Origin of the sequence: Halobacteriovorax sp. HLS, assembly GCF_004006665.1 — a bacterium.
In the GTDB taxonomy this organism is placed as follows: domain Bacteria; phylum Bdellovibrionota; class Bacteriovoracia; order Bacteriovoracales; family Bacteriovoracaceae; genus Halobacteriovorax.
On record NZ_QOCL01000012.1, the window covers coordinates 57,129 to 114,799 of the forward strand.

The following is a 57,671-nucleotide window of genomic DNA, read 5'->3' on the forward strand; positions in this document are numbered from 1 at the left end:
AGGCGTCAGGAGAAATTCCTTCAATAGTATAATCCACCATTGTTCCTGATGACTTTGTATTTGATTGACGCCAAATTTTTAAATTTAATGTCATTAAGTTTTCTGAACTCATTATTTACCCCTAACTTATTTATAAGATCTTTGAGTTAAAGCAACATTTTCAAATGTCAGCTCTTCAATATTTCTAACAGGTACTTGATTATCTCCAGTGTACTCCCAAGCAGCTACGTGACAGAATTTGTCGTCAACTCTTCTTGCTTCGTTTTCTTCTGTTTGATACTCATCTCTGAAGTGACCTCCACAAGATTCATTTCTCTCGAGTGCATCTCTGGCCATTAGTTCACCTAACTCTAGGAAGTCGGCGACTCTATTAGCTTTTTCAAGCTCAATATTTACTCCATCTGCAGTACCTGTAACTTTAACGTCTTTCCAGAACTCAGCTCTTAGGGCCTGGATCTTTGTGATTGCAGTTTTTAGACCTTCTTCAGTTCTGGCCATTCCTACATTATCCCACATGATTGCACCAAGCTCTCTGTGGAATGAATCAACAGACTTAGTTCCATTAATATTAAGAAGTTTATCAAATCTCTCTTTAGAAATTTTCATTGCTTCATCAAACTCTGGAGCAGTATCTTCAACTTTTTCATTGATAAGACCTTCTCCTGCTAAGTAGTGACCTAGAGTGTAAGGGATAACAAAGTAACCATCAGCTAAGCCTTGCATAAGGGCAGAGGCCCCTAGTCTGTTAGCACCGTGATCAGAGAAGTTAGCTTCTCCTAGCGCGAAACAACCAGGAACAGTAGTCATAAGATTGTAATCTACCCATAGACCACCCATTGTGTAGTGAACTGCTGGGAAGATTCTCATAGGCACTTCATATGGATCTTCATCAGTAATTCTTTGATACATATCAAATAGGTTACCGTAACGGGCCTTAATTGTTTCTTTACCTTGTCTCTTAATCGCATCAGCAAAATCAAGGAATACTGCAACTCCTGTTGAACCAACACCTTTACCAAGGTCAGTCTGTTGTTTAGCATTTCTTGCTGCAACATCTCTAGGAACTAGGTTACCAAAAGAAGGATATTTTTCTTCTAAGTAGTAATCTCTTTCATCTTCAGGAATATCTTTTGCTTTTCTTTTATCATTTGGTTTCTTAGGTACCCAAACTCGACCATCATTTCTAAGAGACTCTGACATAAGAGTTAGTTTAGATTGAAAGTCTCCGTGCTGAGGAATACAAGTAGGGTGAATTTGCGTGTAACAAGGGTTCGCAAACATTGCACCTTTTTTATATGCTTTCCAAGCCGCTGACCCATTAGAAGCCATAGCGTTTGAAGATAGAAAGTAAGTATTTCCATATCCACCAGTACATAGAAGAACCGCATCAGCAGAGAATTTTTCATATTCACCTGTGATAACATTTCTAGTAATAATTCCTCTGGCCTTTCCGTTAACAACTACAAGCTCAACCATCTCTCTTCTTGTGTAAGATTTGATCGTTCCTTTTCCAACTTCTTTTTGCATTGCTGAGTAAGCACCAAGTAGAAGCTGTTGACCCGTTTGTCCTCTGGCATAGAATGTTCTAGAGACCTGTGCTCCACCAAATGATCTATTTGAAAGTGTTCCGCCGTATTCTCTAGCAAAAGGAACACCTTGAGCAGCACACTGATCAATAATATTGTTTGAAACTTGAGCTAGTCTGTATACGTTAGCTTCACGCGCTCTATAATCTCCACCTTTAACAGTGTCGTAGAAAAGTCTCCATACTGAGTCTCCATCATTTGGATAGTTCTTAGCAGCGTTTACACCACCTTGGGCAGCAATTGAGTGAGCTCTTCTTGGAGAATCTTGAATACAGAAAGTGCTTACTTGGTAACCTAGTTCGGCTAGAGTTGCAGCAGCAGAAGCTCCAGCAAGTCCTGTTCCAACAACGATTACACTATACTTTCTTTTATTTGAAGGGTTAACAAGTTTCATATTAAAACGGTGTTTGTCCCAGATCTCACGAATGTCACCTTGAGGTACTTTACCGTCTAGTTTCTTTATTTCAGTCATCTTAGTTTCCTCCTTGAAGGTAGCAGTAGATTGGAAGTGCAGAGTAACCAACAGTTACAATTACTGCGAAAATTTTAGATACGCATCTTAGTAGGCAAGTGTACTTTGGGTGCCAAAATCCAAAAGATTGGAATGCAGACCAAAACCCGTGACTAACATGAATGCCTAAAGCAACCATGCAGAAGACATACCAAATAACAGAAACAGGGCTTGCGAAGTAATCTACAACTGTCTTGTAGATATCTCTCATCTCAACTCCACCGTAAGTAACTACGTGAAGAGGACCAAACTTAAAGTCTATTAAATGTTTAATAAGAAAAATGAGAATAATTAAACCAGTGTATGGCATAGTTGAAGAAGCAAATGTAGCTCCTCTTCCTGTATTTTGCTTAACGAAGTACTTTTGTGGCCTAGCATTTCTATTTTCAATCGTTAGCTTAGCAGCTAGGCCAATATGAGTTAGAAAGATTGCCGCTAAAATTGCTTCTGCAAGATAAATGGCCGGATTAGTAATAAGTGCGTGCGCATACCTGTTAAATGCTTCTGGACCTACATACATTAAGCAGTTTCCGGCCAAATGTGTGAGTAGAAATCCGCATAGTAAAAGTCCTGTAAGCGCCATTACTTGTTTTTTTACGACAGAAGACGTCGCATACTTAAGCATTGATGAAGCCATAAGTTGGTTTCCCCTTTGATGAGTTGTTATCTTTATATATCAGTTTTAAAGTAACGAAATTATATACCTGTAATTACGATAAATTAAGCTCTTTTTTATAAGATGAATTCTAAGAAATGAATAGATTTAATGGGAGTTTGCAAGTTCCTCACACCCTCAAAAAATAAGGCAAAAAAGAGCCTATTATAATCGCCTTTATTAATGGGCACTTTTAACTTTTGACCATTGAAAATAGAAAGTCTTTAAGTCTTGAATAATACTGGTGCACAGTGTCCTAAGTCTAAATATTTATAATAAATTACCATTGTTAATAGTTTATAGGGAGTCCTGCGTTATTATTAGAAGGTAAAGAAAAATTATAAACCGACCGAATAGGTAGACTATGAATAAACTGAAATGCTTATATTTACTATTTCTTCTTAGCACCACTAGTAGTTTTGCTCTTTATCAAGACACTAAAGAGCTATCAGATGAAGCTCAGGCACAGCTAAGGGAGTTTAGTAAAGACAATAAGCAATTGAGTAGTGAGCAAAAAATTTCAAGGTCTGCTCAAGTCGCTAGAGAAGCACATTTATTTTGTGCTGGAAAAATAAATGGTCCAGTTGGTGAGACTATTTCAAGCCTTATGAAAGTAGGGTTACATAACTACTGTGATCAATATGAAGATGATGAGAGCTTTTGTAATTGCATTGGAGAAGTGACTTACGAAAATAAATTAAAGAAAGAGGATCTTGAAGACTTTCAAGAAAAAATTAAAAAAGAAAATTTAAAAAACCTAGGCTATACAAGTATGAAGGCCTTGGTAAATGATAGATCTCTAAGTATAAAGTACGATATTACTGTAGGACGCACGGATAACTTCGAACCTATGAAAGAAGGAATTGCTTGTTCACATCCGAAAGACTTTTATGAAAGTATCAAAGAGGATTGTAGTGAAGAGGAAATTACTCAACTAGAAAATGGTTACAATTTATATACGTCGGAATGTAAAAATTGTACTTCTTCACAATTGTTACAAAACTTACCAAATGACATGAGATCGAGCTCTTTCAACTCTGCTGAGAGATTTATTTCTCTTGGTGGACATATGGCCTCTCAACAAGCAAGTGAACTAATTGATAAAGAGTTTTTTAAAACTTCTAAACTTAAAGATCTTAGTGGAATGGTAGGAAATGGTAAGTTTTCTACTATTAATGAAGTTCAACTCAATGCGATTATAGATACCCTTGCGAAGAGGATCTTTGTTAAAAATGAAGGATATTTAAATCCTGGTTACCCTGCAAAGGTAATGAAGGAAACATTCACAAAATATGAAGAGGTTGGACTAATTGAAACATTAGATAAGTTGCACTTATTTCAAAGTGATATCTTCTACATTAATGGAAAACAGGGAAGTCTTGATGTAAGAGAAGATGTTGAAAACAGAGTTGCTGATTATATTTCATATTTTGAAAAAAAAATAAATCCTTCTCTTATATTTACTCCAAAGAAATTTAAAAGTATTGCAGATGTTAAGGCTAGCCTTAATAAAATTTTTGAAAAGCAAATGATTATTAACTTGAAAAATAGTTGTACAAGAACACAAGATACTTTCAAAAAATCTTGTAAGGCCTTGAGAGATAATGTTACCGCATTTGATTTTGGTAAGTATGCAAAGAGTGTTAGAGATAATAATTTTGGAGAAGATAAGTTTAAATTTGATCAATTATATTGTGTTGCTCAGAATAAAAACTCATCATTAATTAGTGAAAAAGTTATGGTAAAAGAGGAGGGCTGGTTTGGAAAAAAGTATGAAAAAGTTTATGCCCTCCAAAAATCTTCTAACCCTATCGATTATAGCTTCTCCGAATATTTAGATGGAAAGGATGGAAAACTCCATTCATTTGATTGGGGAATTGGCGTTGAGTCGGACTCTATTTTAGCAGCAAGCGGTGGACGTGTATCAATTGAATTGTTGCATAAAGTTTCTAGAATAAGTGGATATGATTTTGCTCAAAGCAAAGGTAAAGAGAGTAATGAAAAGTCACTTTTTAAACCTCTTTGGGATCCTCGTGCGGAAAACTTTTCTCCAGATTATTATAGTAATAATTTACGTCTTCAACCTAGCTTCAGACCAACGTCATCAGTGTATTCTCTTACACCTTCTCGCGGTCCAAAGACTAGGCCAACTAAGAATGCTCTTAGTGCAGATGATTCTCTAATCGCTGTAACTAAAACTGAAGTAGAACAAGACTTAGGCCAGCAATTTAAAGCCGAGGCCAATAAAGGCTTGTCTGACATGAAAAGTCAGGTGTCTGCTGATATCGCTAATAATACTGCGCAACTAATTGCTGTTGAAACAGAAAAATTAGAAAGTGAACATGTTGCTCCAAAAGCAATCATTGTAGAAGAGGATTCTGCTATTTCATCTCAGTTAACAAAGACTGTTATCACTCCTGAAGAAAAGGCCGAGTCAAATGTTAGTAGTAAAAGAGAGAGAGTCGAGACTAATAATATTGTTGAAAGTGAAAATTTGATTAAAACAGATGAAACAGCACCTAGTTTCTTTAATACTTTCACCGGTGGAAAAGATACAAGTCTAGAAAAGAGGTTTGAAAACTTAAAGTCTTCTCTTTCTTCTACTTTTGGAAAAAAGCCTGACGAGAAAAAAGACGATGATAAAGAAGAAAGCAAGCAAAGAGTTGTTGATGTCAATAACCCTATAGAGAATTCATTTAAACCAGAATCAAAGGGAAGTACTTCTAGTGAAGGCTCAAGTTTAGAAATAGAGAAAATGAAATTAGAGCTTGAAAAAATGAAGCTTGAACTCGCCAAGTCTGAGCAGGAAATTGAACTTAAAAAGCTTGAAGATAGTAAAGAAAAAGCGGCGCTTGCTAAGAAGGCCAATATTGAAGAATTAGTGAATAATCAGTTAAGTAAGCCTTCGACTAAGGCATCCGAAGTAACTAGGGTGGCCTCAAAATCGGGAGCAACTAATAGTGCCAACGCTAAGAAGTTAGCTACTGCTTCAAGAGCATCAACTGATCTTCCCCGATCAAATGTGGCCTCTAGTAATAGCGCTCCAAGACAAGCTTCTCAGGGGCCTAGTCAGTCATCAATATCAACTAAGGCCTCTAAAATTTCGGGAGCGAGTAAGTCCTCTATTTCACAAACTTCGGCCTCAGAAGGAAGCGGTACTTTATTGACGGCCGTCAGCGCCACTAATGAGCAGATTAGCAAAGTTATAGACTCACCAGCATCAAACTTAAAGTCAGTGAAGTCGGTGGCAGAGTTAGAGACTTATGATCAAGAAGTTTTGGCCAAGTATTATGAAAATGGAACTCAAATTGTTCTTGAGTCACAAGAGGCTAATGAAGAAGGTCTAGATACTTTAAAACTTGAAAAAGATGAGCAGACTGGGCTGATTTCTGTGGTAAAACTTGAACCGGCCAAGGTCAAAAGAGCACCTGCTTCAAAAATAGATAAACCTATTGAAAGAAAACCTAGAAAAGTGTTCTCTTATGATGAATTTAAAACAATATTAGACTCTAGTAGAGAAGAGTAGTACTATTCGAGAAATTTTTCGTGAATTTATGTCGCGGGGTTTAATTTCTATGAATACTAGTAATGATTTTCCAAAAGACTTCTTTGTTCTAATCGAAGGTGATGAGTTTCGCGAAGGCAGAATTTCTGTAAACAAACTACATGATCAGTACATGGCCGAAATTGATATTGTCCAAAAAGACACACGTAAAATTTGGCGCCATGTTAAGAGTATATACTCTTGCGTCACTGAGCGAGACGCTTTGCAGGATGCCAGTTACTTACTTGGAAAATATCTAAGGGGTGAGTCAATTTAATGACTGCAATTCTAGTGTGTTGTCATCTTTTTGGCTGACACGCTGTTTAAATAATCTTGTGAAATCAGATAGTTATAATGTGGGGCCAGATTTAAAAAGTTGGCACGTGACTTGCTATATATTAAGTGTGTGTGTGTAGGAGCTACGAAGAAAGGATTTTTTCTAACTCCAAAAATGTCTCTCAAAAAAAGCCCATGATTCTATCATGGGTTTTTTTTTGTCAAAAATCTAAAAGTAATTTTCCATTAGTGACGAGACTGCTCTTGCTCCTTTTGAGGAGAGATTGTCAAAAAGAGGATTGTATTCATAGATTCCAACATAATTCCTCTCTTGGGCCAATGAAAAATACCACGAGAAAATAGATCTAATAGTATTTAGCGACAGTCCGTCGTGATTGACAGCGCTGACGGCTTCCATAGAGGAAGAGTCTATAGCATCACAGTCAAGACTTAGGATTACAGTAAATCCGTCTGGAATCACAATCTCTTTATCAAGAAAACTATTCATATTAGTGAAGTTCGAACTTTCTTTTTGAATTTGTAAGGGAGTGTAGACTTTCATACTACCCCTTTTAAGAGGCTCATAGTTTTGTTGAACATTGGCGAATTTGTGAATTCCAAGTTGATAGAGAATAACTTCGCAATTAGTCTCGTTACTAAATTGTCTAAAAGGAGTTCCAGAGTGATAGAGCTCATCAATTCTTGTATCTAAATGTGCATCAATATTAATGATACATATTTTATCATTGTCCTTTTCTATCGATTTAAGAAGAGGGTAGATATGATCATGACCTCCTCCAAGATGCCAAATATTTTTAGAGCTAAATGATTGCAAGGCCTGAGATATTTTCTGAGTATCTTCTAGTTGCTGTGCGTTAAAGTTCTCTTCACAAGTTTTACTTCTGATACTTTCAACTGAAATTGTATTTACTTTGTGAGCACACATTTTTCTTAGGTTCGCAAGAATCGACTTAGGGCCATAGTTTGATCCTCTTCTTCCTCCATTTCTAATTACGCCGTAGTCACACTCACTCAAAAGGATCAAATTCTTATTACATTGATCATTTTTTACATGAATTCTATCGGCCGATCTAGAGGCAAGTTGCGATTCAATTTTTGTAAAGATGTCTTTTTCATTTTTCATGGGGCCAATACTAGATGAAGTAAAGTTTTATGGCAAAGCTAGTTATGAAAAATAATTAAATCAATTGCTTGAGCAAATCGTTGCACGAGGCTAACATATATAAGATATGGAAAAAACATGGTTTATATTCCAAGAAGATCATCATCTTGGCCCATTTTCTACTTCTGAAATTCGAGATATGCTTGAACAAAGGAAAATTAGTCCTCACGCTCCACTTTGGCGTGAAGGTATTGATGACTGGTATCCTCTTGAGCATTATAGCGAGTTCTCTATAGAAGAAGAGGAAATTGTTTCAGAAGATCTTGAATTGCCTGAGCTTCCTGAACTCCCGCCATTGCCAATTAGTGAGGACTTAGAGCAAGAAGTTAGTAATATCCCTGTGCCAGTTCCTGAAGAAAATGATGACATTATCGAAGAGCTAGTAAGCGAAGTTGATAAGGCCGAATCAATTGACTTAATCGACCTTCCTGATTTACCGGAATTACCAGAAATTCCTGAAGTTGATGAAATTCCTGAAGTTGGGTACGAAGAGCACGTTGAAGATAGTGAGAAACTTGAAGAGCTTATTTCTGCAGAAGAGTCTGTTAAAGAAGTTATTGAAGATAAAAGCTTAACACCTGTAGAAGAGGTTTCTACTATTGAGGTAGAGCAGGAAGTTCTAGAAAAACCAGTTGTAAGCTCAAGTGAAGCTGCTAATGAAGTCAATATCGTTGATGAAGATGAGTCGCGGGAAGATATTGATCAGGGCCCTGAAGGAATCGATTGGGAAGATCTTAAGAGTTCTAAAAAAGCTCTTCTTAATAATAAGATTAAGACTTGGGCCGCAGCCATAGTTTGCTTCGTCGTTTTAAGCTCTAGCTTCCTTTACTTAAGAAGTACGTTTGATGCTAAAATAGACTTTGAAGGTCTACTGCCGTCGCAGGTCGAAAAAGTATATGATATTCGCAAACAGGACTTTTCTGAAAACTTTCAAGCTAAGATTTTTGTCTCTAAAGATAATAAGAAGTTATTTCTTGCCACCAATCTTCCTCATGAAGCTAAAGTTTATCTGACTCTAAGTTCTGTAGAGAAGAAAGTGATTGGTAACGGAGAGGTTGTTGTTACTGCTAACTCTGTGGTCAAAGGTGGAGTGGCAACTTTTTCTAAGCTAAGCCTTATTAAGGGAGAAAAGTTTCTACCTGGAGAGTATTATATAAAATTAAATACTATCCCAGTAGGTATCTCTCAGAGATTGAGTAAGTTTCTTCATCATAAACTAAAGCTATCTTTTATTGATGTTAGCAAAACATATAAGTATCGTGGTAAGGATTTTATTTTCGAAGGAACTCGTGAAGAGTTTGACTATAGACTTAAAACTTACTTTGCTAAAGAACTTGAGAATAAGAAAATTCCATACAAAGACCAATTAGAAAAATATAGAACTTTTTCTCAAATGAGTTTAAGAATTTATAAGATCTATGAAGAGGTATTAACGGCCATTCGTCGAGGAAAAGATATTGAATCTTTCGAGCTTCTCTATGCTAAAGAAGCGGGGCCAATTTTACAAAGTGTTATTTTAGATACTCATAGCTTGTTTAAGGAGTACGAATTTAAAAATGCAAGTATCTCTTCGAGTTATGAAGAAGTTCTAGAGCATGGAAAAAAGATCGGTGAGATGGCCAGTGATATGGTTACTATGACTCGAAAGCTTAAGAGGCTTAGGAGAAAAAATAGAGAAAGGCTTCTAAAGTTATTCAAAAAAAGGTCTAAGTACTTATCTGAAGAAGCTGCAACTAAGGCGAAAGAAACTAATAAGCTTATTCACTCTTTAAAACTCTAATTTATAAGCAAGTTCTTTTGGAGCTTTACTTAAGTCTTTGACCTCGATTCCTTTTGTTCCCTTTAAGGTTTTGCTTCCCCAATAGATAGGATCGTGCTCATAAATAATTGTGAGATTATTTTCTTCAATAAATTCTAAAAAAGTCACTTTATCTGTTGTAGTTACACCCGGGTTGATATCGTAACCCATTACCCATGGAATATGAATATGATTTGAAGTAGGGATTAAGTCCGCTAGGTAGATAAAGTTATCGTCATAAGGATGCATTAAGAATGGAGTATGTCCATGAGAGCATTTAAAAGAGAGCTTATTTCCATCATTGAAGATAGTACCTTCTTCTCCTGTGTGCCAAACCATTTTTCCTTGTTCTACATACCAATCTAAAATAGGGCCGAAGTTATGGGTATGAAATGATCCCGCATCTCTAAGGCTAGGGGACAGAGCATAATCGTAGTGTTGTTTATGAATGTGACAACGGGCGTTTTTAAAAATTGGAACCAGTTTACTATCTTCCATTTGAGCTATACCACCAATATGATCGAAATGTAGATGGCTAAGAATCAAGTCGGTAATATCGTCTGTCGTTAAATTAATTTTTGCTAAAGATTTTTCGAGAGGAGAGTTCTCTGTTCTTACATCAAAGCGTGAATTGAATTTATCTCCGTTGTAATCACCAATTCCAGTATCAATCAGAATTACTCGATCCTGGTCTTTAATGACAAGTAATCTAAGAGCAAGATCGATTCTATTGAGTTCATCGCTTGGATGAACCTTGTTCCACAATGGCTTTGGAATGATTCCATACATGGCTCCTCCATCCAGACGAAAATAGGCGGGTTCTAAACAGAAATACTCTCTATTGCTTTGCATAATTCAACCTTTTTTATGTAATCTATCGCTTAAACAATGATTTTGACCCTAATAACCTAAAAAATCAATCTGTTATGAAGCGTTGCTCCTAGTATGATGCGACCATCGCCTTTATTATGGGTACAATTTTAAAACAAACTCAGGAGAGATTCATGAACGTACATGAGTACCAGGCCAAAGAGCTGATGAAGAAATTTGGAATAAAAGTTCTCGGTGGTCAGGTTGCTAAGTCTGTAGATGAAGCGGTTGCAGGTGCAGAGAAACTTGGTGGAAATGTTTGGGTAGTAAAGGCTCAAATTCACGCCGGTGGTAGAGGAAAAGCTGGAGGCGTTAAGCTTGCCAAGAATATGGATGAAGTTAAGGCCCATGCCGACGACATTCTAGGTAAGACGCTAGTTACACACCAAACAGGACCAGAAGGTAAGAAAGTTCTTACGCTTTTAGTTGAAGAAGGTTGTGAAATAGAGCATGAGTACTATGCAGGTATTGTTCTTGATAGAGCGACTGGAAAAGTAACTTTTATGGCATCTAGTGAAGGTGGTGTAGAAATTGAAAAAGTTGCAGAAGAAACTCCTGAAAAAATAATCAAAGTTGCTGTTGATCCAGCTGCTGGTTTTACTCCTTTTATCGGAAGAAAGCTTGCTTACGGAATCGGTATTAAAGATAAAGACCTTGTTAAAGAAGCTACAAAATTCTTTAAAGGTCTTTATGAGTTATATATCGCTACTGATTGTACTATAGCCGAAATTAACCCAATGGTTAAAACTAAGGCCGGTGAGATTATCGCTTTAGATGCAAAGTTAAACTTTGACGATAATGCTCTTTTTAGACATCCAGAAATTGAAGCAATGAGAGATCCTACAGAAGAATCTGTTGAAGAACTTGATGCTGCTAAATACGGACTTTCTTATATTTCTCTAGATGGAAATATTGGTTGTCTAGTAAACGGTGCTGGTCTTGCGATGGGTACAATGGATATTATTAAGCTTCATGGTGGAGAGCCAGCGAACTTCCTTGATGTAGGTGGTGGAGCAACTAAAGAAACTGTTGAAAAAGCATTTTCAATTATCCTTTCAGATAAGAACGTTAAAGCTATTCTTGTAAATATCTTTGGTGGGATTATGAAGTGTGACATTATTGCTGAAGGTGTTTGTGCCGCAGCTAAGTCACTTGGTGTTTCAGTTCCTCTAGTTGTAAGACTTGAAGGTACAAACGTAGCACTTGGAAAGAAAATTCTTAATGAATCTGATTTAACTATTATTGCCGCTGACGATCTTGCAGATGCTGCGAAGAAAGTTGTTGAAGCAACTAAAGGGGATGCGTAATGGCCATTCTAATTAATAGAGATACAAAACTAATCACTGTTGGTTTTACAGGTAAGCAAGGAACTTTTCACTCTCTTCAATCTAGAGATTATGGTACTAACTTTGTTGGTGGTGTAACTCCAGGTAAGGGTGGGACGGTTCACGAAGGTTTCCCTGTATTTAATACAGTTAAAGAAGCTGTTGATAAGACTGAAGCCAATGCTGCAATGATTATGGTTCCACCTCCATTTGCTGCGGATTCAATTCTAGAATGTATCGATGCTGGAATGCCCCTTGTAATTGCGATTACAGAAGGTATTCCAATTATTGATATGGTAAAAGTTAAAGCGGCACTTAAAGAGTCGAATACAAGATTAATTGGTCCTAACTGTCCAGGTCTTATTACTCCAGGTGAGTGTAAGATTGGAATTATGCCAGGACATATTCATATGCCTGGAAAAGTTGGTGTAGTTTCTAGATCAGGGACGTTGACTTATGAAGCTGTTTTCCAATTAACTCAAAGAGATATTGGTCAATCAACTTGTGTAGGTATTGGTGGAGATCCTGTTAATGGAACTGACTTTATCGACGTTTTAAAATTATTTGAAAAAGATGCAGATACTGAAGCAGTAATTATGATCGGCGAGATCGGTGGTAGTGCAGAGACTGATGCAGCTAGATGGATTCAAAAAAATATGACAAAACCTGTTGTGAGCTTTATCGCTGGTGCTTCTGCTCCTGCTGGTAAGAGAATGGGACACGCTGGTGCAATTATCTCTGGTGGAGATGACACTGCAGAAGCGAAGTTCAGAATTCTTGAGGAATGTGGTGTGACTATTGCTAGATCACCTGCTGAACTTGGGCACAAAATGGAAGAAGTTTTAGGTAAGAAATAATTTGTTTTTAAGGAGACATAAAAATGGAAAGAACACTAAGTATTGTTAAGCCAAATGCTGTTTTAGATAACAACATCGGTAATATTATTAATAAATTCGAAAGAGAAGGGCTAAGAATTGCTGCTGCAAAATTAGTTCACCTTTCAAAAGAAAAAGCGGAAGGTTTCTATATCGAGCACAAAGATAGACCATTCTTTGGTGAGCTTGTTTCTTTCATGACTTCAGCGCCTGTTATGATTATGGCACTTGAAGGTGAAGGTGCAGTTGATAAGAATAGAGAAATCATGGGTGCAACAAACCCAGCTGAAGCAGCAGAAGGAACTCTTAGAAAGCTATATGCTAAGTCTATTGGTGAAAATGCTGTTCACGGTTCAGATTCTCAAGCTTCTGCTGACAGAGAAATTAATTACTTCTTTGACAAGAACGAAGTTTTAACTAGATTCTAGTCTCAAGATTTATATAGTTATATAAAAGGTGCTATTTATAGCACCTTTTTTTATTTCACCACGTAAAAAACTCAAGTTTCAACCTCAAGAAAAACATATTTTAATCGCTTCGCCTCTCTAATTTTATTTAAGATTCCGAATATATAAGTAATGATTACTATATTCTTAATACTTCTTATAGGACACGCCATAGGCGATAACTCTTTTACTGTAAAAGAGGAAGTGGCCTTTATTCCGGCCACAGAGTACTTATTAGGAAAGAAAATCTTTGAAGACCGATCTTTGTCGAGTGATAAGTCTATTTCATGTAATAGTTGTCACGATTTATCTAATTATGGTGTTGATGGAAAGAGGTTTTCCAAAGGTCCAAACTCGAGTGAGAATTATATCAATACTCCTTCGATATACCATTTATCACAAACTAATTATTTCTTTACCGATGGTCGTGAAACAACTTTATCAGGGGCGATTTCATCTGAGATAGAAAACTATCAGCGAATGAATTCAACTTGGGAAGAATTTCTAGATAAAATGAAAAGTAATCAGTCTTACGAAGAATCTTTTAGAAATATCTACGGACAGAAAATTACAAAAGAGTTAGTTTTGCACGTGTTAGAAGGATTTCTTATGTCTCTAGATCTGGGGAGGTCTAAGTTTGATGAGCACCTAATTGATAAGGTTAAGCTAAGTAAAGAAGAGCTCAATGGACTAAGTAGATTTAAAGAGTTGGGATGTATCCACTGTCACAATGGAGTTAATCTTGGTGCGAATAATTTTTCTTCGAGAGGTGTATTTATGGAATATCTGGACTCTCGCTCTAAGGTTATAAAAAACCATGAATACGGACGTTATAATGCCACCAGAAAGGAAGAGGATAAGTACCTCTTTAAAGTTCCGTCACTACGTAATATTGAATATACATCTCCTTATTTCTACTTTGGAAATATTGATAGTCTTTATGAAGCTATAGCCCTCAAGATAAAGGCGCATAATGGAATAGAACCATCAGACAAAGATATAAATGCCATTATAATTTTCTTAAGAACTCTAAGTTCAAAGAAGAAGGTAGATCATGAAAAGTAAATATAAGAAAATACTATTACTTATTTCGATTTTCTTTGTCATAGGAAATATTTTCGTTTTTAGACTTAAGGCCAGTGATCATAATTCGGATCGACTTAATTTCTTAGCAAATGAGTCTCGCTTGAGTATATCTAAACTTAAGAATGAATCTTTAGCAATTATGTACTTAGAAAAAAATAACTTCGATGACATTTCAATCTTACAAAAGAAATTTGATTCTAAGATTAATGAATTGCTAAATTTAATTGCGAATGAGTCAACACATGCAGGTCTTTACGATCAAATGACTATGTTAGAGGAAAGTTTAAAAGATTTTAAAGAAGGAGTGAGCTTATTTAAAACTAATATCTCTAATATGCGAGTTAGTGAAACATACTTAACTAAAATATTGTTAAAAGACCTAGAAGTGAATTTAGAACTCGTAAGATTGATTAGAGTCGTTCTATATTCAAAAGTGGAGTCAATAACAACAATAGAAAAATTTAAAGAGCAAATTAGAATGAACGCTAAAGAACTAGACTCAGTAGAATATAAAAAGCTCTTGATTACAATTGATCATATTGACCAATATACAAAACATAGAAGAAATGTCCTATCTTCGCTTAATCAATTACTAGATACGCCTATTGAGAGCAATTTAGATGATATAGCTCTACTTTACAATAAATATGAAGTTGTTCTTGGAAAAGGTCTTACTTCAATATTGAAGATAAGCATAGCTTTGAATGCTGCTTTTTCACTACTTATATTCTATGTACTGATGAGGCTAAAGTCAGCTCGAACTCATAATCAAATGAAATCGAGTACCTCGGCAACAAGTGTTAATGAGATGACAACTATTTTTAGCTCCTTCAGTCATAGAGTTAAGAATCCAATGAATGGAATTTTAGGGATGATGTCATTATTAAAAGGAACAGAGCTAAGTGAAGAGCAATCTCAATATATCGATGGAATCGAATACTCATCTAACTATCTATCAAGATTGTTACACGATCTCGTAGAGTACTCAAGGTTGAAGTCAGCAGAGGCTAAAGTTAATTTTAAAACAACTGACTTTCTTAAAAAGAGTGAACAGTTGTTAAGTCCATGGAGAATAAAGGCGTCACAGAAAGGATTAAAGTTCATCGTTAAATCTAGTTCAGATTTCCCTGAAAAAGTATTCTTAGATTACGACAAGATTAGAATGGTTTGTGAGAACCTTATTGATAACGCTATAAAGTTTACTGATCAAGGTTCCATAAAAGTAACGATTGATTTTAATAAGATGGGTGAAGGACATGGGAAATTATCTATTATCATAAGTGATTCAGGTAAGGGATTAGATGAATATGAAGTTGAAAAACTAGTCCATAATAGTAATGTGAATAATAATAGTGAAGTAGATAACCACACAGGTTTAGGGCTAGCTATTTGTTATGAAATGATGAAACTTATGGGTGGTGATCTACTTGTCAGAAAGAGTGATCAAGGTGGAACTTGTATGCAAATAGAGTTGCAGGTTCAAATTGATAACTCTGTTTCTAAGGCAAAGTCAGCAAATACCACTAGCGTAAATTTAGAACATTATAAAATTTTGGTTGCTGAAGACGAGAAGATTAATCAAAAGGTTATCTATGGCCTTTTGAGCAAACTAAACCAAGATGTGACTATTGTAGAAAATGGTAGAGAGCTTATTGATGAATATAAACCAAATTACTACGACTTAATCTTTGTTGATATGATGATGCCGGAAGTAGATGGCCTAGAAGCTACTAGAGTATTAGTTGATAAGTTTGGTGAGAATCTCCCTCCAATAATTGCTCTAAGTGGTAATGAAAAGGACAAGTATTTAAATAAATGTCTCGAAGTCGGCATGGTTGACTTCATCAGTAAACCAATTAAGAAGGCCGATTTAAAAAATATCCTGATAAAGTATTGTAAGAAGGGCAGTAGGGAAAAAGTTGCTTGAATTTGTTAAGCTAATCTTGAAGTGAGTTTTATTAGGCGTTCTTTATAATTGATTTATGTTAATAAAAGTAAAGAAAGTCTATAAAAAATTTTTAAAAGAAGTTCATGAAGTTTATAGAACTCTTAGAAAGTCACAGAAAAGCCTGACTCCATTATGGTTGTCTTCAATGGCCATAAACTTTTCCGCACTAGCATTACCTCTTACAATGCTACAGGCCTATGATCGAATCCTACCGTATCATGGAGTAGGTACCTTACAATCATTAACCTTATTAATGGTCCTAATACTATGTTTAGAGTTCTTTTTAAAATACCTGCGATCGTACCTGACAGCTTGGGGAGGTAGTGTTTTTGAGCATAACTCAACTGTAGACTCTATGAATAAAATAATTCACTGCGACCTTGAAGAGTTTGAATCTTACGGTAGTAAAGAAATTCAAAATAAGTTTAATGAAATATCTAAGCTAAGAACATTTTTTAGCGGACAAGCTTTGACTACAATTGTTGATTTTCCATTTATCTTTGTATTTTTGTTTGTTATTTATCTTATTGGTGAGTCCCTTGTTATAATTCCAATTTTCTTTTTTCTATTAATTACTTATCTTGCTATTTTGATGGGAAAGAAAATTCGTATAGAGATGAAGGAAAAGTCGATAAGAGAGACAAAGATATTTAAGAATATCCTTGAGTCCTTTGACACAATCGAAGCAATTAAATGTAGTGGCCTAGAGAGTGAATTTAAAAAGAAGCATGAGTACCTTTTAGTTGATAATTTAAGCTCTAGCTATCAGGCACTCTTTTTCAATGGTCTTGCCTTCAATTTTGGTTTTGTCTTTAGTCAATTAATGACTATGGGAGTCTTAGGATTTGGTGCCTATAAAATTATCCATGGAGAATTAGGTGTCGGTGGTCTTGCAGCTTGTACAATACTTTCTGGAAGAATTATGCAACCAGTTCAAAAAATACTAGGTCTGTGGACTAGATTCCAAGGGTTAAATGTATCTTTTAAAAACTTAAAAGATATAAATAACTTGAGAACAGTTAAGCGAAAAAGATATGAGAATATTCCTATTCTGGGAAATGTGGAATTTAAAAATGTAGATCTCGAGTTCAATGATAGGCCATTGTTGAAGAATTTTAGTAGTTTTTTCGATGTTGGAGATATTGTTTACTTTAAGTGTTCTAATAATATAACTTCTTCACGAATTTGTGATGTTTTACTGGGAATTAGTGAAGTTGACTCAGGCGAAGTACTAATTGACCAAACTAATCCATATAATGTAGAAAATGCTTTTCACAAAGAGCATATCTCATATTTGTCTGCAAATAATTCATTGTTTAAGGGATCAATCCTTGAAAATGTTTCTGCCTTTGGGTCAATTAGTAAAGACCTTGCATTGGATAGTTGTACTCAGTTAGGATTAGACGATTTAATCTCTACATTGCCAATGGGATATGCAACCAAGCTTGAGAGCCTGGGATGTGATCCCATTAGTCCTGGGATAAAGCAGAAAGTCATGCTTTCAAGGGCCCTTGCTTCTCACGCAAAAATTCTAGTTTTTGATAATGCCGATATCGGTCTAGATCGTACAGGTTACAATAAGTTGTTTTCAATACTTGGTAAGAAAAGTACAGACAACTGTATTTTTATATTTAGTGATGATCATAACTTCACTTTCTTATCAAATATCACTGTGAATATTCTTGATGATGGCAAGTGGGAGATTGTTAAGACTAAACGCAAATTTGTACCTATTAACAAATTTCCTTCTAAGATAACGGATTATTATGAGCACATTATTTAATTATTTCCGTTACGGGAGTGACTTTTTCAGTTTTCTTGGTGTTGATGACGAGGAAGTTGTTTGTAGTAGTTATTCTAATTGTATTAGTCCTTTACTCTTCTATTTAGGTTGGAGAGGTGACAAACGATTGTTAATCGATTTATTACCTCGTGAGCATCAAAATCTTAGTGATGTTCAGATTATAAATTTATTCTTTGATTTAGGATATAGTGTCTCTGAGTTTGAAGTAGATCTTTTCTATTTTGAAGGAAAGCAAGTTCCAGCATTGTTTATTCCTCATGATGATGAGAATCGTCCTCTTGTTATTATAGAAAAAAGGAAAGACAAGTGGAAGGTTTTTGATAGTAAAATTCAAGACATTATCGATTTACCAGCTAGTCGTAATACTTATGGAAGAATATTGCTATTCAGTGAAGATAAAGATAGTGAACAAGCTAGTGCTGACTCTTTGACTAACGAAAAATTCTTTCCTCGATGGATGAATCATATAATATTTCGACATGAGTATAAATGGTACTTAGTTATACTCTATACTTTCTTTATAAATTTATCGACGATAACAACTCCAATTTTTGTTATGGTTATCTATGACAAGGTTGTTGGGTCTAAAGATCTCTTGACCTTGAAAGGAATTATTCTAGGATTATTTCTATCTGTAGTATTTGAGGCTATTTTTAGATATTTAAGATTGAAGGTTCTGTGTTGGATTGCTGTTCGTATGGATTTTCAAATTTCGAAGGCCTTATATTCGAAACTTATCCATTTTCCCTATTTACATTTAGAAGGTTCTAAAACTTCTACTCACGTTAATAGAACAAATCTATTTGAATCTATAAAAGAATTTATAGTTTCTCCTCCAGGTCAAATGTTGTTAGATATACCTGCAATTATATTGTACTTATTAGTGATTTGGATTCTTGCAGGTCGATTAGTCTTAGTGCCTATAGGACTTATATTTATTTATACGATACTTATTTTCTTTGTAAGAGAGAAACAAGTATTTATCAACGAGCAAGGTGGAAATTTTAATAGCAAGAGAACTGATATAATTGAGGAGATTATTTATCAAGTAAAGAACCTAAGAAAGTCTGGCCTAAGTGATATTTGGTCATTGAGGTTAGAGAATATTTCTGGAAATTCCTCTTTTTATAAATTCAAAACTTCGTTATTTGTATCTAATATCGAAAATATTTGTTATTTCCTCTCAATGCTTGCTGGACTAGTTACTCTTGTCCTTGGAGTTACACTCGTATGGGAAGAGGTTCTCACTATTGGAGGGCTAATAGGTACAATGATGCTTATTTGGCGAGTGATCTCTCCTTTACAATCCTTTGCCACAACATCAGGTCGCTTTTTTGAAATGAATAATACGATGAAACGAATTCATAAGATACTGACTTATGAAACTGAATCTGATCCTACCATGGTTCAAATTGCACATACTCCTAATGACGGATCTATAAGTTTTAAAAATGTTGGTCTTAAATTTCAAGGTAGTAAAGATTCAATTCTTAGTGGTTTTACTATGGAGGTGAAATCTGGTGACTTTGTCACGCTAAGTGGTGCCAGTGGCAGTGGAAAGACATCTGTCTTAAAACTTATCAATTCCGTCTATATTGCTCAGATGGGGAGCATTTCGATTGGTGGTATTAATCAAAAGCAAATGAATGAAGTTTTACTACGAAGATCTATTGGTTATATAGGGGAAGAGTATAAAATATTTGAAGGTACATTAAGAGAAAATCTCAAGGTTATTAATCCTAGTGCCACTGATAAAGACATTATTCAATGCTTGGTTGAATCTGGAGCTTGGAAGAATATCTCTAAGTTTGATAAGGGGCTTGATTTTCAACTTTCTGCAAATGACTCATCCTTACCAATGTCGCTCAAGTACCAAATTTGTTTAGCTAGAGAGTTACTAAAAAAATCTAAGATTATTCTATTAGACCAACTTGATAACTCTTTATTTTCGTCAGATTGTATTGATGATCTTACTCGTATTATTGATAAGAATAGAGGGAAAGTGACGATTGTTCTTGTTACTAATAGAAATGATTTAATTAGTAAGTCAGATATGTTCATAGCCTTGCTAGGTGCAGGCCAAGCGGTAGCAGGTCCACCAAAAGATCTTATAAAGGCATTAAAGAAAAATGGGATAAGTCTAATATGAAGAAGAAAGTTATTAAATACTTTGAGTCTATATTTTTTGAGTTCTTTACAAAAAGTAGTCGAGACGAGCAACTCAAGTCTCTTTCAAAGTCTAATCTACTCAAAGAAAGCTCTCCACCATTTATTATTAGCTTTTCGATTTACATAATTTGCCTTGGCTTCTTTATTCTTTTGATGTGGGCAGGACTCACTGATGTTAAGGAGGTCGTTAGGGCAGAGGGACGAGTTGTTCCAGTTGGTGAGATTAAGAAAGTCCAACATCTTGAAGGTGGAATAATTAAAGAAATTCTTGTTCGTGATGGAGATAGGGTTAAAGAAGGTCAAGTTTTAATCGTATTGATGAATAACTCAGCTTATGCTGATCTTGATAGGTTCAACCATAATGCAGCATCTATATCTATGGATATTGAACGAATTAGTTCTTTTCTTGGGAATAGAGAGCCTAATTTTAGAAAACTTTCATCCTTTGATGAAGAAAAGATCAAAGAACAAGAGAGCTTATTCAGTGCTATGAGAAAGAGCTATCTTGACGAAGTAAATGTACTAAGAAAGCAGCTTGAGCAAAAGAACGACTTTATTAATGTTTTAAGAAATAAGCAGGAAAATACTTTAAAGTCCTATAGAGTCTCTAAAGAATATTATCTTCATCTGGAAAGCCTTTATAAAAAGAGACTTGTTTCTAAATCAGATTATTTATCTGCCAAAAAGGAAAAGTTAAATCATTGGGGAAGATACTCTGATCTAAAAACTGAACTTGTACAGGCCGAGAACTCTGCTGAAGAATTTCGCTCTAGACTTTCGTCCTTAGAGTTATCTACTAGGGAAGAGATGCTACAAAAGTTAGATCAACTAAGACGTGATGAAAGTGAAAATAGTAAGAATATCAGTAAACTCAGTGCTCTTATTGAAAGACTGTATATCAGAAGTCCCGTGTCTGGACATGTAAAAGGAAGTCAGGCCAGTACTTTAGGTTCTGTTGTTGTTCCTGGCCGTACTATTTTAGAGATTGTCCCAAGTAATACACCACTAGAAGTGCAGTTGAAGGTTTCTCCAAAAGATATTGGCCATGTTAGTGTTGGTTCGAAAGGACTAGTTAAAATATCTGCTTTCGATTTTTCTCGCTTTGGATCTGTTGATACTCTTGTAAGTTCTGTATCTGCATCTTCTTTCGATGATGATAAATTTGGAATTCATTATCAGGTAAAGATGAAATTGTTGAAAAAGTATGTCGGAACAAACCCTCATGTAAATATCGTTCAACCCGGAATGACTGTCGAGGGATCAATCTTCGTAGGGGAGAAGACAATTCTGCAATATTTATTGAAACCAATACATAACTCTTTAGCGACTGCATTTACGGAGAAGTGATGAGAAAGATTTTATTAATTGAAGATGATGACGAAATTGTTGAGCTAATTAGAAGTATTTTAAAAAATGAACTCGTAGAAATTATTCATGTCAATGATGGAAGTGAGGGACTTGAAACAATTTTAGAACAGCACGATAATTTAGACCTTGTCATTGTCGATCGTGTTCTTCCTGGTCTCGATGGTATTGAGCTATTGAAGAAAGTTAGACTTAGTAATAAAAATATACAAACGCCTATTGTTATGTCTACTTCCTCTGCTAAAGATGATCAGGTCTCCCAAGGAATTCAAGCAGGCGCTTTTTATTATTTAATAAAGCCTTTACGTAAGAAAAGTTTCTTAACGGTCGTAAATAGAGCATTTAATCACATCGACAATATTAGGAGTGGACATAAGTATTACTCATCATTTAGAAGTGGTTTATCGTATTTTACAAATGCACAAGCGAAGATAAAGTCTCATCGTAATGTTTTAGATTTATCCTTTTCACTTTCTTTTTTATTTGATGATGCTCCTAGCGCATTTCGTGGAATTTATGAGTTACTACTTAACTCTGTGGAGCATGGTTTATATAAGCTTGGTAGTGGTAAAAGTAAACTCGTAGATCAAAATAAGTATAACGACTTTCTTGAACAGTCAGAAAATTCAACCCCCTTAGAAGTTAATGTGTCTGTCTCAAGAGAAGGGGATACAACAAAAATTACAATTGATGATCCTGGGGAGGGTTTTGCTTGGGAGAATTACTTAACATTAGATCCTGCAAGTTCGAACTCTTCTAGTGGGCGAGGAATTGCTTATGCTACCCAAGTCTGTTTTGATGAAATTACTTTTAATAAGAAAGGAAATCAGGTCACTGCAGTAATGAGAAACTCAGGTACTAAAATATGAAATTGTTAATATATTTTAACAATTGAACGAGAATTTAGGTGTTTATATATCTCTAGATTCATACTTCATAACAACTTACTTGATATTATTAAAAAAACTTAATTAGGTGATATATATGGCAAAAGATGAGGAACTACTTAAAACAAAAGAGCTGACTCTTGATGAACTTGAGTTTAATTCTTCTGATACTTCAATATCACCATTAGATAATAGTGCTCCATCTAATATTTTTGGAAAAAGCTCCGGTGTTATTGATGATGTTGGAGGAATATCAAATTTTAATGTTGGTTCTGATATTGCAAAAAAACAGAGTGGTTTTACTTCGCAGGATTCGGCCATTCAAAATTCAATTAGTTCTAACGAAATAGAGTCTGAGCTTGAAAGTTATATTTTTAACGAAATCGCTGGCCTTGATAATGCTCCTTTGACTGATCAACAAAGAAGTTTTCTTTTGAGTTTAAATCAAGATCAACGTGAACTTCTTATAAATCAAGTATATGAAAATAATTCAGACATAGAAAATTTACTTCCAAGGGAAGAGTTGAGTCTTTTTGATGAGTTTTCATCTGCTGATGATAATATAGGCCTTAGGCAAAAGGCAGCTCCAGATCAACGGCAAAGTACTAGTACTAATTTAGATAATACAGCGGATTCGATATCAACTGGTGGCAATGCTCCTAATGGCCCAGTTGATGATCAATTAGCAGAAAAAGTTATAGTTGATGATATAGACTTATCACTTTTAGAAGATGGAAGTGTAAGATTAAATTTTAATATTAATATTATTGATAATGATGGTTCTGAAGTTCAGACATATATAATCAAGGATATCCCTCAAGGATCTACATTTAATGTAGGGACTAAGTTAGATTCTGGTAGCTGGTCTTTTTCTGCTGAGGAAATTAATTCATTAGTTTTTACACCTGCGCAGAACTTCTCAGGAAATATAGATTTAACTTTACAAACAATTAATACGGAATTGTCTTCTGGGGATACTTCAGTTACTTATTCTTCAATACACTTTGATGTTGTTGCTGTTGCTGATTCCCCAACAGTGAATGTACGAAATATTACTGGTGATGAAGATGGATGGATAAATTTAGACTTGTCTGCTTCTTTAAATGATAATGATGGTTCTGAGTCTCTAACGTTACTTTTGGAAAATGTTCCAAATGGAAGTATTCTAACTAAAGGAGTTTATCTAGGGGATGGCTCTTGGGAGATTGCTAGTTCTGATTTAGATAGTATCATGCTCTTACCTCCTGAGAACTATAGTGGACAAACAGAGCTAAATCTCGTTGCAATTTCAACGGAAAGTTCTAACGGTGATTCCTCTAAAGTTATTAAGAGCTTTGCTCTTGATGTAAATAGTGTCGTTGATGGTGCCAACCTCTTCGTTGAAAATGCTTCAGGACTTGAAGATACGGCCATTGCTTTAAATATTGATGCAGTTGCTATTGATCAAGATGGCAGTGAGACATTGGAAGTTATCATCAGTGGTGTTCCAAGTGAAGCGACTCTTTCAAATGGTTCACGAAACGATGATGGAACTTGGACTTTAACTGGTGATGAACTAGATGGATTAACAATCACACCTGCACCAAATGATAGCACTGATATTCAGCTTCAGGTGAGTGCTACAACAACTGAGCTTGATTCGGGAGATTCAAAAACGACCACTGTTGATTTAGATATTGATATTACAGGTGTGGCCGATGCTCCAGTTGTAAGAGTTGAAAACGCTGCAGGTAATGAAGATACTTGGATTCAACTAGATATTAAAGGTGATTTAGTTGATACTGATGGCAGTGAAACACTTTCATTTACCATTACAAATGTTCCAGATGGGGCGCAATTTTCACCTGCTGGTATTCGTAATGATGATGGAAGCTGGACTTTTACCGAAGCACAGGCCGAAGTTCTTTGTATTAAAGGGCCAGCAAATAGTAGTGATGATTTTACCCTTAAAATTAGTGCAGTCGTTACAGAAAATGATGGAGACCAATATGTCTCAGAAAATTATGATCTAAATGTTGATTTACATGGTGTCTCTGATGGTGCCAACCTCTCTGTTGAAAATGCTTCAGGACTTGAAGATACTGCAATTGCTTTAAATATTGAAGCATCCCTGATTGATTTAGATGGTAGTGAGTCTCTATCTATTATTATCGAAAATGTTCCAGAAGGTGCATTCTTAAATAATGGGACTCGAAATGAGAATGGACAATGGGTTTTAAGTGCAGATGATCTTAATGGACTTACAATTACACCAAATGCAAATGATGATTCAGATTTTACTCTCAATATCTCTGCTGTTGCTGAAGATGGTCTTTCATCTGATACAAATCTCAAGTCCATTGATGTCATAGTTGATCCTGTTGCTGATACTCCAATTTTAATAGTGGATGATGCCCAGGGAAAGGCCACAGAAAGTATCGATATCGATATTATGGCAAGTCTGACAGATCTCGATGGCAGTGAGAATCTAACCGTTACTATTTCAGGAGTACCTCAAGGTCATATTTTCAATAATGGAATAAATAATAATGATGGTACATGGTCTTTTCAAGAGGGGGAGCTTGACAACCTTAGCGTTCAGTCATCTGAAGAATCATTTGGTGATTTCACATATACAGTTACTGCCACAGCAACAGATGGGGATGATCAAGTATCTATAACAGATTCACTAAATATAACAATTGATAAACCTATAGAAAATGAAGGTGCTGAAATAAGTGCCACTGATGTCTCTGGAGTTGAAGATCGGTGGATGAAGTTAAAGTTTGACTTGGATGTTTTAGATACAGATGGAAATGAGAGTACGACACTCTACTTAGAAGGTGTTCCTGAAGGCTCTAGGATGAAAGGTGCTAGAGATTTGGGTGATGGCGTATGGGAAGTGACTACCAATAATTTAAAGTCATTAAAATTGAAAGCACCTGCTAATGATAACTCAGACTTTGAACTTGATCTTGTCGCAAGAACAACAAATTCTGAGACCAACGAAGTTACTGAAGTCAGAGAAAGCTTTAATGTCGATGTTGAAGGTAGAGTAGATAATGTAAGACTGCAAAGTAATAGGTTCTCTGGCAGTGAGGATACTGCTATTGATCTAGACTTTGACTTCAATTTTAAGGATTCTGATGGCTCAGAAAGTATAGATAGTATTGTATTTTCCAAAGTTCCAGATGGTGCGACTTTCTCAAGTGGCCAATCAATTGGCAAAGGAAAGTGGATTGTTAATTCAGATGAACTTGATGGACTTTCAATAACACCTGCTGAAAATAGTTCGAAAAACTTCAATATGAAAATGGTTTATACTGTGTCGGAAAACGATGGTGCAACTAGAAATTTTACTAGGTCAGTATCAATAAATGTGGATGGAGTTTCTGATAATGTGTCCATATCTAATGAAGAAGTTTTTGGCCTAGAAGGAGAGGCCGTTAAGTTAGAACTTGATTTTGTTATGAATGATAATGATGGCTCAGAGTCAATTCGCTCCGTTATTTTTGATGATCTACCTGATGGAAGCTATTTGAGTAGTGGAACCTTAAACGATGATGGAAGTTGGACTGTGCCAGTCAATAAACTTAATGACCTTAAAATGATTAATGATGAAGACCTTTCTGGTGACTTTGATTTAAGTCTATCTATTGTTTCCGGTGAAAAAAATGGTGGAGCTGATCTTACGATTAGTGAAGTCCCATTATCTGTTCATATTGAGGGAGTTGCTGATGCCCCTTATCTGGAAGCAACAGATATAACTGTGGAAGGAACAGGGGAGGTTAGTTTAGATATAAGCTCAAGTCTTTCAGATTTAGACGGCAGTGAATCACTCAGCATTATTATCAGTGGGGTTCCTGAAACGAGTACATTGAATAAGGGAACACTTCTAGAGGATGGTAATTGGCAACTAAATGAGTCTGAACTTGAAGGATTATCTCTAAATCTTAATGGTGAAAATGAAGAAGACTTTAGTCTTAATGTTGAGGCAATTGCAACAGAGAGTAATGGAGATATGGCAAGTACTTCTGTAGAGATAGAAGTCACTGTTGATCAATCTGAGCTTGAACAGTTTTGCGTGGCCGGTAATGGGCGTTTTTCAAATATGTTTAAGGGAATGAAAGACTTTCAAAATACAGATGATAGCTTTGATAACTTCTTACAGAACTTTGATCATGATAATGCAAACCATGGAAATGTATTTGACCATAATAACAATTCTGATAATGGTAACCATCATGGTTTTGATAACGGTCATGCTCATGGACATGATAAAGATGATCACGACAATAATGGAAAGGGGCATGGCAAGGGCCATGATAAGCACGAAGATCAAAGCTGTGATGATCAGCATAACGATTATAACGATAGTGACGGAAGCAACAACGTCGCGTAGTAATTTTTTAGTCAAGGATGACTTATGTATTATGGATTGGTTTTATTAACCTTCTTTATTTCTCTAAATATTTATAGCGCTCAGAATATATCTGATATTGTAAAAGGTCAGTATCAATTGTCCTCTTCCGAATTTTTAAATTCAAAGTTAGAAGTTCAGAGAACTAAAACCAATTTATATTCTTCAATTGCTTCACATCTGCCAGAATTGTCGTTTACGTTAGGGCAGAAGCGCTTGAATGAACAAACAGGTGTACCACCTTCTAATTATTTAAACTCTAATAGAAGAACAGAACGCTCATGGGAGCTTGATTTAGTCTTTCCTCTATTTGATCGCACTAAGTATCTATCTATTCAAAAAGGTTTATTAGAAAAGAAGTCTGCTTCTAGCTCTCATGGATATCTCGAAGATCAAATTGATTGGAAAGTTAAAAGTTCATTAGGGAATATTTACATTCAGCAATATAAAATTTTAAATTTAGTGAAGTCAATTACTCACTTTAAAGAGATTTTAAATAGTCAGCAGGAGGGTTTTAGATTAAAAGCTAAAAGAGTCATAGATGTTGAAGAAGCTCGTTCAAATTTACTCCTTTTAAAGGCGAGAAAGACTATTGAAGAAAATCTTCTTGTTATTAGTAAAGAACAACTTGCTGTTCTCTTATCGAAAAGCTCTAGCTATGTTGAAGAACTTCTAAAAGATCTTCCTATGAATAAAGATAAGCTTCTCGATACTATTCAAGGTCATTATGAACTAGATAAAATTTTAACTAAAAAGATTAATAAGAAATTGCGCTGGGAAGTAATTGAAGAAACTTCCAACTCATATAAGTTAGAGGAGATTAACTCTAAATATACTCAGAGCGTGCACTGGCCGAAGTTGCAAATAATTGGGTCTTATTCAAAAGAGGGAGCAAGTTGGAGGGATATCAAAGATTTTGATAATTCAAATAGAACTTTGGGGATTTATCTCAAGATCCCATTCTTTCAATCTGGAAAATCCTTTTCAGATAATAAGTCAGTCAATTTATTAATTGAGCAATCATTAAATAAGAGAAAGTATGGAACAAGACAGATAATTGAGCGTTCTAAGAATATTAAACTTCAATTTGAAAAAGAGAAGCTGAGACTTAAGATTCTGAAGGATCACCTAAAAAGTAGAGAAAGGTTGCTTGCCGCCTATCGTGAGGCCTTTAAATTAGGGCGTGAGACACTGAGTGAGCTTATTAAACAAGAGAATATCTTTATAGAGTCTCAATTCTCACTAGTCGATTCTATGAATAACTTAGGCTCTCTTTACTATCAATGCGAATATCTATATGGTGTAACTATTTGAAATTATTTGGATATTTGTTCATTATCCTTAAATTGTATTAAAGTCTACAAAGCCTGTAGTTTTTACAAACTCAATTGTAAGGCGCTATGCGTTGAGCTAGAATGAATATGACTACATTTTGGAGGTTATTATGTTTAAAATAGGCGATTACGCAGTTTGCCCTGGTCATGGAGTAGGTCAAATTTGTGATATCGAGGAAAGAGAAATTGGCGGTGAAAAGCAATTTTTCTACATTATTAAGGTTATTGCTAATGGCATGACGGTAATGGTTCCTACTGATTCAGAAAATGGTATTAGAGTTCTTGTTGATAATGAGGAGATTAATAGCGTTTATGAGTTGCTACAAGATCATAATATCGAAATTGATAACTCGACTTGGAATAGAAGATATAGAGAATATATGCTTAAAATTAAAACAGGCTCTCTTGTGGAGATTGCAGAAGTTTTAAGAGCGCTTTTCTTACTTAAGGGAAAGAAGAATTTAAGTTTTGGTGAAAAGAAAATGTTAGAGCAGTGTAGAGATTTACTTGCACAAGAAATATCTATTTCTAATGGGACCGAAACAGTTGAAATTAAATCAACAATTAATAATTACTTTGCTTAGGTCAATAAACTATTGGCCTAGAGTATTTCTCCATTCGTTCCGAGAACATACTCTTTAATCTTTTCTCGCATATTGTAAACGGAACTCATACTATACCCATAGGCGCCAACATCTGCTACACATAGTAGATCTTGTGCTTTTACTCTTTGTAGAGCTCTATTTTTAGCAAAACTATCAGCTGTTTCACATATTGGTCCTACTATATTTACATACTCATTCTTTGTGCGATTCTTTTTTAATGGTAGCACATGATGGTAGGCATCGTAGAGTGAAGAGCGTACGAAATCGTTCATTCCTGCATCAATTATAATAAATTTATTTGGTCCGGAAGTCTTGGTTCTGATGACTTCGGTTATAAGTACTCCAGTATTGGCAACAATATATCTACCTGGTTCAAAAACAGTTGCTGGTATAACGGCTCCTGCTGGTCTTTTTTGATTATAATGTTTATCAATAGTAGAGGATATTCTCTTCATATATTCATTAATAGGAGAGACCCCTTGCTCTGGATGATACGGAACACCTAATCCGCCTCCAACGTCTAGAAACTCTAGTTCATTTACAAGAAGGGCCGTCTCACAGAGCTCTTTTAAGGCCTTTTGAGTGGCCTTTAAGCAGGTTAACTGTGAGCCGATATGCATTGATAGCCCAACCAGTTTTACGTGCTTAAATAAGCTTTTTCTTTTTAAACATTTCTCGATATCTTGGCGTAGTATTCCAAACTTGTGCCCAAGGCCCCCAGTTGATATATGCTTATGTGTTTTAGCGTTAACCTCAGGGTTTAACCTTAAGGCCACGCGGGCCTTTTTACCCAATGATTTTGCAATTTCTCCTACTGTGACTAATTCTTCAATACTTTCGATATTAAAGGAATATATACCTTCTTGATGGCAATCCAGCGCTAGTCTTATTTCATCTCGAGTCTTTCCGACCCCTGAAAAGACTATTTTTGTAGGGCAGATGCCAGCTTTTAATGCCTGCTTTAGCTCTCCTCCTGAGACTATATCTGCGCCACAACCCAGTTTTTTTAATTTCTTTAAAAGCTTTAAGTTTGAATTTGCTTTTAATGCATAACATATGATGGGTTTTGAAATATTATTTTCTTTGGCAGAGTTTAGAAAATTGTTGAAGTTATTTTCTAAGGCCTTGACACTGTAAAGATAGAATGGCGTTTTCATTTGTTTAGATATAGAATTTAAACAATGCTGATCTAAGAGAAGTTGACTTTTTTTGTAGCTAAGTGATTGATGATTAAATTTTTCCATAAATTATTTTAACCGAATTTTAAATACATGAAAGATAAAAAAATAGATTTTAACCTTGTTTCTAAGTTCAACCCTTGCGGGGATCAACCGGAGGCAATTAGGGAACTAACTAAAAAGTTTCAAGCGGGACATAAAGAGCAAACACTTCTTGGAGTCACGGGATCAGGTAAGACTTTTACAATGGCCCATCTCATTAAAAATCTCGGCAAAAAGACTCTTGTGCTAGCACATAATAAGACTTTAGCCGCTCAACTATATGCCGAGTTTAGAGAGTTTTTTCCAGATAATTGTGTTGAGTACTTTGTTTCCTATTACGACTATTATCAACCAGAAGCCTACGTTCCTGGGACTGATACTTTCATAGAGAAGGACTCCAGCGTAAATGATGAGATCGATAAGTTGCGCCATAGTGCAACTAAGAATTTACTCGAGCGTGACGATGTTATTGTTGTTGCAAGTGTAAGTTGTATATATGGTATCGGATCTCCAGATGAGTACGAATCACAAAAGGTTAATCTCTTTGTTGGTGATGAAATTGATCGTGATGACTTTTTAAAGAAACTTGTTTCAATTCAATATGAGCGTAACGATATTGATTTCTCTAGAGGTTGTTTTAGAGTTAGAGGTGATTTAGTTGAGATCTTTCCAGCATCAGAAGATTCGGATGTCATTCGTGTAGAGTTCTTTGACGAAGAAATTGAAAGTATCTCCATTGTAGATCCACTTCGCGGAAAAGTTCTGCAGACACTGAATAAGGTTACTGTTTATCCGAAGTCTCACTATGTTGTTAGTGAGCTTAAGCTTGAAAAAGCAATAGAGACAATCAAACTGGAGTTAAGAGAAACATTACAAAAGCTAGAACAACAAGAAAAGCTAGTTGAAAAGCAGCGCTTAGAACAGCGAACTATGCTTGACCTCGAAATGCTTGAAGAAATGGGATTTTGCTCCGGTATTGAGAACTATTCTAGACATCTTACAGGGTCTAATGAAGGAGATCCTCCTCCAACTTTAATAGACTTTTTTAAAAATGATTTTCTAATGATTATTGATGAATCTCATATAACGGTATCTCAAGTCGGAGGTATGTACAGAGGAGACCGTGCTAGAAAACAGAACCTTGTAGACTTTGGTTTTAGACTTCCTTCTGCTTTAGATAATAGGCCACTCAACTTTCAAGAATTTGAACAGAAGCTAGATCAAGTGATGTATGTTTCAGCTACTCCCGGTAATTATGAATTAGAAAAAACTCATGGTGAGTATGTTGAACAAGTTATTCGTCCTACAGGGCTATTAGATCCAATCATTGAAGTTAAAGATGCAACCACTCAAGTTGATGACCTTCTAATACAAGTTAAAGAACGTACGGCAAAAGGTGAGCGTGTTTTAGTTACTACATTAACTAAGAAGTTAGCAGAAGAGCTAACAAACTATTATCAAAGTGTAGGAATAAAAGTTCGCTACCTACATAGCGATATAGATACTCTTGAGCGTATGGAAATTATTAGAGACCTAAGACTAGGGATCTTCGATGTTTTAGTCGGAATCAATCTTCTCAGAGAAGGCTTAGATATTCCAGAGGTTTCATTAGTTGCAATTTTAGATGCAGATAAAGAAGGATTTCTACGCTCTGAAAGGTCGCTCATCCAAACAATTGGACGGGCAGCTAGAAACTCTGAGGGAAAAGCTATTCTATACGCTTATAAAGAAACTAAGAGTATGACAAAGGCCATTAGCGAAACCAAAAGAAGAAGAAAAATTCAAGAAAGTTATAATAAAGACAATGGAATTACCCCGATCACTATTAAAAAAGAGGTCTCAGGTGGCGTTATTGAGACTCTGCGCGGCTCCAAGGGGCGCAAAACTGACGCTATGAAGGAAAAGGCGAGGATGAAAAACTTGTCTGGTGAGTCTATAGACAAGCAAATTGTCGAATTAACAAAGAAGATGAAGTTCGAATCGAAGGCATTGAATTTTGAAGAAGCGGCCAGAATTCGAGATGAAATTAAATCTTTGAAAGAGCTTCGAATTTTACTCTAAGCGACGAAACTTAATTTATTGTAGCGTCTTTCCGAGTGGTTACATAAGTAACCATAATATAAGATTTCTTAACTAAATTATTAGTGATTCTTTTTTTCATGCACCCTGAAATTTCGTTGACTATGTTTCAGATTCAAACTATTTACTGCCAACAATTAAATTAATAACCAGATTTTAAATTTTATTTTTAATCTTTAACCGCTTTTTTTATAAGGAGTACTTAATGAATGTATTTAAAAAAGCTCTTGTTGCAATCGCTTTATTAGCTGCAACATTTTCTGCGCAAGCAATCGAAGTAAGCTTTGATTTCACTGTTTTCTCTTCAGGGTCATCAATCTATCCATGTAATGCTGGTATTAAGCATGCTAACCCAAGACAAGAAGTTTGTTACGAAAGAACTAATCCAAACAACTCTTGTAACCCAAATGCTTGTGAAGATGGTGAGAGCTGTGACTGTGTATGTGCAGGAACAAACGGTGGACAGTACAACGTTGACTTCTTAAAAGCGAGCTATGCTAACTGGACAGATCATAATGAAACAATTGGATCTTCTACAGCAGCAACTGTAAAAGCTTCTACAAGTAACAACTACATCTTTTCTAACGACTCTGATGCAAATGGTTCAGTAACAAATGCTAACTACTTTGATAAGCAATTAACTGCTCTTACTTTCAACCTTGGTACAGAGACTTTTGGTGCAGAGTACGTTCTTGACGTATGTTTCAGAGGACCACAAATTGATTACGCTTCTTCTGACATCAGATCTAACTGGACTGCAAAAGCTCAAGCAACTATCCAAGATATGCTTGGTTACGAAAGCTATGCTTCTGTTGCTGGTTTAAAAGTTGATTCTGAAGTTGTTTGTGAGCACCAAGTTGCTGGTAACCCACTTCCACTTAACACTGTTCCAAATGCACTTACTTTTGGAGACAATGGAATTTATGATGACCTAATTCTTAATGCTGACCTTGGTCTTTCTGATGTTGCAAAAGGTTCTGCTTCTGTAACTGGTCCAAGAGGAACTACTCCAACTTTCTGTAGAGTAAGATACACATTCTCTGAAGGTAATGGTCTTTCTGGTAGAGAACTATTCAGACCATGGAAAAAGCAAGCTGCGAAAGTTTGTACTAAAACAAGTATCGAAGAACCGTAGTAAAATATAGATGCTGAGAGAGAATTCTCTCAGCATTTCTTTATAATGTATTTTTTGTTGAAAGCTGGAGTAGAAATGAACAAATTAACGACGATCACAATTTTATTTTTTGGGCTAATGTTTCAAACATTCGCTTGTGATGTTATTTCTCCTAAGCAAGTAAGCCTTGCCATTTCGACTAACGATCAAGAAGAAATACACTATAATGCACTTAAAGTTCTAAACACTGCACCATATACAACTATTAATAATTGTAAAATGACTGCTGCGAAAAGAAATTTTCTTATGCTAGCCGTTGGGATTGAAAACCTCATCTTAACAAATCAAAATAGTACGTATTCAATTGCTGATAGAGAAAGAGAGCACTCATGTCGTATTGAGAATTCTGAACTTAAGTCAAAAGTTACTTTCAAAGAAATTAACGAAGAATTAAAGCTTAAAAGAGACCTTTTAAACAGTTGTGTCGTGACAAAGGTTACAGACTTTGGGCCTAAGGGACTACAGTTTCCTGCGGATCAAACTGGTTGTAAAATTACTCGAGTTTCGGATCATTCTGCCAACTTTACAGGAAAGTATTGTTACTTTACACCAGACTTTAATAGCCACTTCTCTGTTGAACTAGAAGTCTCTTCAGAGTGTTTAACTGTTCAAGGTTTAAAAGATAAGAAAATCACAGCAAAAGATTTTAATGCTATTTTAAACTTTTATACTTCTGATGTTTCTACAGGTCAAAATAACAATCTAGAGGCCATTGGTGGTACAGATATTAGATTTTCTGTAAATCCTATTTCGGAAGTTGTTAAGCCGGCAGATGACTTTGGGGTTAAGAGACCTGTTTTTCCTGCAGAATATGTAATAAATGATATCCATTTAGCAAAGCCGAGTGCAAAATTTAGAGGAAGAGAGATAGAGTTAAACTTTCCATTCGTTGTCGATACAAGATGTGAAAGAAAGTGTGTTGACGGGCTTTGTTCTTCTCCGTGTGATTATGCAACACCGATTGTAGGTGAACATACTTTAGAAATTCTTGAAAATGGAAAATGGGAATATTTAACTTCTTGGTATGATGGTGCAGTTGCTCCAGGGCAGTGGCAAGGTATTTTACATGGTGTAGGAAAAGGAATCCAAAAAGGGGCTCTACCACTTAATACAAAGTATAGAGTTCGCATTGAGTTTAAAGAACCAAATATTGATTTCAAATACTTTGATGGGGATATTGATAGAAGAATCTTCCTTGTGAACAACAATATAGGCGTTATTTCAAATAGAGGACGTATTGGGTTAATTCCACTTATTCATGAGATTGTTAATGGTCAAGAAGTCCCATTGATTCATACGATTTCTCAATTGGACTTTGATAACTCTCTTGATGGAGTTGAAAAGTCTTTAAGAACATTTCAGTCATACTTAAATAACAAGTTCTGGCCACCTCTTTATGAAAAAGTATGTAGCACTAAAGGTAAGTGTGTTGATAATGGAAAGAAATTTCTTGAATTAACAGCGGAGTTTACTTTAAAAGCGTCTGGAAGAAAGTATGAAATGCAAGACGTAACTTTTAAAAGAAAATCAATCTTTGGCGGTAACTATTCTAAGAAAATGGAAGTTTACCCAAGCGTTGAATGTGGTAGGCAATAATGTTAAGAGTATTAATCGTTCTAACATTTCTATTCTCAGCTAATACTTTCGCCGGAATCTGTAAAGATAGTGGTAAAGACTTAGGGAAGATCACAATTTGCCATGCAGGAAATGATAATAATAATCCAGGGCGTGTTAACTTCGTTAATATCTGTGTTGATTTCGCTTCTGTTCATGGTCATATAAAAAATCATGATCATGACTCAATTGGTGCATGTGGAAGTTCTGACTTAAAAGAAGGTTTGGCTTATGCTTGTAATGCGGGAATTAAACACGTCGAGCCAGCAGAGAGAACTTGTTACACGAGGTCCACTCCAAGAATATCTTGTAATCCTAACGCTTGTGTAAGTGGTCAGTCTTGTGACTGTGTTTGTTCTGGCACTTCTGGTGGCGCTAGTAATGTTGACTTTATGACTTTTAACGGAAGATCATTCAGTGACATTGCTGAGTTAGACTTATTATCTCAAGAGAGTTTTTGGGATAGCACAAGGCAGTCAAAAACTTCTAGTCTATCAATGAACTCAGGTAGTATTGATTCTGAACAATTTGTTGTGGCAACACATAGTCCAAGAAACTACGTACTTAAAGACAAGAGCTTGTCTTTTAACTTAGGAACAGAGCTCTACGGAACTGAGTACTTTGTCGATCTGTGCTGGCAAAATATCAATGAAGACAATAAGGGAAGTTTCGATTTGCTTCCAAGCTATGGCTATAAAAATAAAACACTTTTTGGTGATAGCTATGTAGATTTTGCAAATATATATACTCGAACACAGGTTTATTGTACAAGTGATCAAGGCACCGAATTTATTGCTTTTGATGAAGATTATACTATGTTTCCGAGTCAAATGCAGGATCTATTTCCAAATGTTGGAAGTGTTGAAGACGTAAGTTTTTGTCGTGTTAGACATTACTTCAAAGAAGATACAAATGCCTTTAGGCCGTGGGAGCTAAATGCTGTTGAAATTAGTACTAAGTTAGAGGTTGTATTAACTGATGATCAAGAAGCTCCTGAGGATAATGGACTAATCCTATGTCACCCAATTACTTACTTAGACAATAGAGGACGTGAAGTTAGCAAGGTGTGTCAACTAGAGTTTAATAACTCGAATGAATATGAAGCCTTTGTTTTACACCACGAAGACAATTCTGTTGGAAATGGAAATGGAAATGGAAACCAATCGAACTCATCTTATAGTGTTAACCATAATCATGACTATAGAGTGATTTCAGGATCTTGTGGGGGACAAATAGCGAGCCCACAAGTTTGTTATGAACAAATGAACTTAATAGAGGGCTATAGGCACTCAGATAATTTACAAAAAGATTTTGAATTTAAAAAAGCATTAAAATTATAGAATATTACTGTGGAGGTAATTATGAAAAAGGTATTATTAACTCTAGCGCTAGCTTGTTCTTTTACAGCTTCAGCAACAAATGTAGATGACCTATTCGCTGGTGGAGAAAGAGAGTTTGAGTTTGAAAGATTTGCTGATGATGCGATTTTATTAGAGATCGATAGAGAAGCTGAAATGGCATGTGAAAAAGGTGTTTGTACTCTTCACGCAGTAACTAATAACTACGGTGGATTTGAAGTTGCTTTCAACGTTGGTGAAGGTGATAACAACAATAACGGTGGTGGGACTAATATCTACACTGGTGGAGCAGGTTACAATACAAATGATAACTCTGAATACTGGGGATTCACAGTAAAATATAAAAGAGGACAATGTACTCAACGAATTAGAGTTCCAAAATCTGTTTACTATTCAATTAACAGATATATGTATGGACTAATGACTGAAGAGGGTGGAACTAGAAGAGGTTTTACTCCTGCCGACGAAGCTATGATCATGTTTTACACAACAATCATGAGTAAAGCTAACGGTTGTACAATGCAATAAGCTTTTCTTTTTGTATATATTAATTGGCCTCTAATTTGGAGGCCAACCTATTGAAAAGATAAGATAAGTAAGTTCAAGTAATAATTTCAATTTACATACTTTAGAGGCCACATTCTGATATTATGCTCAGAATTTGGAGACATGCATGAAAAATACAAGAATACTGGTCAGTTTATTGGCCCTATTTACGATACTTTCAACCTACTCATCAGAGTGGATGAGCGTTGATCAATCAGCTACTAAGTTTGAACTCAATAATATGAGATTCTCCAATAGAGCTAGATGTGCATTAGATTCTAAAGTACCAACAGACTCGGCCTTCTTACTTGTTACTAATGTTGATGCTGCTAAAGCAGTTTATAGACTTGCTTCATTAAGAGGTGAGGATACAAATACTGTAACTAAGTATGGTATTGAGGTATTTAGATACTCTGTTGTAAACTTGGTTAAGATGATTCATGAGAAATTAATGAATCGTGAACTACCACTTCTTACACATGATCTTAAAAGAGATGATCTTCATATTCCTGGTAATTATAGAAACGTTATGGCCAATTGCCGTAATGACGAATATTGCTCAGGTCTAGATGATTATATCGCGAAAATCTGGAAAATTACTTCAAAGAAAGTTCCAGCTGCTAGAAAAGTAGTCGACTTCTACACTGTTGATAACTTCCATTCTCAAGATAGCTATATACTAGATAAAACTTTTGAAAAAAATAGCTTTAATAGTGAAATGAAGTGTCACTACTTAAAGAAGTTCTCTCCACTTCAGGCCCAACTATATGGGACAAAGCCTGATAAGCAGGCCCTTGAATCTATTGCTCGTGCAGCTTTAGAGTCAGAAAAATATTTAGCTGAATGTAATGATTTTGATTCACAAAAGAACTTACAAGTAGCAGCTTATCAATTAGAAATACCAAACTTAAAAGAAAAGAAGTGGGAAGATAAAGGTTTCGATTACTGGAACTCACTTAAATTATATTTCTCTTGGGCCTATAGAAATGCTCCAGAGATGCAACAACTAGCAGCGCCTTTTGCAAGCGTCTTTAAAGGCGTAGCAATTGAAGACTCTGTTTTAATAGTACCAAATGGTTGTAAGTCTATAACTGCTCCAAAGTGTGATGGAGACTTTCTTGCTCAGCAAGCGATGAGAGAGTTTGCGAAGGAAGACTTTAAAGAAACAGCTTTAAACCTTGATATAATGACATCTGTGCCGGAAGGACCACAAGATGACTTACTTTCTGATCCATTCACTTCTGTAAATGTTGATGAGTTAGACCTTGGTGGATTTGCAAATGCTGAAGCATGGCTAGCAAACTTTAGAGAGAACTTTGCAGGAACTAGAGCTTTGATGAAAAAGAAACTCATCAAATCTATTTCAACTTTAAATATTACGAAATCTAAAATTTCTCCAAATAAACTAGCGGATCTTTTAGAAGAAAGATTCTCTGTACTTTTAAATTCTCAAACAGTGAATGCTCAGTATAATGAGCTAAAGAATGATCTCTACTACCTTTGTGCTGAATTCAATTTTGCTGATCATGATGAGTTTAGTTTCTTAAAAGGAAAGCTTGAAATACTAAAAGAGACAACTCTTGTTGATGGACTTGTTTCTGATATCTCTCAGGAGAAAACAAAAGCACTTTATGATTACTACACTGTTATCGCAGATAAAGTTATCAGTGGATGTTATGAGTTAAATCAGAAGAATATTTGGAATGATTCTTTTACTCTAGATAAGACAGGTTTTTCTCCATGGTATGTTCAAAAGGTTTACGAGAACAAATTTAAGTCAAGTTATGACCAAAAGAATGTTGAATTCTTAAAAACTAATAAGCCTTTACTTGCTTGGAAAAAGTACAACGATACATTTGATTATGAAGATGTTATTTGTGCTAATGCAAGTGATTGTTCAAGAAAGATTTTGAAGTCTGTAATTGATCTATATTCTGTTGCTCAATACGCTTCAACTTTCTGGAACCTAGAGCAAGAAATTAAAACTCCGGCCTTATTTAATCCTTACGCCGAAAGAACAGCTTGTAAGGTTTATGATCCATGGTTTAAAACAAAGTCAGTCTTATTTAATTTATTCACAGATATGTCCCAAGCTGCTCTTTCAGTTGCAACTCCTGGTGTAATCTACGGTAGACTAGACCTTAAGCCGGGAACTGTAACTTCTTTCAACCAAATGGTAACTGATGGAAGAATTTCATATGACACTAGATACGACCGTTCTCGTATAACAACTTCTCTAGTGGCAGATTTTGGTCCACTACTTGGTGTTCCGTGTATGATTTCGGTTACAGGATCACCTGATAACCCTTATGATCAATATCGTTTTGCTGGTGTAAGTGTTGGAGCTTGTAACTCTGTTGACGATAATAATTTAAATGTTAGAACTGCATCAGATTATGATGATAATGCAAGAAATGTTCATTCGGAGTGTATCAGTTGTCAGCTTAACTTTGAAAGTGTTGTTAGCTCTTTAACTAATCTATCTGCTGAAGTAGGACCAACATTCTTCTTATTTAGAGCAGTATTTAGACTTTATAAAGGTCTAAAAGATCCACATAATATACCTAGAAGCTGGGAAACTAATCCAAATTATGTATCTGAGACATATAGAAGATTTAATGGTTCTATTCCTAAGAGTTGCGTAAGATCACTGAGAAAAGGAAAGAGATGTTTAGCGAATTCTTGTGAGTCTGAAGTTGCTGAAAAAGTAACTGATGCACTACGTGGAAACATACAGTCTATTGATGCTCCAAGATCAGGAACTGCAAAAATAAAACTATCTTCTTGTTCGCAAGAAATTAAAGTTACTGTTAATAGAGATCAGAATGGGCTTGGTTGTAGAGTAGGACGTGTTAGTGCTCCTAGCTCTTGTAAGTCTATTGAGAAGGAAAGATAATGAAAAAACTAATTATTGTTATAGCTCTAACACTCGTCTCACAACTAGCTTTTGGTTACACTGTTGAATCAAGCTGGAATGATAGTTATCAAAAAGAGTTAAGCTTCTACTGTGTTGAAGGTGATAACCTTTGCCAAGACCTGTGTGAAAATAACTCAGTTTGTACTATTAGAGAAGAGACTTGTCATAACTGTATTGGAACTTCAATCTCTATAACTTATATTTTCAACTATATGGGAAAGGCCTATACTAATACTGAAGTAGAAAAGAATGAGTATGATGTTCTCTCAACACTACAAAGTGGAAATTTTGTAACTTTCTCTTCAAAAAGTATCTATAACCACGTTGATAGATTCAACTCAAGCGCTCTAAAAAGGAACTTTAGAAGCCTTTGTAGTGATGGAACGAGATACCCAATAGTTCTTTTTAATAAGAATACTAGAAATCAAAGAGTAGGAGATGTTCAATTTGTCTTCTGTGATAATGGTGTTTTTGAGATGAGCTTCGGAGCTGATGTTATAACAAACTTCGAGTCTGCTAACTCTCTGTTCTAATTACTTTCTCTAAGGCCTGCACTCTTTTTTGAATCTGTAGGCCTTGCGATTGATCTTTTAAAAATAAAAGTAAATATCTTCCAAGTCCTATCTCGTGAGCGAATAGGTCTGCTTCAATTTGAGCAATGTGATTACTTGTTCTTCTTTGATGATGGGCCAGAACTAGGTGACCAATTTCATGTGCAAGAATTGCTATACCTTGAATTCTCTTTGGACCTTTTAAAAGTGATACTAGCTCGGGATATACTAGCACGAACTTTTCTCCTGAATCTATTGCACTTGCGTACGAGCCCTTAATATTCAAAAAGAAAATAGTATTAAAAACTTCTAACGCCTTTTGTGATTGGGATATATACGCTTCAAGGATCCTAAATGACTCTCTAAGCTCTGGACTTGAAAATATCCATTCATGTTCAGCTCTATTTCGAAAGGAGATTTTTTCACTTTTAAATGTTTTGGCAATTTTTCGCACAAGATTCATGCTTTCTTATCGGAAGAGCTCAAAAAGTGATTAAAATGGTTCAAAAGTAAGGAAAAATCTTCCGTTCCAAATAATTTCAATAACTTGATACACTATATATATGAATTACCTTGTTGTTGCTGTATTATTATTCTCTACTTCAATCTTAGCTTTAGAAAGATCAGATGCTTTTATTGTCAGGGCGTATAATGACAAGTTTAAAGTTCTATCTCCTTCAAAGAAAACATCTAAGGTTAGTGTTATTGTAGAAAATAAAACTCTAGTTAAGTTAATAGGGGAGATCGTTGATGGAAATGGTCGTGTACTCTCTATGGTAACGATCAAGCCTGGAAAGTATAAGAGCTTAGAGTTGGATTTTTCGAAAAATTCCTTATACTATTTTGTACCACTATCTCCATCATTTCAAAAAGTTATATTAGACTTTGGTAAAGAGGCCTATGAGATTCCTTCAAAAAAATAAAACGACCAAAACGATATTAGTTATATCTGATATACACCTCGGTGCTGGTGTTCTAGTAGATGGGAAAAGAAATTACTTAGAGGACTTTCATTTCGATAAAGAATTGGTTGATTTTTTAGATTACTATTCGACAGGGGAGTATCAGCATAAAGAAGTTGAACTTATTATTAATGGTGACTTATTTGATCTCCTAGCAGTACCTTTCGTAAATTATTTTGATGATGAGTTTTGGAGTGAGGATGCTGCTTTAGCAAAGTTCGAAATGATTATCAAAGCTCATCCTGAAGTAATTGAGGCCATGGATAATTTTATTTCTCATAAGAGTAATAAGCTTGTTTATATTATTGGTAATCATGATGCCGAGTTTGTTTTCGAATCACTTAGAAAAAGGTTCTATTCTTTATTTTCTACAAAAAATGCTGATAGAGTAAATATTGTTTTAAATAATACTGGAGAGTATATTCCAACTGAAGGTGTTGTATTAAAACACGGACATGAGTATGAGCTTGCTCATCACTTTCACCCTGAAAAATCTATTGCTCAAGATGAAGAAGGGAATAATTACTTCTTGCCTCCTTGGGGGTCTTACTATGTAACAAGAGTAATCAACAAATTTAAAGAAGAAAGAGACCATGTGAACGCTGTTCGTCCAATACGAAAGTTTCTAATTAATGGAATCATTTATGATACTTTCTTTACACTTCGTTTTATATTCGCAACGTGTTTTTACTTTATAATGGTTCGTTCAATTTACCTATTCAAACAAGAACAGAGTTTGAAGAAGATGTTAAAGCACTGTGCACATGAGTTAGAGTTATTTAAAGATTATGAAACCTTAACTATGGACTTTTTCAAAGAAAGACCCGAGGTTCAGTGTTTAATTGTTGGCCATACTCACGATCCGAGTTTTCGTCCTTTCTCTGATGGTAGAGTTTTTATTAACACGGGAACTTGGACAAGAATGTATAACTTAGACTTTGGAAAGAATGGATTTCGTGAGCAACTCTCTTTTGCTCAGATTGATGTTCTTGATAAAGAAAAGAATATCTACGATATCAACTTGAATAATTGGAAAGGGAGATCGAATCTCCCTTTTGAAGAATTTTCTTAATCTGCTTCTGAATAGCAGATTTCTATAAACATTTCTCCATGTGCCGACTTTATCGGAATTAGGATCACTGTTGTCCCGTTAGGGTACTTTATATTATGGCCGCTACCTTCGATCATTGATGGAATCGCCATATTTGATGTGTATCCCATTCCCCCTAAGTCACGCTTAGCATTTCCCATAATCATATTACAGATCTCTCCACCGACATCTGAAATCTCTTCATTAAACTCAGTGAAAGTGTCCATTAGCATAGCACTTGCAACTTTAAAATAAGTTTCGTACGGCCAAGAGATAACAAGCATGGCCTTGTAAGGCTTAGAGACATCACCCTTAGTCATTTCCCCACTAAGTCCTAGAACAGCAGAGACATCACCTTTGGAAACATTGTCTTTTTTTATTGTTGGTTTTTGAGGATCTAACTTTGTAAATACCATCGTCTCAAAAACATTCTTCGCAGCTTCAATAAAGGGCTTTGAAAACTCTATAAAATTATTTTCTTTACTCATTTTTTCTCCGATTATAGCCCTAGGCTAGACATGAGATCATCTATTGAATTTTGCGACATATTTCCCTCTGGGTCTGCTGCGCAGGATGCTCTTTCGATGTCATTAAATTTATCTTTTAACCAATTTAATCTGGTTACAAATGCTTTTGAGCTGACTTGTTTAATCGCAGAATCATTTCCATTCTTAATATGATCAATCATCTTTTTTAACAGTTCAAGCGCATCAAACATAATTGCTGCAACAACCTCAAGTAGAGCTTTGTCATCAGTTTGACTTGATTTGTATCCGATAACTTTTCCAAGCTCACAAAATGTTGCAATATCATCAGCACCAATTGTCTTAGCCGAACCCATAACTCTATCAATTATCTGTCCAAATTCTTCTAACTTTGAAACATCACTTGGATTATCTTCAAAGTCTTCAAGAATCTCTTCAAGCTGGTTGAAGAGCTCTGTTGATTCATCACAAAATTCTATAACAACTTCCTTCATTGAAGGGTCATTTAGTAAGCTCATAAGAAGTTTTCCTAATTAAATATTTTCTCAATCTTATCTTTGAGAACTGCAGCAGAAAAGGGCTTCACAATAAAGTTACTCACTCCGGCCTTTACTGCGATAACAACATTTCCTTGTTCAGCTTCAGCAGTAATCATTAGAAAAGGAAGTTTTTTTAATTCTTCCGTATCACGAACATGCTTAAGAAGATCAAGACCACTCATCTGTGGCATGTTCCAATCTGAAACTATGAACTCGTAAGGAGCATCTGTCCCAAGAGCGTCTTGAATCATTGGCCATGCTGTCGCACCATCATCAGCTTCTGAAATATTTGTAAACCCAATTTGAGTTAACATGTTTTTAATAATTTTTCTCATCGTTGCCATGTCATCAATAACAAGAATTTTCATGTTGGCCTTAATACCCATTTCTATCTCCTAAGCAGCATCATCTACTGTATCTGTACTTAATAAATTAATTAAACTTTCATATATTTTATCGCCAAACTCGAACTCAAGTCCAGGTGTAAAAGATTTGTTCTTCAAGTTTCTTATAACTGTAATCATATCAGTTTTTGTTCCAGTTACGTAGCCAAAAGTGTACTCAAATATATGAGTAACTGCACCAAGTATTAAAGAGAGTTGATCAATATGTTCACCTTTTTTAAACATCGGATATCCTGAGCCATCATCTCTTTCATGATGTTGAAAGATTATATCCATACATCTTTGGCTTAAATCAACACCGGACTTTTTTAATAAGTGATGAGATAGGCTAGGGTGCTTTCTATATTGTTTTTTCTCACTTTCGCTAAACTCTAAGTGTGGAGTATGCGTAAGCTTGGTATCTAGTTGCGTGTGCCCTAAGTGGCAAAAGAATGCAGCACAAATTATATCAGATAAGGCCTCTTCGTCTTTCATATCGCAATTCTTTGCCATATAATATGATATTGCTACAATTCTGTTAATAAAGTTATCCTCATTTAAAAGTTTTTCACTCAAATAACTAGCGAGGCTAACAGTATGTGATTTTCTTACACTGAAAGTCATCGTTTCATTCTTAACTCTTGTAATCAGTTCTAGAAAGTTATCTTCTGCAAGTGAAGATCTTAAGTCTTCCTTTAATTTAACTTCACCTTTAGTGGCATTTTCCATTTCTAGATTTGCCATATTGAGATCACGTGACTTTTCAAGTTCATGTGTTTCAATATTTAGTGAAGGAATATCTTGTTCTTCTAGTTCACTACTTGTCAAAAACGTTTTCTTTTGTTTCATATCGACAGCTAGCTCGCCACCTTTATTTAAAATAAACTCAAGAAAATCACTCTTATCTTTTGTAAGGGGACTATTGGCAAAAAGAAATGGAGTGTAGCTACCATTAGACGGATTGTAGACAAATAAGTGATATGGAAAAATCTTAACGTCTTTAAGCATGTCTTTTTCTATATGAAATAATTCTTCTGGTATCTTCATTATGCCGCCTTCTTTTTAAACAATCTACCAAAGAAGCCTTTAATCTTTCCAACTGCACCAACTTCTTTCGCTTTGCTGGAATAAGAGCCTTCATTACCTGCTTCGTGAAATCTATTGAGAAAGAAACCACGTTGAGTCTCTAAGTAGACTTCTAATGTCTTTTGCATGTCTTCTTGGAATCCATTCTTAAACCATGAAATAGCAAAACCCATACAGCTTGCTCCTTCAAAGTATGGATAAATAAAATAAATCTCTTTGGCCTGGAAAGTTAAATCACTCCAAGTAGGGACAAGTGTTTGTGTCCAGTTTTGAAATTCTTTACTCTCGAGCTCACTCCACTGCTTAGATACATCTTCTATTTGCGTAGGTGGGAGAAGATCGATTGAGTTGGACTCAAGTAAGAATTTACCTTTGCTCTTATCAAATATATATAATGAGTTATGACCGTTAAACTTCTTAATAACTTGGTTATTTATAAGATTGAATATATCTTCAGGTTTCACTTTCTTGTCGTAGTACATACTTAGTACATTGACAGCGACTTCTAAACCAACTGAATTCGGCTCAAATATTGGTCTAACTTTATTCTTTTCTTGAGAGTCTTCTCCTTCAAATTCACCTTCTTCAGAATTTTCATCATCACGATAGTAGGTAGGGGTCTTTTTGCCATCGGCCTTAGCTCCTCCATAATACTTAGGACCTGTTCTCTTATTAACATTTCCTTCTCGATCAATTGTTATACCACCAAATTCTTCATGTAGTTTGCTATAGTCAATCGTCTGCTCTCCAAGATCTTTCTTTTGTGCAAAAGAGATTTCAGATTCATTTCTTTTCTTATTTTCTTCTTCGTTTTCTTCACGCTTATTCTTATCGAAGTCCCAGTCATCGTCTACGTGGGATACACTTTTCTTATTACTATAGTGTCCTTGAATCTTATCAGTCTTACTCTTGGCAGACATGGCCTTCTTTTCTTCTTCAAGTTGTAATTCTTTTTGTGATTTCTTTCTACCGAATTCACCACCTTCAAGGTCTTCTTTATCAAAGTTCTTTTTGTCTTTTTCTAGGTCTAGCGCCTTTTCTTTCTTTCTTCTTTCTCGTTCGTCATCATCTTCATAGTCTTCGTCTTCTTCATCTGAGTTCTTTTTCCCTTCTTGATCAAGATTTAGCTTATTTGATGCATGACCTTTAGAGGCACCATCTTCGTCATCTTCTATGTAGCCCTCTCTATCTCGGGCTTCTTTTTCTAGGTCTAATTTTGCCTTATTCAAATAGTCTTTATCTTGACCTTCCTCGTCCCCATCTTCTTGTTCGCTTTCGCTATCATTACTGTCTGTATCTAAGTTTAACTCATTTTCAAGATTTAAATCTTTGTTCTCATCTTCGTCTTCTTGTTCAACTTCTTCCTTTTTGATTGCACCTCTATAGAAACCATCAATCTCATCGGCCTTATTCTTATCTCGTGCATCTTTATTTTCTTCGTCTTCTAATTCTTCTTTCTTTGTTTTATCGTTTGGAGTGAAATCACTCTCTTCAACGTCTAACTTTACATCTTTACTGCCGTCGTCGTAGTCTTCTTCTTCAGCTTCTTGAGTAGCACTTTTTTCTTCTTCAGCTGTAAGTTCTAGTTTAGATTTTTTCTTTTTATCTGAGTCAAAATCCTCTTCAAAAGAATCTTTTTGATAATCTTCTTTTTCTTTTTCAAGTAAGAGCTTTGAGGAATTACTGTGCTCTTCATCTTCATCTTCATCTTCTTCTTGTTTCGAAACCTTTCCTTTATAGTAGGCGCTTTGTTTCATTTCATCCATAAGACGTTCTTGTCGCATTTCTTCTTCAAGAAATTCTTCTTCTTTTCTTTGTTTTGCGAAAGGGTCTTCAGCTTCTTCTGTCTCGAAGTCTACTTTGTCGTTATTTTGAGCGTAAATATCCTCAGCGTCTTCAAGGACATTGTCTTTTTTCTTTTTTTTCTCTTCCTCTTCTTCTATCTCTTCTTCGCGTTTTTTTGTTGAACCTCTATAAAAGCCATCAATTTCATCAGCAGCATTTTTTTTCTTCTTACCGCCTTCTTCTTCATCTTCTTCTAATTCTTCTTTCGATTTTAGCTTCCCGCCCCAGTGTGTACCAATATCTTCTTCTTTATAGTTGCTTTTCTTCTTTTCTCTTTCAATCTCTTCGACTTCGAATGATTTCTTTTTCTTTTTTTGAAGATAGCTAAATCCGTCTTCTTCCTCATCATCGTTAGATTCTTTTTTAAGCTTTGAAGAGTTCATTTCTTTTGACTCATCATTATTTGAATCAAGAGACTTCACACCATCTTCTTCATCGTCTTCTTCTCCATCAACGACAATAGACTTAAGTTGTAACTTTACTTTATATAGTAGTGTTTTAGGAGCAACAGGCTCTTCAATAAATTCAGTCAATCCAATCTTAGAGAACTTATCGAGAGTTTTTCTTGGAATTTTTTTCTGATTAAGTAGTAGTACTTTTGAATTAAGTTTAGCATTGACTTTACGAAGCTGTTTAAGGGCCATAGCACATTTCTTCGGATTCCCGTATATAGTAAGGGACTGTCCAATAGTTGGAACTAACTGAGCGACTTCTGTCAGTTGATCAACTTCGTAAATTTCAATTTTCTCATCTTCGGCAATTTCAGCAATTGACTCTTTTAGCTTAGTCATCGTTTCTGAAAGAGGGTAGACGAAAATTAATGGCTTTGAACTCATGCCTTAATTATCGTCTACTTAGAGTAGAAATTTAGCTTTTCCGTCTTTATATAGTGAAAAAAAAACTTAATTGTTGAGTAAAATAGTTTTTTAATGTTCTAAAAAAAAGAAAAATAATTTTAACTTTTTACTTAAGTAATTCTTATGAGCTCCGAAATAGGTATTGAAACAAGGGTCATTTGACAGTTTCAAACATTAACACAATCATAGCAGTATGCTTATTGGTCCTCAAGGTTAGAGATCAAGACTTAAGAAAAGTCGTTACTACACGGAGGCAACCATGGGTTTGCGTATTGCGACTAACACAACTTCTCTAGCGGCTCAAAGAACTTTAGGCGCTAACAACACAGAACAAGCTAACACTTTAAACAAGCTATCTTCAGGAACAAGAATTACTCGTTCTGCAGATGACGCTGCTGGTTTAGCGATTTCAGAAAAATTAAGAGCACAGATCAGATCAACTAATCAGGCAGAAAGAAATGCTAATGATGGTGTATCAATGATTCAAACTGCAGAAGGTGGTTTATCAGAAATTGGTAATATCCTAGTTAGAATGAGAGAGCTATCAGTTCAATCAGCTTCTGATACTGTAGGTGATACTGAGAGAAAGTTTACTGATCTTGAATATCAAAACTTGAAGCAAGAAATTGAAAGAATTTCTCAAGTTACTGAGTTCAACGGTAAGAAACTTCTTAACGGTGCTGGTGAAAAGTATGATTTCCAAATCGGTATTAATAACGATGAATTCCAAGATAGAATTTCATTTGATACACAATTATTAAACTCTTCAGTATCTAACCTTGCGGTTGATTCTCTAAGTGTAACTTCTAAAGAAGATGCGCAAGTAGGGCTAGAGTCACTTGATAATGCTATTCAAATGGTATCTGGACAAAGAGCAGAGCTAGGTGCGAAGCAGAATAGATTAACTTCAACTGTTAACAACCTACAGATTACTTCTGAGAACTTAAGTTCTGCAAACTCTCGAATTAGAGACACTGACTTTGCTGCTGAAACAGCTAAGAATACTAAGCTTAATATTCTTACAAATGCTGGTACTTCAGTACTTGCTCAGTCTAACTCTCAAGGTCAAGCAGCACTAAAGCTAATTGGTTAATTTTAGACAATTATTATTTAATGAAGGGCCTCGCAATTGCGGGGCCTCTTTATTGATTACAGCCGTTTATCCCACCTAGTTGAAGACAGACTAAATATATTTTTGATAGACTTACCAACGCTTGAAATGTATATTCCACTTAGATGAATATGAGTAAAGTAACCCAAATTAAGAGATTCGTTTCCCTTAGAAAAAAGCTGATGGTTGCTATTCTTTTTGCATCTTCTTTAATCACTTCTGTGACTACTGCATTTCACTATTATTTAGAATATAAAGAAGATATTAATTATCTTAATAAGTCTCTCGATCAAATAGGGGCTTCTAATTCATCCTCCTTATCCAGATCTCTTTGGAATCTAGATGATTTACAGATTCAGGTACAAATAGATTCAATTTTAAAGATTCGAGATATTATAGCTGTTAGTATTTACGATGATGAAGGAAAGATTTTTTATCGTAATGAAAAAGAAGAATTTTCTCACATTGATAAATTTTCATCTAGTTATAAATTATTTCTTGATCAAAAAGCTGACGGTCTTCCAATTGGTCGTCTTGAAGTTTGGGCCACTGAGGACCACATTAAAGAGAACCTTATTTCAAGCTTAATTGTTTTCTTTTTATCACAGTTTATTAAGACATTATTGGTTAGTTTTACAATGCTCTTCTTGTTTAGAATATTGGTAACTAAACACTTAGACCGAATTGTTGGCTTTCTTAAAACAGTAGATCTTAATTCACTTGATATTGACCGACTAAAGTTTGAGCGCTCTCACAAAACTGCTGATGAGCTTGACTATGTAAATGACTCGATAAATCTTATGCTTAAAAAAGTTGAAAAGGCCAATCTTGAGACGAATGATAAGCTTAGAAGGCAGGAAAAAGAACTGCAGATGCAAAAGGCCGCTTCTATAAACTCTGCACGACTTGCTAGTCTCGGTGAGATGGCCGCTAATATTGCTCATGAAATTAATAATCCACTTACTATTCTTGCGTTTAGTGGAAAGAAAATTAAGAATCTCTCTGAGGCAAATACCATAGACAAAGATAGGTTAATTCACTTTTCTAATATGATCAATAAGACTATTGATAGAATGTGTAAGACAATTGACTCTCTAAAGAGGTTGTCACGAGATGCTGAACATGATGAATATGACTATGTAAATGTTTACGATATGGTCGAGAGGGTTCTTGATTTATGTAAGATTTCACTTCATCAAAAAGGCGTTAAAATCAGTACAGACTTCAATGGATTGCCTGAAGACTTTAATATTCATTGTAAAGAAGTTCAGGTCACACAAGTTATAGTTAATCTGATAAATAACTCTGTCGATGCAGTGAAGGGAATTACAGATAACCCTTGGATTAAAATTGATGTAAATGTTAATGTAGACTTTGTTATCTTTTCTGTTATTGATTGTGGAAGTGGAATTCCTTATGAAATTCAATCTAAAATATTTGAACCATTCTTTACAACTAAAGATATAGGTGAGGGAACTGGGCTAGGTTTAAGTATCTCTGCTAAATCTGCTCAGGAACATAAAGGTAATTTGTGGATTGATAACACAATGAAAAACACAACGATAAGACTTGAATTGCCTCTAAAATCTTAGTCTCTACTTTCTACTTTGATACCAAGCTTTATTAATAATTTAGTGAAAACCCCATCTCCCTTTTTTAGCTTTCCAGTATAGCTTCCGTCATAAATTTCACCATAACCACACATAGGGGATTTGCTCTTTAGTATTGCTTTCGATGCTCCTGTCATATTGACCATTTTTAAGGCCTCCAAGGCCCCATTCTCATACTTTTCAGTAACATCAGTACCAGTTGCTGTTATGACCCTATTTTGCTGTATTTCAGCAGGCTCTCGTGGCGTGGAAAGGCCCCCAAGCTGCTCAGGACAAACTGGAATAGCAATACCGTCTTTTACAAGCTTGACGATATCTTCTTTTTCTTTGCTAGCACAGTCATAGCGGCAATTTAAACCAGCTAAGCAGGCACTTACAATGATTTTTTCAGACATATCTTTCCTTATCAAAAAAAAAGGACCCCTAAGGATCCTCATCTTACTTTATTTTATTTATTTAAAATATTCAATGGCCCATGGAACTTCTAGTCTTTTGATAACTTCATTATCGTAACTTGCTTTCTTTGCAAAGGAAGCTATTCCTCTAGATTTTTCTTTTTGGTACTTCTTAAAAGATTTCTCGATGGCCATATTTGAGAAGAGTGTTGTCTTATATAATATCTGCATACCTTCTTTATTTGGGCCAAGCTTTTTCTTCGTTTTGATATAGGTAATTAGGTTCTCGTAAGTATAGTAATTTGCACTTGAACCTGTGTCACATAGCTCACGTATTTCACTACTTGTTTTCTTTACATGAATATTAATTGCTTCTTGAATGCTTGCTAATACTTCCTGTGAGCTTTTCTTGCTATTTCTTAGAATATCAATAACTCTAGGTTGAGTAGAAGTGCTAGACATCGGTAAAAAGAATTCAGGAAAATTGGCAACTTTCGAGTCATCTTCTAAAAGTGAAAGATCAGGAAATGGAACTTTGTAACTAACTTTTGTGACATCCATAGAGTTAGCGTCTTTATAGTTTAGGTAGCTTGTGTGAAAATTTGGGCAGTGATTAATTGCCTGAGCTGAGTCCGAAGTTGAGTACTTTGAAAACTCTTGGTATTGAGACAATAGAGTAAGAAAGTAAAGTCTCTTGTTATTATATTGGTTTAATCCTTCGTCTTTTTGGCTTGCTCTCGTTGAAACTGATGCAGGCCCTCTTTTATGATGGCGATCAAACTTATAATCGCCAACATTTATATTAGGAACTTGATTACCGTTTTGATTTCTTGATTGATAGCGATTAATCTTTTCGTCAATAGACTCCGGTCGTCTATAGCTATAGCCTGATGAACAAGCTGTTATACAACTTAGAGTGGTTGCTACACTTATTACTGAAATGGAAAATTTCTTATCTATTTTCAACATGGAACTCACTCCTTCAATTAGATATTCCTATTTATCCTATCGGTAATAGTGGAGTGAATTTTAGATAATCATTTCTAAAGATAGAGTAAAGAAGAATTTTCCATTACTCTATAATCTCAATTGCTTGGAAGGTCGATAAATAAAGCTTCTTCGTAGCTTTGAACCTCTTTGTCTAGAGGAATTGAAGGCCATTTTCTTATTGCTTTGTTGATTGAATTAGTCAGACTATGTCTTTTCATATTTCGAATAGTGTCAAAGACTCTCTCTGGGTAGATAACTCCAGAAGAGCGGCTTTTATCTTTCAAATCTTCTCTTTTGTCGACTGTCTCAAGAAGTATTCTTCTTAACTGAGTAGGTCCTAAGGAAACCTTTAATTTTTGTGCCAGGCTAAAAGCGATGAGTGAAATATTTGTTACAAAAGGGGCCGCTTGAGAAGTTCCATTAATCTTTAAATACTCTTGATAAGGAACGGCACTAGAGATAGCTACTCCAGGAGCAAAGAGGTCTACTGAGTTTTTCCCATAATTTGAAAAATACGCCATTGTATTTCTTTTGTAAGAAGCGCCAACAGATATTGAGTTACTTGCATTTGCCCCACTTGGGAAGTGAAGGTATTCATCAGTATTGAGCTTCTTATTTCCTGCAGAAAATATAAATAGGTTATTTGGATATTTATGAAAAAGTTTTTTTGCAGAAGCATTAAGTTTCGACATGAAAAGCCTAGCTTCTTTAGTTGCTTCTTCTTTTTTCATTTCTTTTTTAAATTGTTCTTTATAAACATTTGCAATCATCTCTGTTGCACCAGAAAAACTTTGTCCAAATGAACCATTATAGACAATAACTTTCTTGTGAGCATAGTCTACCGCTAAGCTTAGCTTATTTATTTGCCAAGAATGGTACTTTTGCCAATATTTTTTTATATGTAATTTCTTTTTGGATAAGCTGTTGGTTTGAATAGGTGAAAAATCCGGAGACTTCGCGACACCCTTTACGGCCTTTCCTAAGTAAACAACTGGTAGGACTTTAATGTCACTGGCACGTAACTCCTTTGGAAGGTAGTGAGTGTTTATCGCTATCGCACCAACGTGTGTTCCATGAATCCATGAAGTGAGCTCTTTTCTTCTTTTCTTAAGATCTTGATCTTTTAATAGTAAAGAATAGGTCTTGGACTCTTCATCAGTTATTGTTCCTAAAGACTTCTTTGCCTTTAGTTCATAGTATAGCTTTATATCATCAGAGATTTCTAAATCTCTTTTGAAGTCAAAAACCTCATTATTCATATCAATGAAGTTCCATCCTCGAATGTCATCAATATATCCATTTCTATCATCATCACTATTATTTTCTCTTTCTGAAAAATTAATGCTTACGCGAGATTGGAGGTCGCGGTGAGAGTAGTCGATTCCATTATCTAAAATGGCCGCGCTCAGAGCAAAACAGTTAGAACTCAAGAGAATTAAAAAGGATATGATCGAATTTTTCATTATCGCAATATGGCCTTTATTACACATTAAGTCATTTTGCGAAACGTTAAGTGATTGATAGTTTATATATTCAAGTCGTTAAGAGTACAAACGACTGGATAGTGATCAGATGGAAGTTGATAGCGCTCATATATTGAGGTTGGCCTAGGAAGAGGAGCGCCGTAGTCGTTCTTGTAATTATAAATTCCGCTTTCTTTGGGCCTAACTTTATGATGAAGGGATTTAGGTAAGAATATATAGTCTAATTGTAATGACAGGTCTTTACCGGATTTTTCAAAAATATGAATACTTACTCTATTTTCTTGAGGTTCATTGATAATTTCTAGAGTATCTAAAAGATCATCCTGTTCATAAATCTTCTTAAACTCTACATCATGATTATTTAGAGAGGCATTGCCGTTAAAATCGCCCAGAAGAATAATTGGTACTTCTCCATTATATCTCTTGTTTAAAATATTATAGGTTGAGACTAAATGTTCAAGCTCCGCTTTTCGTCTGAGTTTTCCACCAAAATCAATTCCTTCTTTATCAAGGTGACTCTTTAGGTGAACCCCTAAGAGAATTAGAGAAGGTACCTCACTGTCATTTGAATAAAGCCTTAGTTCAGCTATATCTCTAGATGGATAGTGAGAATTATATAAGGGAGGAAGTTGTTGACTAATGAGATGCTGATTTTCTTTTTCTTCATGAGGGTAGAGAAAGCCTAGCTCGCGGTTTTTGTGAGTATAATGTCTGCACTCAACTGGAAGGTCTTTTTTTATCAAGTAGGCGAGCTCGATGCCTCTATCTGAATTGCCTGGAATTAAAGAGTAATGATATTTATCTTCAAGATGTTTATCCACAAAGTTCTTTAGCGAGTCAATGCCACCAACTTCACATAGGAAAATGATTTCCGCGTTAATATCTAGTATAGCTTCGGCAACTTTTTTAACTTTCTCACTCGATTTTTCATACTTATATAACTTGTAACATTCCTGGTTCGAGTAAGGCGGAATAAAAAGGTTTTCAACATTATAGGAACAGATTGAAAATTTTGAATATTTCAATTACAACTCCATCCAAGGGCCATTACTTGATACGAGTTAGTCGAGATATTCCAAATTTGTTTGCAGAAGTGACCAAGGTAGAGATTAGGTGGATTAAAGCTTGCTGCGAAAGCTTCATCAAGCTCCTTAGGGCACGTAACTTCTCCAGGAAGTTTGGTAGGAGTGGGTGTTTTGATAATATTCAGCTTACCTGATCTTTTAATCTCTAGTGTATAATAAAGTCCTTCATTTTCTTGAATATAGAAAACAGAGTCTTTACTCAGTAAAACAGGTGCGTCACTCCTCAGTAGAGGGACACTAACAATTCTACCTTTTCCTTCTAAGATTAGTCCTTTAGGCACGATCACTTCTTCGGTTTTATTTAGTAAATCAGAGAAGTCTTTGGCGAAGGTATCGACGTAGGTAATCCTGGGTTTTTCTTCGTGATTGTGATTCTTACAAGAAGAGTCCCATATGATATAGCTAGAGTTTGCTTCGGCCTTATTTAGTCCCCATATTGAAACTGGAGCACCAAAGCTTGATGCAAAACTCTGTAATTTTCTTAATTTATTCTTCTGTGTGCTCTTGGCTATCTCAACCCATTGTTGATGAATAAGGCCCATCTTCTTTGAACATTTAGAGTTCTCGGGACAGCCAAGATTTTCGTGGATCGCCATATGAGGAAGGAATTCCTTTTCAGCGTATATGTTGAGTATGAATAGAAAGCAGATAATAAATTTCATTATCTAAAATTTTATCTATTATAAAGGGGAGAGTCTATCAAAAAAAACAATAGTTTAACTAATCGCAGTAAACGTGATTATTCCATCTATACCCATCTAAGAATCTAACAAAGCCAGTATCGTTAGCATCGTCATAATCCTGATTAGAGTCAACGATAGACCACATTTTACTATCTTCTAGATCACCATTTTGGAAATAGTTTCCAGTATTTGGCTCCGCGTAGAAGTAACCAAAAGCAGCTCCACCTCTAACTGCACCAGATTCACAATAAGCCGCTCCTAGCGCCTTAACTTTTCCAACAGCTGAGTTGTTCATCTTTATTTCACCAGTCTCAGGAACGAAGTCAGTTTCTAATAAACCACCACCTGGTTGATCATCTCCCATACCATCTCCAGATACATACTTATTAAAGTAAACATGTAGGTCTGTACCTCTTGGAAGTTTACAAGTCCTCTTGGCGTCTGGATTACCATTTGATGAGTCTGGATCCGGAGCATAACCTGAACAGCAAAGTCCAGCATCTTCCGTTTCTTGACCAAGATTTAAGCAACACATAAACTCTGAATCAGACCAAATTCTCGAACGGGCAATCCCATCAGCGTGAGTAACTCTCGTATTTTGTGTTCCAGTATATTCTCCACCATCTAGAGCTGCCGTTGGACCATTTTCGTAGATATTATCATATCCTTTTCCAGAGTTTGTAGGGTAGTCAAACCATTTAGCATCACTTGCTACCTGAGCAGCTGTAGTAACACCTTCATAGACTCCTGGGATCGTTTCATTTCTGTCATTATTACAATAGATCGGTTCAAAGTAGATTTGAGGAATTCCAAGAAGCTCAAGTTTTGCGAGCTTCTTAAGATAGAATAAGTCATTACCTGGTTCAGTAGCAAGTCCTTGACTCTGTCTTTGAAAATCAATTTCAATACCACCGTAAGTAAAATCATCTGTCTTATCTAGAGGAGTCGCTAGCCCTGGGTCATTTGTTGCAGCTTCTTCAGTAGAAGAAACTTTTAAAATGATTTTTCCATCTCTAAGTTCAAGACACCAGGTATCTTCTACTGGCCAATTTGGAAAAGATGCACCAGCGCTACAAGCAAGGTTTGTTGCAGCTGTAATACCAAAACCTGCTGTTTCATGAGGTACTGCTCCTCTATATGTTTCTCCACCGTCAGTAATTTTAATGACTCTGATCGCTTTAAGTCCAACGCTTGTAATCACTCCCGCTGTATCTTGAGCAGAGATATAAGATGGAAGAATCATAGAGATAAACTCCTGATCAAAATTTGGTGACGCCATATAGTTGAAAGGACCAGTTGAGGCAAATGAACTCGCTTTTTGAAATGGAGTAGGTACAAATGGTTTATTTACACTCAAAGTATTAACCTGTAGTAAAGTTCCCGAAGTAGGGTCTTCGTCCGGTAGCGTGGAAAGAGTTAGTAAACCAGTTGCCTCGTTAGTAGGTGCTTCAATTTCAAATCCAGTAGATTTAATAATTGCATTTTGAATACAACCATTATTATCAGCAGGAGCTGCACAAAGCCTAGAGTACTCACTGTAGTAAGTACCACTTTCTAAATTTAACTCAGCTTCTGGGTCAGTTATAAATGGTAACTTAGACTTAGTGTTAAGGCAGGCAAAGTCTGTTGGATTTAAGCTTAATCTATTTTTTTGTGTCCAATCATTTGTACCATCGGCAAACTTTCTAACCCATCCTCTTCCGCAACAGGTTCTTTGGGCAGTCTCATTCATTGTAGTCCATTGAAATCTTGAGTTTGGTGTGGTTGCATTGTATCCAACCTGTCTCTCGAGAACCTTTGGAGTGTTATAAGACTGCGAAAGTGTACTAACAGGTATAAAACTTGAGCCGAAGTTCTCATGGTTTACGACTGAATATCTAGAGTATCTTCCATCTGTTGAAGGAGTAATTCCTGTATCAAATGGATTTGCATTTAGATTAGGGGAGCCAGATATGCTTGGACTAACAATTGTACTAGTAGTTTGAGTGAACATTGTTAAAGTTTTTCCAGTCTCTCTACAGCATCTATTTTGAGACATATCGTAACTATCAAAACTGTCACTTGTAAAAGATGGCTTAGGTTGTCCCTGTCCGCATACAAGATATTCTTGCCAATACTTATGCTCTGCCTCTGTTCCTCCAAAATATGACTGATCATAGAATAGGGCCATTTGAGCATGTAGCTTGTTTGGACCACAGTCTAGATCTGTCTGACAGTAAGATCCAGCTTTTCTAAGGCAAGCATCTTTAGCAATTTTTGGTTGAAGTAGGTCTGCTAGAACTGCTACTGGGTCTGATTCAATTTCAAAGAAAACAGACTTCTCTGTACCACCAATATCTGATATAGCAGCTCCTCCACACATATTTTGGATTCGTGTTTGTTGAGTTGAAGGATTTTCAACGATATTTCCATAAGTATCGAATACAGGACAGGCGCGAGTTCTACTGCCATAGTCAGTATCTGAGCTATCGCAAGATGAAATTTGATTAATATAATCAGCTCTTCCATTAGTGTCTTTAGCTGTTTGCATATCGGTTTGAAGGACTTGGCTAATATCTTTACCAGGCTTACAAAGTCCTAGTGAATTAACATCTAGTCCTGCATAAAGGGCAGCGTTATTTTTAATTTGATCTATAATTGTAGATTGTGGAGCCTGTGAATCATCAACAGAAGTCGTTCCGTCTGTATTCACCTTCAAGGTCGACTCTAGAGATCTCGCTTCAGATCCAGCGAGATAGTCCTTCGGTCTTCCTAAAACATCAGCTTCTTGACCATAGAGAATATTTGATATCTGGCTAGGGGTACGTACAATCTCAGAGTTAAACTCGTCTTCTTGTAGTTGAGCACAGTAGAAGTTTGGTGCACATTGAAAGAGCTTTTGTTGTTGAGTAGAGGTTATTGAACTTGGATTTGTTGAGCAAAGAGAACCAATCCCTCTGTA

44 protein-coding genes (2 of these 44 cut by a window edge) are annotated in these 57,671 nt (G+C 35.5%); 26 read left to right on the forward strand and 18 right to left on the reverse strand.

Going from position 1 to position 57,671, the window contains the following annotated elements; all coding sequences use genetic code 11:
- The 3 genes in view from DPQ89_RS12700 to DPQ89_RS12710 are tightly spaced (at most 32 nt apart) and all read right to left on the reverse strand, a layout consistent with a single transcriptional unit that may run on beyond the window.
- Positions 1-94: the 5' portion of a succinate dehydrogenase/fumarate reductase iron-sulfur subunit gene (locus tag DPQ89_RS12700; protein WP_127717520.1), read on the reverse strand. The gene continues 656 nt to the left of window position 1, outside the view; the window shows 94 of its 750 coding nt (coding positions 1-94); the start codon lies at positions 92-94; its stop codon lies beyond the left edge, outside the window.
- A gap of 32 nt (positions 95-126) precedes the next feature.
- Positions 127-2,058: a fumarate reductase/succinate dehydrogenase flavoprotein subunit gene (locus tag DPQ89_RS12705; RefSeq protein ID WP_206611170.1), complete on the reverse strand. Its 1,932-nt coding sequence runs from the start codon at positions 2,056-2,058 to the stop codon at positions 127-129.
- Position 2,059: 1 nt separating this feature from the next.
- Complete coding sequence (locus DPQ89_RS12710) at positions 2,060-2,734, reverse strand: succinate dehydrogenase cytochrome b subunit (RefSeq protein WP_127717399.1); 675 nt, start codon at positions 2,732-2,734, stop codon at positions 2,060-2,062.
- Positions 2,735-3,116: 382 nt separating this feature from the next.
- Here DPQ89_RS12710 and DPQ89_RS12715 point away from each other — a divergent pair, with 382 nt between their 5' ends.
- Positions 3,117-6,278 carry a hypothetical protein gene (locus DPQ89_RS12715; protein WP_127717400.1) on the forward strand — a complete coding sequence of 1,054 codons (3,162 nt, stop codon included), beginning with the start codon at positions 3,117-3,119 and terminating at the stop codon, positions 6,276-6,278.
- 49 nt (positions 6,279-6,327) lie between these two features.
- Positions 6,328-6,573, forward strand: coding sequence for a hypothetical protein (locus DPQ89_RS12720; protein WP_127717401.1), 246 nt, complete (start codon positions 6,328-6,330; stop codon positions 6,571-6,573).
- 228 nt (positions 6,574-6,801) lie between these two features.
- On the opposite strand, the gene DPQ89_RS12725 is transcribed toward DPQ89_RS12720, so the two are convergent.
- Entirely contained in the window at positions 6,802-7,716 is a 915-nt protein-coding gene (locus tag DPQ89_RS12725) for an arginase family protein (protein ID WP_127717402.1), read from the reverse strand.
- Between the two features lie 106 nt (positions 7,717-7,822).
- Here DPQ89_RS12725 and DPQ89_RS12730 point away from each other — a divergent pair, with 106 nt between their 5' ends.
- Complete coding sequence (locus tag DPQ89_RS12730) at positions 7,823-9,535, forward strand: DUF4339 domain-containing protein (protein ID WP_127717403.1); 1,713 nt, start codon at positions 7,823-7,825, stop codon at positions 9,533-9,535.
- Here DPQ89_RS12730 and DPQ89_RS12735 read toward each other — a convergent pair.
- Positions 9,524-10,342: an MBL fold metallo-hydrolase gene (locus DPQ89_RS12735; RefSeq protein WP_164848390.1), complete on the reverse strand. Its 819-nt coding sequence runs from the start codon at positions 10,340-10,342 to the stop codon at positions 9,524-9,526. The two genes, DPQ89_RS12730 and DPQ89_RS12735, sit on opposite strands and share 12 nt — an antisense overlap.
- A gap of 215 nt (positions 10,343-10,557) precedes the next feature.
- Between DPQ89_RS12735 and sucC the strand changes: the two genes are divergently transcribed.
- The 12 genes from sucC (at position 10,558) to DPQ89_RS12795 (ending at position 28,645) form a co-directional block, all read left to right on the forward strand.
- On the forward strand, positions 10,558-11,730 hold the full coding sequence (gene sucC / locus DPQ89_RS12740) for an ADP-forming succinate--CoA ligase subunit beta (protein WP_127717405.1): 1,173 nt from the start codon (positions 10,558-10,560) through the stop codon (positions 11,728-11,730).
- Positions 11,730-12,605: a succinate--CoA ligase subunit alpha gene (sucD, locus tag DPQ89_RS12745; protein WP_127717406.1), complete on the forward strand. Its 876-nt coding sequence runs from the start codon at positions 11,730-11,732 to the stop codon at positions 12,603-12,605. The genes sucC and sucD overlap by 1 nt, the downstream gene beginning before the upstream one ends.
- Positions 12,606-12,622: 17 nt before the next feature.
- Entirely contained in the window at positions 12,623-13,051 is a 429-nt protein-coding gene (gene ndk, locus DPQ89_RS12750) for a nucleoside-diphosphate kinase (protein ID WP_127717407.1), read from the forward strand.
- Between the two features lie 150 nt (positions 13,052-13,201).
- Positions 13,202-14,134, forward strand: coding sequence for a cytochrome-c peroxidase (locus tag DPQ89_RS12755; RefSeq protein WP_127717408.1), 933 nt, complete (start codon positions 13,202-13,204; stop codon positions 14,132-14,134).
- Positions 14,124-16,082 (forward strand): response regulator, encoded by a 1,959-nt coding sequence (locus DPQ89_RS12760; protein ID WP_127717409.1) that lies wholly within the window; start codon positions 14,124-14,126, stop codon positions 16,080-16,082. Before DPQ89_RS12755 ends, DPQ89_RS12760 begins: the two co-directional genes overlap by 11 nt.
- Before the next feature lie 55 nt (positions 16,083-16,137).
- Entirely contained in the window at positions 16,138-17,886 is a 1,749-nt protein-coding gene (locus tag DPQ89_RS12765) for an ABC transporter transmembrane domain-containing protein (protein ID WP_127717410.1), read from the forward strand.
- Positions 17,870-20,056 (forward strand): peptidase domain-containing ABC transporter, encoded by a 2,187-nt coding sequence (locus DPQ89_RS12770; RefSeq protein ID WP_127717411.1) that lies wholly within the window; start codon positions 17,870-17,872, stop codon positions 20,054-20,056. The genes DPQ89_RS12765 and DPQ89_RS12770 overlap by 17 nt, the downstream gene beginning before the upstream one ends.
- Positions 20,053-21,423 (forward strand): HlyD family type I secretion periplasmic adaptor subunit, encoded by a 1,371-nt coding sequence (locus DPQ89_RS12775; protein WP_127717412.1) that lies wholly within the window; start codon positions 20,053-20,055, stop codon positions 21,421-21,423. The genes DPQ89_RS12770 and DPQ89_RS12775 overlap by 4 nt, the downstream gene beginning before the upstream one ends.
- Positions 21,423-22,310 carry a response regulator gene (locus tag DPQ89_RS12780; RefSeq protein WP_127717413.1) on the forward strand — a complete coding sequence of 296 codons (888 nt, stop codon included), beginning with the start codon at positions 21,423-21,425 and terminating at the stop codon, positions 22,308-22,310. The genes DPQ89_RS12775 and DPQ89_RS12780 overlap by 1 nt, the downstream gene beginning before the upstream one ends.
- 115 nt (positions 22,311-22,425) lie before the next feature.
- Positions 22,426-26,709: a hypothetical protein gene (locus DPQ89_RS12785; RefSeq protein WP_127717414.1), complete on the forward strand. Its 4,284-nt coding sequence runs from the start codon at positions 22,426-22,428 to the stop codon at positions 26,707-26,709.
- Positions 26,710-26,733: 24 nt separating this feature from the next.
- A complete protein-coding gene (locus tag DPQ89_RS12790) occupies positions 26,734-28,041 on the forward strand; it encodes a TolC family protein (RefSeq protein ID WP_127717415.1) in 1,308 nt (435 codons plus the stop codon).
- Positions 28,042-28,171: 130 nt separating this feature from the next.
- On the forward strand, positions 28,172-28,645 hold the full coding sequence (locus DPQ89_RS12795; protein WP_127717416.1) for a CarD family transcriptional regulator: 474 nt from the start codon (positions 28,172-28,174) through the stop codon (positions 28,643-28,645).
- A 17-nt stretch (positions 28,646-28,662) separates the two neighbouring features.
- Here DPQ89_RS12795 and lysA read toward each other — a convergent pair whose 3' ends face one another.
- On the reverse strand, positions 28,663-29,910 hold the full coding sequence (gene lysA / locus DPQ89_RS12800; RefSeq protein WP_127717417.1) for a diaminopimelate decarboxylase: 1,248 nt from the start codon (positions 29,908-29,910) through the stop codon (positions 28,663-28,665).
- A 27-nt stretch (positions 29,911-29,937) separates the two neighbouring features.
- On the opposite strand from lysA, the gene uvrB reads away from it, so the two are divergent.
- The 7 genes from uvrB (at position 29,938) to DPQ89_RS12835 (ending at position 40,107) form a co-directional block, all read left to right on the forward strand.
- Positions 29,938-31,947: an excinuclease ABC subunit UvrB gene (gene uvrB / locus DPQ89_RS12805; RefSeq protein ID WP_127717418.1), complete on the forward strand. Its 2,010-nt coding sequence runs from the start codon at positions 29,938-29,940 to the stop codon at positions 31,945-31,947.
- A gap of 223 nt (positions 31,948-32,170) precedes the next feature.
- On the forward strand, positions 32,171-33,100 hold the full coding sequence (locus tag DPQ89_RS12810; protein ID WP_127717419.1) for a hypothetical protein: 930 nt from the start codon (positions 32,171-32,173) through the stop codon (positions 33,098-33,100).
- A gap of 75 nt (positions 33,101-33,175) precedes the next feature.
- On the forward strand, positions 33,176-34,735 hold the full coding sequence (locus tag DPQ89_RS12815; protein ID WP_127717420.1) for a hypothetical protein: 1,560 nt from the start codon (positions 33,176-33,178) through the stop codon (positions 34,733-34,735).
- Positions 34,735-36,093: a hypothetical protein gene (locus DPQ89_RS12820; RefSeq protein ID WP_127717421.1), complete on the forward strand. Its 1,359-nt coding sequence runs from the start codon at positions 34,735-34,737 to the stop codon at positions 36,091-36,093. The genes DPQ89_RS12815 and DPQ89_RS12820 overlap by 1 nt, the downstream gene beginning before the upstream one ends.
- A 21-nt stretch (positions 36,094-36,114) precedes the next feature.
- Entirely contained in the window at positions 36,115-36,639 is a 525-nt protein-coding gene (locus tag DPQ89_RS12825; protein WP_127717422.1) for a hypothetical protein, read from the forward strand.
- A 145-nt stretch (positions 36,640-36,784) separates the two neighbouring features.
- The gene (locus DPQ89_RS12830; protein ID WP_127717423.1) at positions 36,785-39,553 is read left to right on the forward strand and encodes a hypothetical protein; all 2,769 of its coding nucleotides are present in this window, start codon (positions 36,785-36,787) and stop codon (positions 39,551-39,553) included.
- Positions 39,553-40,107 carry a hypothetical protein gene (locus tag DPQ89_RS12835; RefSeq protein ID WP_127717424.1) on the forward strand — a complete coding sequence of 185 codons (555 nt, stop codon included), beginning with the start codon at positions 39,553-39,555 and terminating at the stop codon, positions 40,105-40,107. Before DPQ89_RS12830 ends, DPQ89_RS12835 begins: the two co-directional genes overlap by 1 nt.
- Here DPQ89_RS12835 and DPQ89_RS12840 read toward each other — a convergent pair.
- Positions 40,091-40,588 (reverse strand): M48 family metalloprotease, encoded by a 498-nt coding sequence (locus DPQ89_RS12840; protein WP_127717425.1) that lies wholly within the window; start codon positions 40,586-40,588, stop codon positions 40,091-40,093. The genes DPQ89_RS12835 and DPQ89_RS12840 overlap by 17 nt on opposite strands.
- Before the next feature lie 100 nt (positions 40,589-40,688).
- On the opposite strand from DPQ89_RS12840, the gene DPQ89_RS12845 reads away from it, so the two are divergent.
- Both DPQ89_RS12845 and DPQ89_RS12850 read left to right on the forward strand, forming a co-directional pair.
- Entirely contained in the window at positions 40,689-41,048 is a 360-nt protein-coding gene (locus tag DPQ89_RS12845) for a hypothetical protein (protein ID WP_127717426.1), read from the forward strand.
- Entirely contained in the window at positions 41,026-42,159 is a 1,134-nt protein-coding gene (locus DPQ89_RS12850) for a metallophosphoesterase (RefSeq protein ID WP_127717427.1), read from the forward strand. The genes DPQ89_RS12845 and DPQ89_RS12850 overlap by 23 nt, the downstream gene beginning before the upstream one ends.
- Here DPQ89_RS12850 and DPQ89_RS12855 read toward each other — a convergent pair.
- From DPQ89_RS12855 to DPQ89_RS12875, 5 genes are read right to left on the reverse strand one after another with little or no spacing between them, the layout of a single operon-like run.
- Positions 42,156-42,665 (reverse strand): chemotaxis protein CheX, encoded by a 510-nt coding sequence (locus tag DPQ89_RS12855; RefSeq protein WP_127717428.1) that lies wholly within the window; start codon positions 42,663-42,665, stop codon positions 42,156-42,158. The two genes, DPQ89_RS12850 and DPQ89_RS12855, sit on opposite strands and share 4 nt — an antisense overlap.
- Before the next feature lie 11 nt (positions 42,666-42,676).
- Positions 42,677-43,180, reverse strand: coding sequence for an Hpt domain-containing protein (locus tag DPQ89_RS12860; RefSeq protein WP_127717429.1), 504 nt, complete (start codon positions 43,178-43,180; stop codon positions 42,677-42,679).
- Positions 43,181-43,191: 11 nt separating this feature from the next.
- Positions 43,192-43,587, reverse strand: a complete 396-nt coding sequence (locus DPQ89_RS12865; RefSeq protein WP_127717430.1) for a response regulator — start codon at positions 43,585-43,587, stop codon at positions 43,192-43,194.
- Positions 43,588-43,596: 9 nt separating this feature from the next.
- Positions 43,597-44,631, reverse strand: a complete 1,035-nt coding sequence (locus DPQ89_RS12870) for an HD-GYP domain-containing protein (RefSeq protein ID WP_127717431.1) — start codon at positions 44,629-44,631, stop codon at positions 43,597-43,599.
- Positions 44,631-47,351 carry a hypothetical protein gene (locus DPQ89_RS12875; protein ID WP_127717432.1) on the reverse strand — a complete coding sequence of 907 codons (2,721 nt, stop codon included), beginning with the start codon at positions 47,349-47,351 and terminating at the stop codon, positions 44,631-44,633. Before DPQ89_RS12875 ends, DPQ89_RS12870 begins: the two co-directional genes overlap by 1 nt.
- Positions 47,352-47,631: 280 nt before the next feature.
- On the opposite strand from DPQ89_RS12875, the gene DPQ89_RS12880 reads away from it, so the two are divergent.
- Together DPQ89_RS12880 and DPQ89_RS12885 are read left to right on the forward strand one after the other, a co-directional pair.
- Positions 47,632-48,465, forward strand: coding sequence for a flagellin (locus tag DPQ89_RS12880; RefSeq protein ID WP_127717433.1), 834 nt, complete (start codon positions 47,632-47,634; stop codon positions 48,463-48,465).
- 149 nt (positions 48,466-48,614) lie between these two features.
- Complete coding sequence (locus tag DPQ89_RS12885; RefSeq protein WP_164848391.1) at positions 48,615-50,075, forward strand: ATP-binding protein; 1,461 nt, start codon at positions 48,615-48,617, stop codon at positions 50,073-50,075.
- Here the strand turns inward: DPQ89_RS12885 and DPQ89_RS12890 are convergent.
- The 6 genes from DPQ89_RS12890 to DPQ89_RS12915 all read right to left on the reverse strand — a co-directional run.
- Positions 50,072-50,488: a DUF523 domain-containing protein gene (locus tag DPQ89_RS12890; protein ID WP_127717435.1), complete on the reverse strand. Its 417-nt coding sequence runs from the start codon at positions 50,486-50,488 to the stop codon at positions 50,072-50,074. The two genes, DPQ89_RS12885 and DPQ89_RS12890, sit on opposite strands and share 4 nt — an antisense overlap.
- Before the next feature lie 57 nt (positions 50,489-50,545).
- Positions 50,546-51,457, reverse strand: a complete 912-nt coding sequence (locus DPQ89_RS12895) for a hypothetical protein (RefSeq protein ID WP_127717436.1) — start codon at positions 51,455-51,457, stop codon at positions 50,546-50,548.
- Positions 51,458-51,573: 116 nt separating this feature from the next.
- Complete coding sequence (locus DPQ89_RS12900; RefSeq protein WP_164848392.1) at positions 51,574-52,941, reverse strand: S8 family serine peptidase; 1,368 nt, start codon at positions 52,939-52,941, stop codon at positions 51,574-51,576.
- 62 nt (positions 52,942-53,003) lie between these two features.
- A complete protein-coding gene (locus DPQ89_RS12905; protein ID WP_127717438.1) occupies positions 53,004-53,987 on the reverse strand; it encodes a hypothetical protein in 984 nt (327 codons plus the stop codon).
- Positions 53,984-54,709, reverse strand: coding sequence for a hypothetical protein (locus DPQ89_RS12910; protein WP_127717439.1), 726 nt, complete (start codon positions 54,707-54,709; stop codon positions 53,984-53,986). Before DPQ89_RS12910 ends, DPQ89_RS12905 begins: the two co-directional genes overlap by 4 nt.
- Before the next feature lie 58 nt (positions 54,710-54,767).
- Positions 54,768-57,671 carry the 3' portion of a hypothetical protein gene (locus tag DPQ89_RS12915; protein WP_127717440.1) on the reverse strand. The gene runs 2,247 nt beyond the window's last position, so only the last 2,904 of its 5,151 coding nucleotides appear in the window; its start codon lies beyond the right edge, outside the window — the gene reads right to left on this strand; it ends in the stop codon at positions 54,768-54,770.

Bases quoted from the DNA above. Each gene is read 5' to 3' on its own strand.
- DPQ89_RS12705 (WP_206611170.1), bottom strand. From the start codon at position 2,058: ATGACTGAAATAAAGAAACTAGACGGTAAAGTACCTCAAGGTGACATT.
- DPQ89_RS12710 (WP_127717399.1), bottom strand. From the start codon at position 2,734: ATGGCTTCATCAATGCTTAAGTATGCGACGTCTTCTGTCGTAAAAAAA.
- DPQ89_RS12715 (WP_127717400.1), top strand. From the start codon at position 3,117: ATGAATAAACTGAAATGCTTATATTTACTATTTCTTCTTAGCACCACT.
- DPQ89_RS12720 (WP_127717401.1), top strand. From the start codon at position 6,328: ATGAATACTAGTAATGATTTTCCAAAAGACTTCTTTGTTCTAATCGAA.
- DPQ89_RS12725 (WP_127717402.1), bottom strand. From the start codon at position 7,716: ATGAAAAATGAAAAAGACATCTTTACAAAAATTGAATCGCAACTTGCC.
- DPQ89_RS12730 (WP_127717403.1), top strand. From the start codon at position 7,823: ATGGAAAAAACATGGTTTATATTCCAAGAAGATCATCATCTTGGCCCA.
- DPQ89_RS12735 (WP_164848390.1), bottom strand. From the start codon at position 10,342: ATGTATGGAATCATTCCAAAGCCATTGTGGAACAAGGTTCATCCAAGC.
- sucC (WP_127717405.1), top strand. From the start codon at position 10,558: ATGAACGTACATGAGTACCAGGCCAAAGAGCTGATGAAGAAATTTGGA.
- sucD (WP_127717406.1), top strand. From the start codon at position 11,730: ATGGCCATTCTAATTAATAGAGATACAAAACTAATCACTGTTGGTTTT.
- DPQ89_RS12755 (WP_127717408.1), top strand. From the start codon at position 13,202: ATGATTACTATATTCTTAATACTTCTTATAGGACACGCCATAGGCGAT.
- DPQ89_RS12760 (WP_127717409.1), top strand. From the start codon at position 14,124: ATGAAAAGTAAATATAAGAAAATACTATTACTTATTTCGATTTTCTTT.
- DPQ89_RS12765 (WP_127717410.1), top strand. From the start codon at position 16,138: ATGTTAATAAAAGTAAAGAAAGTCTATAAAAAATTTTTAAAAGAAGTT.
- DPQ89_RS12770 (WP_127717411.1), top strand. From the start codon at position 17,870: ATGAGCACATTATTTAATTATTTCCGTTACGGGAGTGACTTTTTCAGT.
- DPQ89_RS12775 (WP_127717412.1), top strand. From the start codon at position 20,053: ATGAAGAAGAAAGTTATTAAATACTTTGAGTCTATATTTTTTGAGTTC.
- DPQ89_RS12780 (WP_127717413.1), top strand. From the start codon at position 21,423: ATGAGAAAGATTTTATTAATTGAAGATGATGACGAAATTGTTGAGCTA.
- DPQ89_RS12785 (WP_127717414.1), top strand. From the start codon at position 22,426: ATGGCAAAAGATGAGGAACTACTTAAAACAAAAGAGCTGACTCTTGAT.
- DPQ89_RS12790 (WP_127717415.1), top strand. From the start codon at position 26,734: ATGTATTATGGATTGGTTTTATTAACCTTCTTTATTTCTCTAAATATT.
- DPQ89_RS12795 (WP_127717416.1), top strand. From the start codon at position 28,172: ATGTTTAAAATAGGCGATTACGCAGTTTGCCCTGGTCATGGAGTAGGT.
- lysA (WP_127717417.1), bottom strand. From the start codon at position 29,910: ATGGAAAAATTTAATCATCAATCACTTAGCTACAAAAAAAGTCAACTT.
- uvrB (WP_127717418.1), top strand. From the start codon at position 29,938: ATGAAAGATAAAAAAATAGATTTTAACCTTGTTTCTAAGTTCAACCCT.
- DPQ89_RS12810 (WP_127717419.1), top strand. From the start codon at position 32,171: ATGAATGTATTTAAAAAAGCTCTTGTTGCAATCGCTTTATTAGCTGCA.
- DPQ89_RS12815 (WP_127717420.1), top strand. From the start codon at position 33,176: ATGAACAAATTAACGACGATCACAATTTTATTTTTTGGGCTAATGTTT.
- DPQ89_RS12820 (WP_127717421.1), top strand. From the start codon at position 34,735: ATGTTAAGAGTATTAATCGTTCTAACATTTCTATTCTCAGCTAATACT.
- DPQ89_RS12825 (WP_127717422.1), top strand. From the start codon at position 36,115: ATGAAAAAGGTATTATTAACTCTAGCGCTAGCTTGTTCTTTTACAGCT.
- DPQ89_RS12830 (WP_127717423.1), top strand. From the start codon at position 36,785: ATGAAAAATACAAGAATACTGGTCAGTTTATTGGCCCTATTTACGATA.
- DPQ89_RS12835 (WP_127717424.1), top strand. From the start codon at position 39,553: ATGAAAAAACTAATTATTGTTATAGCTCTAACACTCGTCTCACAACTA.
- DPQ89_RS12840 (WP_127717425.1), bottom strand. From the start codon at position 40,588: ATGAATCTTGTGCGAAAAATTGCCAAAACATTTAAAAGTGAAAAAATC.
- DPQ89_RS12845 (WP_127717426.1), top strand. From the start codon at position 40,689: ATGAATTACCTTGTTGTTGCTGTATTATTATTCTCTACTTCAATCTTA.
- DPQ89_RS12850 (WP_127717427.1), top strand. From the start codon at position 41,026: ATGAGATTCCTTCAAAAAAATAAAACGACCAAAACGATATTAGTTATA.
- DPQ89_RS12855 (WP_127717428.1), bottom strand. From the start codon at position 42,665: ATGAGTAAAGAAAATAATTTTATAGAGTTTTCAAAGCCCTTTATTGAA.
- DPQ89_RS12860 (WP_127717429.1), bottom strand. From the start codon at position 43,180: ATGAGCTTACTAAATGACCCTTCAATGAAGGAAGTTGTTATAGAATTT.
- DPQ89_RS12865 (WP_127717430.1), bottom strand. From the start codon at position 43,587: ATGGGTATTAAGGCCAACATGAAAATTCTTGTTATTGATGACATGGCA.
- DPQ89_RS12870 (WP_127717431.1), bottom strand. From the start codon at position 44,631: ATGAAGATACCAGAAGAATTATTTCATATAGAAAAAGACATGCTTAAA.
- DPQ89_RS12875 (WP_127717432.1), bottom strand. From the start codon at position 47,351: ATGAGTTCAAAGCCATTAATTTTCGTCTACCCTCTTTCAGAAACGATG.
- DPQ89_RS12880 (WP_127717433.1), top strand. From the start codon at position 47,632: ATGGGTTTGCGTATTGCGACTAACACAACTTCTCTAGCGGCTCAAAGA.
- DPQ89_RS12885 (WP_164848391.1), top strand. From the start codon at position 48,615: ATGAGTAAAGTAACCCAAATTAAGAGATTCGTTTCCCTTAGAAAAAAG.
- DPQ89_RS12890 (WP_127717435.1), bottom strand. From the start codon at position 50,488: ATGTCTGAAAAAATCATTGTAAGTGCCTGCTTAGCTGGTTTAAATTGC.
- DPQ89_RS12895 (WP_127717436.1), bottom strand. From the start codon at position 51,457: ATGTTGAAAATAGATAAGAAATTTTCCATTTCAGTAATAAGTGTAGCA.
- DPQ89_RS12900 (WP_164848392.1), bottom strand. From the start codon at position 52,941: ATGAAAAATTCGATCATATCCTTTTTAATTCTCTTGAGTTCTAACTGT.
- DPQ89_RS12910 (WP_127717439.1), bottom strand. From the start codon at position 54,709: ATGAAATTTATTATCTGCTTTCTATTCATACTCAACATATACGCTGAA.